This window comes from Shewanella sp. SW1, from assembly GCF_025653545.1.
GTDB classification, from domain to species: Bacteria; Pseudomonadota; Gammaproteobacteria; order Enterobacterales; family Shewanellaceae; genus Shewanella; species Shewanella oncorhynchi.
In genome coordinates this window covers 1-54246 of record NZ_JAKKSG010000028.1, presented here as the reverse complement: position 1 = coordinate 54246, position 54246 = coordinate 1, and the positions used below count along the sequence as shown (strand labels likewise).

Below are 54246 nucleotides of genomic sequence, written 5' to 3'. Positions count from 1 at the left end.
CCACCACCGCCTTCGGCGCGAGTCCATGAATCGGCGGCGAACGTGGCTTGGCCATCCAGCGCCTGTAAACCAGCACAAATTCGGTTTTGTAGATCGATTAAAAACGCTTTTACCACTGCAACATCAGGCACACTCATCTTGTTATCCTTATTATTGGTTTGCTCATTGTCCATTTCGTAAAATCTTACCGCTTCGCGCATCGATAATGGTCGAGGGCTGACGTTGTTCGCCGAGTTCGCCTAATACCAGTGCATCGATTTTACCGGTAAAATCGGCGAGGATTTCAGCGGCAGTTAATGCAGGATCTTCACCTGCAAGGTTAGCGCTGGTCGACACTAAAGGTTTATTAAATGCGCGGCACAGGGCTTGTACTCCAGCATGGGCCGACACTCGCACTGCGATAGAGTCAAATTCGCCACAGAGGTATTTTGAAACATGCGCTTTGATTGGCATGACAAAGGTAAAAGGCCCTGGCCACTTGGAAAATGCAAATTCGAGCTGCTCAGCCGTTAATTGTGATTCATCAACATAGGCTAAAAGCTGCTGAAAATCACTGGCGACTAAGATCAGTCCTTTCTGCCATGGGCGCTGTTTTACAGCCAATAACTTTTGGATAGCAGTGTCATTATCTGGGTCGCAACCTAGGCCATAAACGGCCTCGGTTGGATAAGCGATAACACCACCGTTAAGCACAATATCTTTTATGTCAGATGGGTGCAGCTGCAACATCTTAGGATCACCTTTTGAGTATTGTCGATTTCAACAATCAAATTATTGGATAAATTCGAATACTGACCGCCCCATCAGCGGTCAGCCGAGGATTATACGCAAGCCACTTTCATCGGCCAAATATTAAGATGCAGGTCACACAATAAACTAAAGTGGTCTTTTGTATTTACAGCTTTTTTGCGGGCATTCTAAACGCATCCCAGCCGCACCTTTACGCTCGACTAAGATCCCAAAACCACAACTCGGGCAATCTTCAGCAACCGGAGGATAATTCACAATAAACTTGCACTTAGGGTAAGCACTGCAGGCATAAAAACTCTTTCCGAAGCGACTCGTTCTGTGCTCAAGCTTACCCGCTTTGCATTCAGGGCAAGGAATGTCAGGCTTATCACTCGCTTGATCCTGTTTTTCAATATGCGTGCAGCTAGGATATTGAGTACACCCAATAAAGATCCCAAAGCGCCCAGACTTTACCGCCAGTTCGTGACCGCATTCAGGGCATACAGAACCTTCAATCACTTGAGTTTCAATAGATTCGTGCTGCACTAAGGGTCGAGTGTAATTACAGCTAGGGTAATTATTACAGCCAATAAAACCGCCGTGCTTACTGTGTTTGACCGATAACTCGCTGCCACATTCGGGACAAAGTTCGTATTCTTTTTCCAGTGCGTGTTCGTGGGCACTAAATAATTGTTCATCAATCTTAGACATAATCATTCACCACCTGTCGTAGCGCATTAGGATATCAAGCGCAGTGCCATCAAGGAATTTATGGCATCAAAAAAGGAGGTCTTAGCCTCTTATTAAACCATTTGGAACATAAGTCATAAACACATGATTTTAGTAAATTTATTATTTATAACAGTGAGTTAATTTATTTTTTGCAAGCAACAAAACCAATCTAAATCAAAGTAAATCGAACTAACAAAAACCAATGTGGGCATTTTGTGGATCATGCTAAAGGATTAAAGCGCGTCGCTTCGAATAAATGGTCAGGTGCCAAATGAGCATAGCGCATCGTCATTTGAATCGAACCATGCCCAAGTATTTTTTGTAATGTGAGGATATTGCCACCGTTCATCACAAAGTGCGATGCAAACGTGTGGCGCAATACGTGACTAGCTTGGCTCTTAGGTAGCTCAATACCAGAAGATTTTAACACGGCAAGAAACGGCTTGTAGCAATCAGCAAACAAGCGGCCATTACCTATGGGTAGTTTTGCACGCAGCTCGCGTGTAATTGGAACTGTACGATTCTTGCCATTCTTGGTATCTATAAAATTAATACGGTCTTTTAATATCTGTGAGCTGGTAAGGTTCTGGGCCTCACTCCAACGTGCGCCAGTACTCAAGCAGATTTTTACAATCAGCCGCATATCACCAGAGAGCAAACTGAGCAGATGATCAATTTGCGGCTTAGACAAAAATGCCATGTCTCTCGCTGGGGTTTTGACTAGCGAAACCGATTTGAGAGGATGCTCGCCGGGGAATTCTCCAGCAGCAATAAGTACGCTGTATACCGAGTGCAGGCGCTCAAACTCAAGATTAGCTGTTTTAGGGGTAATCTTATCTAACCGCCGCGCCCGATAGTTTAAATAAAAGCTGGTGTTAACTTGTTGGCTTTGCGGGTTATCCATCAACTTACAAGTGGCAATTAACTTTTTACGGGTGTTTTCACCCTCTTTTAAGTTTTTGCCATGTAAATGAAACCAACGCTCAATTAACTCCAGCAATGGGCGCCTATCAATAGGCGCATCTAGCCATTCTTTATTATGGTGCTGCGACAATATGTATTTTTCATACTTCACAGCTTCGGTTTTGGTCTCAAACGTGCGTCGATAACGCTTACCATTGCGGCCAGAGGGGCGAATATCAATACGGTAGCCACCATCAACTTTAGTAATGCTCATTACAACCCTTAACTTTATGGCTATATGTTAATCACCTTTAAGGCAGGATTCGACCATTTCATAGTCAACTCCCCATTCTTTTTGGCATGAAGCTACAAGCTCAGCAGGGTAATTAGCAGTTCTCTTTTTAGCTCTGCGTTGCTCTTTAATACAGTAAGCCTGCATATCATAATCTTCGGTGTATTCTTCGAGGCAATACTCAGTAATTTCGTCTTTTTGCTCCTGAGTGACTTTCCGCTTGGCTTGGCGCTGTTCCTTAATGCAGTGGGATTGCATGTCATAATCTTCGGCATACTCTTCGAGGCAATACGCTGTCACTTCGTCTTTGGGCTCTTGGTCAACTTTACGCTTAGCTTGGGTTTGTTCTTTTACGCAGTATTCATAGAGTTCGAAGTCGTTACCGTGTTCTTCTTTACAAAAATCTGATATTGAAATAGCTGTGGCTGTTGGTATAAATAAACATAGCGTTAAAAAAACTACTATCCATCTCATCGTATGTTCCTTCATTTTTGATTTTATAAGCAGTTTAAGAGTTAGGTATTTGCTAATATTTTTCGTTTTTCGATAGCGAACTCTTCTTCCGTTATAAAACCTTTATCTTTTAGTTCACCAAGTTTGAGCAGTTTTTCATAAGAATCTTGAGCGGGAGGCTTAGTCGATTGGGCAGTCATTGATGGCACTGGTTGCTGCTTATTAGCGGATATTTGTAATTCAATCAGGTTAGTTAAATTCTTTGCTGCGGCTTTTGGTAGGTTGTCAATTTTATGACTTTTTGAGCCAAGATTAATTTCAATTTTACCAAAAAACATACCGGTGGAATAAGTTACTGATGCTATTTTGTCTAGTGCAATTACCGATTGTTTTAAGCCGTATAACATGCCTTTATCTAAAAATATTAGGCGAGAGTCAGTGAGACAAATTAGCCAGGTATTGTTATCCATAAGTCCAGAAGAAAACCCAATTACCATTTCGCCGTCTTTAAGTACTTCGGGAAGGTGGCGCAACTCTTTCTTGGTGGCAAACATATCATCGCCAACAGATTTGGCTATTTCTTTAGCCATAGATTGGCGTTCTGAATCAGTTGCATTTTTAAAATCAAACATAAAAACTCCCTTTAATTGACTTGATTGCAGTGCCTTATTGTTTTACTGGCTGTTCTTTAGCGCGATAACGCAGCGGATTAATGCGTTGGATACGGCCTAAGGCAAGCATGGCCTCGCCGATAATCTCAACTTGATTTAAGTCTTCACCTTTAATGGTGAAGCTACGGTAAAAATCATTATCACTGTCAACCTGTAGGTAGGCTTCAAACTTGTTGAACTGGATGCGCTTAATAAACAGTTCGCCACCAATGCGCAGCACATAAACCCCCTCAAGTACTAACATCGGCGGTTTGATGCGTTTGACCATAATAATGTCGCCTTCAAATAATGCAGGCTCCATCGAGTCACCTTTAACCGCAATTGCAAATAACTCCGTTGGCGGTACGCCAAAGTTAAGCAAAATTTGCGGGGAGATATTAATCCCGTGGGGTGAATATTCGCCTTCGCTCGGGATCAGCCCTGAGCCTGCCGAGGCATAAATTTCATAATAGGGGATGCTGATGGGTGGTTCTTCTAAGGAAGGCGCATTGGTTGTTTGGCCTTGCTGTAAAAAATTTCTAGTTTTCTCGGGAAGAGACTTAATGCTGTACTCAAATGTTACTCCTTTAACACCATCAACTTGTCTTTTTTCCCAGTTTTCTAAAGATGCTTTTCTACTAACGCTTGAAAGTGACTTTGGCATCCCTTCAATACCAGCCAAGTCTTTTGCTAAAAACCACTCTTTTGATGACATTTAAGTTCCTCTTTTCATGTCAGATTTCATTTTTTACTTATCAACTAGCAGATAAGTCATCTCTCAATACAAAAAAACACAACCCACTAAGTGCCACGTCAACGATAAAAAAATAAAACATTTAAAATCATAAACATAAAAATATGCAAAGAAATATTTGATTTCTTGTGTTGACATCGCATGTGTTCAAAAGCATTATTTATGTCATCAAATGTATTTACAACAAGCCGTTACAACTTAACGTAAAAGGGTACACCAATGAAAACGAAAAAAACAGCAGAAACAGCCGATTGGCATCGCGCTGATATTAAAGCTGAGCTCGAAAAACGCGGCTTAAGCCTAAACCAGTTGGCGGCTGAGGCGCAGTTAAAAGCTGGCACGTTAAACAACGTCTTTCGCGTTAAGTATCCAAAAGCCGAACGAATTGTTGCCGAGGCGATAGGGGTTGCCCCTGAAGTGATTTGGCCTAGCCGTTACCCGCAAGTTAATGCCTAAGGAATGCAGCAATGAACACAACCGCTTTTCATATCCGCACTGCGTTAAGTAACCCTGAATTTTGTGATTACTTTGCCAAGCATGGTGGCGGTTTTCATCCTGTGAATCATCCGCTGAAAAGCATCGATGAGCGCATCCAGTATTTTTGCATGACAGATGAAGCGTTTTTGAGCGCGACACATAGATATTGGCCGGACACTGGTAAAGAGATTGGCGACATCATCCCTGTGCCGCACCTTGTTGACTTGCTCAAGGTTAGAAATGACCAATTAACAAAGCTTTGGCGTTACTGGGTTGCCTTCAACAACCAATTGCCGCCGATGAGTAAACGGGTCGATGACCTCATTACCACTGTGCACCACAACGCATGGCAAGGAATGCAGCAATGACGGCTATCACGATTAGCGCAGACTTTGCGCCGTTTCTCTCTCCAGAGCGTTATGCCGAGCGGATGGGCGTGGATTTATCCACGGTCAAAACCATGATGGATAACGGCCTATTACCTGTGTATCAGCCCGTTGCCCGCGGTAATCGCTATATCAATATGATTGGCGCGATAAAACTGGCCGACGAAGTGTACGAAACCCAAAAGCGCACCGCCCCTTGGGCAACGCTTAACGGGATACGTTGAGCCTATTTGTAAGGAGAAAGGGATGAATTATCGGCAAATAAAAGGCACCACGATTGAAGTACCAGATTGGGTACAAGTACCGGCTTTCGCAGAGTTTAGTGAAGCAAAGTTGGAGAAGAGCCGCCGCTCGATTGCGTATCTACGCAGTAAGTATTTTGGGAATGAAGTTGGTAAACGAAAAACCAGAGTAGCAGAAAAAACAAAGCCACAACTGCGCTAACAGTTATGGCCTATATCACTTAACTCTTTATCACTTAATGGGAACACACCAAATGACACACCAAATGATGAAACAAAGCATAGCAGTAACTTCCCCTTTAATTCAAGCACCCGCCCTAATTTTGTCGGCGCTTACCACAGCGCAGGAGGCTAATGCCTTTATGAACCAATTTAATTTTGACCTTAACAATCATTACCACAGCAGCATGCGCCGGCTAATGGTGGATGTGCATACCCGCCATGGTGATGCGCTCGCGGATGCAAACCCTATCAGTGCTGCACGTTATCGCGGTATGGCCCAAGGGCTTGAGCGCGTTGCGCTATTGGTGCTGGGTGACTCCACCCTTTATCACGCTTGCAGCGAGCTGGGCGATGAGCTTGAGCGGCTACATGAACAAATGATGGCCGAGGCTGAGCACTAGAACAGGGGGATTTATGAAATTAGCCAATGTTGAGTTATCAGAAATCAGAGTTGTTTCGCTTTATGTGATCACCTGTTTCATGTGTGAAAAACAACTCCATCTAGCCGCGAGTGAAATTGATGCCAGCGTTGGTGATGCAGCTGCAATGGCCGCTTCACAGGGCTGGCATAGCTACGAAACCAGCGATGAAAGCTGTTCTGTTGCCTGCCCAAGCTGCATTAAAGAAGCGCAGGAAAACGAAGCGGAGGATTAGACATGTGTACGTTAGCCGCAGCAGAACGAATGTTAGCCACTGGCAAGTTTTACAGCGCTGGCACGTTAGCCGCCGAGTTAGGTATTTCGGCCGCGAGTGCGTCGGGCAAGTTATCGAACATTCGTTCTTCAAAAAAATATCAGTGCGTGGTGACGCCTTTGCCCAATCGCAAGGTCAAGGTTGTTGCCATTAACGGTAAGTCTGTTTCTAAACAATCGTTATGGGATTTAGTGCTGTTCAAGCGGCCATTGCCGCAGGGAGTGCACGCATGAGCCTGCATAGCCAAATCATTGCCGAACTGGGCTACAAGCGCGGCAATCCAAGACGCACCGATGTCGTTAACGGTGTTAGAAGTGACGGTAAGCCATTGGCCGCGCGGGTAAGTATTAGCGATGAAAAACGCCAACAGCGTGAACGCGCTAGACGTATTGAAGATATGGCGTTAGCCAAAGAACTGGGCATTAGCCTAGAAGAATTACAAGAGGGAACGGTATGAGCGACTTTAAATGCATTGGGTTTGTTGGGATTGACTTGGGCAAAGCTGAAGCTGAAAGAACACTTATTATTTCAAAGGGTAAAATAATGAATGACGTTGAACATTTAGAAAACATTAAATCTGCAGGCAATATTTCAGCCAGCGTGCAAGCTTCGAGCTGGTTAGATAATGGCGCTGTGATTTTAGACACCGAAACCACAGGGCTTAAATGGGGCAGTGAAATTGTAGAGATCAGCATTATCGATGCTGTAAGCGGTGAGGTGTTACTCGACACTTTAGTTAAGCCTATTGGTGTTATCCCTGATGAAGTGATTGCTATCCACGGCATTACTAACGAAATGGTGGCCGATGCGCCGTATTTTAATGAGGTGTCGCTGCGCGTGGCGGACATCATTAAAGACCGCCCAGTGGTCGCTTATAACGCCGCATTTGATAGAAATATGCTCGGCTCAGCATTGTCGAATTTTAGTGAAACAGATCCGCTTACCCATCCGCTGTTTAAGACTATGTCTCGTTATCAATTCCACTGCGCCATGTTGGCGTATGCCATGTACAAAGGCGACTGGAATCACGGCCATGGTGATTTTAAGTGGCATTCGTTAGTCAATGCCGCAAAGCAGCAGGGAATTGAGTTAGCAGGAACGGCGCACCGTGCGCTATATGACTGCCAACTTACCCGTGAGCTGATTTTAAAGATGGCGGCTGAGTAATGGCTAAAAAGTCCCATTTGTTTGCACATTTACTCAGGCACTTTCGTTCCCGTCGGGAAGACATGATTACTCGGTTTAGGCAGCATCACGAGGACCCAACCGAGCTGAGTTTAATCAGATTAGCCGAGGTATTTGGCGCGCTTGATTGCCTTTACTGGCAGTCGCTTGGCTGTGGTGAAGTGTTGCTGGCTAAAAAAATCGCTAGAACGATTAAGGAGCCGTTCGAGTGTACTTTAGGTGCGGTTAGTCACGTTTCAACCGTTACTTCACATAGCTACTTCAGTAAGACAACGAGTGAGAGCTGTAACCCTCAATGAGTTTGCGCATTCATTCAAATAAACTTCCTTTCAAACGGCGTTTGCAGCATTTGCCAGCGCCGCTTGCTGATGACGTTCTGGCAGCATTTGCTGTTGCGGCTGAGCGCTTGCCTGCAGCACCGGTGGACTTGTGGCAGGATGAGGTTGTTGCTGGCGTGCGTGAGAAGGTTGATACCACTCGCTTGTATGAGCCTATTTTCGATAAGCCAGCAGAGCGTTTTACCGCGGCAAAAGGGTTTGAGGTTATTGCTCCGCTGTCATTCCATGTGCGCAATAAAGTACAAAATACCTATCAGCAACGTGTAAATACTGGCGGCATTGCTGCTGGCTCGGCGTATTTACGCGAAACCATTAAAAAGTTAACAGTGGTTTGGCATAAATATCCATTTCATAAAATATCGGGCATGAAGTTTGTTAAGCACTCAGCGCAGGAGCTTGATGATAATGAGGATTTGCCCCCTGAAAGCCGCGCATTAGTTGCGGCCTCGCCATTTAGTGCATTTAGATTGTTGCGCCATCGCAAATCCACGGAACTTAAGCAGGTAGCCTCACAAATGGCTGACGCTTGCATGATACTGATTAAAGCGATTGCCGCTGCCGACCACAGTGACATGGCCTATTTTAACGCCTATGACGCTGCCGCCGAACTCTGCAAAACATGGAGCATCGAGCCGCCATACTGGCAAGGGGCACACATTGACCACATTAACGAAGCGGCTGAATGCGCAATATTGCGGATGACCTGCCCAAAATGGTGGGGCAAGAAGCTATTAAAACTGCGCGACCAGTGCTGTGAACACCTGTGCTTAGTGGCTGGCCTTGTTACCAAACAAACCCCCTTTATCAGCGATGAATGCTTTAGTGAGTGGCAGTCACAACAAAGAACTGCAATGCAGTGGCTTGAAAGCACCATGATTGAAAATGATGACGGGGTGATCTTACCGCTGATTGAAGCGGCGATGGCGGGCAACGCCAACCCGACAAACCGTGTCACAGAGCTGATAGTGCGTAACCGCGGCTTAGAAGAAATCGCCGATGCTGCGGGCATGATTGCGCTTGCAGTAACGCTTACTTGCCCGAGTAAATACCATTCCAATTCACATAAGTGGGATCTTGGCAACGCCAAGCGAGCACAGAAATACCTCGTTGATACCTTTGCCAAAATGCGCTCGGCATTGGGTTATCGCAACATTCCGTTTTTAGGGTTTCGAGTCGCTGAGCCGCATAAGGACTCGACGCCACACTGGCATATGGCGTGGGTGATTAAGCCTGAGCATGAAGCTGCAGTGAGAGCAATTATTACCAAGTACGCCTATCAGGTTGATGGCGATGAACCAGGTGCAGCAGAGCACAGGCTAAAGATAGAACCCGTCAGAAAGGATGTGAACGGAAAAAGCGGCCTTGCTGGTTACTTTATCAAGTACTTGCTTAAAGGCATCCCCGGGGATCACATGCATGGCCAGCAAGAGCTTGAACTGGAATCAGGCCAAACCATTGAGACAGCATCCGCCCGCATCGCGGCATGGGCGAGTCGATATGGCATTCGGCAATACCAGTTTTATGGCGCTGAGTCGGTGCAGATATGGCGCGAATTGCGCCGGCTAAAAGTAGGCCCGCAATCGCCTGAGATTGAAGCGGTAAGGGCTGCAGCTTGTAGCTCGGATTGGAAAGGTTATGAAGAAGCGATGAAGCATGCACAGCTGTCACTCAATTATGAACTCACCCCTGAGGGCAACCAATACGGCGAAGTAACAAAGCGCGTTCAGGGCATTAACGGCATCGCTTTTGGTAAAAAGCGCTTAATCATCACCCGTGGCGAGCGCTGGAAATTGCGCAAAGCAACTGACGAAGAGCAAGACGCATACAAAGCACTTAAGCAACGCCGCAAAGATTTATTTACCGTTAATCGAGCCATGAATGCTGAAAGCCGCCTGTCCCGCAAAGAACTCAAAGACGCGATGCCGAAGTGGAGCATGTCGCTGTTGCCTTCGGCTTTTGGCTCTCCTTGGACTTGTAGGAATAACTGTACAGACCCTGTTTTGGAGGAGGTTGATAGCCGAATTATCAGGCACCTTGCGCAGGTGGGGATTACTGATCCCGCCAACATTGAGCGTTTACTGTTCGATGGCTGTAGGGTGATGGATGCCGATGGCGGGGAATGGTGGGTTGATGATGGTCAGTTGCGGAACGAGCCGTATCGATATCACGAAATTAGGGATCTTCCGCTTGATGAACTCGTCTCAGAAATGCAGACGTGGGGAAAAACTACCATAGACAAATATAACTTTGCGGTACCAGCTGTATCGAGTACAGACGCAAATGTCTATGTTGGCCATGGACGGAAATATCTATGACAGATGCTAAGCAAAGCTATTTAGGCGCTAAAAATGGGAGTGGTGTTTTTCAGGCAATTATTAACGTGATGCCACCACATGACACTTATATCGAGGCGTTCCTCGGCACTGGTGCAATCATGCGCCGTAAAGCGCCAGCAAAAAATAGTATTGGCATTGAAATTAACCCTGGTGTCATAGATAAATTTGACCATGCTGCAGAGTCGCTAAATTTATCTATTAATCTCATCAATGCCAACGCCATTACCTACCTAAAAGCGTTTTCACCAAGCGGCAAAACGGTGATTTATCTTGATCCACCCTATGTGCACTCAACCAGAACAAGCAATGCAAGATACAAAAACGAGCTCACTGATGCGGATCATGCGGAGCTGCTTACTGTTGTTAAGCATCTATCCGTACTTAAGGATGTTTTTATCATCATTTCTGGTTACCGAAATCCTTTATATGACACGGAGCTAGCTGATTGGTATAGCAAAGACTTCCAAGCTATGACACGCGGCGGAGTCAGAACGGAAACAGTATGGTGCAGCTTTCATCCTGGCGAACAGCATTACCATACGTTTGCGGGAAAGGATTTTACTGATCGCCAACGAATCAAGCGTAAAGCAGCAAGATGGGCAAAAAACTTCGAGGCCATGCCGGCTGCGGAGCGCCAAGCCGTGATGGCCGCTTTGCTCGCTATAGACAATTAAAACGATGTTTACTCAAGTGTAAAACAAGGAATTAGCCATGAAACTAACGCTTAACAACGACGATCATGAAACCGTATTAGCCTACATCACCGCCAAACATCGTGAAAATGGCTATAAAGGGCAATGCTTTATTTTCCTACCTCGGCTTGCTGAATTGCATTTAAGCAACAGTATTTATACGGCAAATCAATTAATTAAAAAAATGATGGTGAAAGCATGAAAACACTGATTCAAGGCTGTGAAAGCGCAGAACAGTTTGAGGTATTGCTGCAGTTGACGGGCATCAGTAGCGAAGATAAAAAAAATGCGCTGCGCGCTCATTTAGTTGAAGGCCTACCGGCTAAGCGCGCGTATGCCCGCTTTCATGTTACCCAGCAGCATTTTAGCCAGGCATTAATGTTGCTAAACAAAAAAGCAGACTTGGCGATGCAGTATGCGTCGCTACAAAAGAGTAAAGGTGAGCAGAACTTTGACGAGTTAAGACAGCGGATCATTGAAGCAAAACAAGCTGGCGGATATCCGCCGCTATTGACAGACGGCCATAGAAATCCGCCAGGCGATGATTAATAAAAACCACACTAGATAAGTAGTGTAAGCATAGAGATGTATCGTAATGGTCGATTTTTTTAAACCTACAATTGGCGCAACTTGTACTTACAAAGAACTTGGTGGCGTGAAATGGTGTATGTGCAAAATCATTGCTGAATATGATGGTCGCATATGGCTACATAACTTTTACACAGGCAGCATGCCAGTTAAGAGAATAGGCGAAGTAGAATTTAAACCACTACCAACAGATAAAAATGGTGAGTGATGGCAAATATTTTACGCAAAGGATCTAGGGATCGCAGCATGATCGCTTTTGCGTTTTTTTGCGTTTTTTGTAACTAGGTTACATCACTGAAAGCCGCCAGCGCTGGCGCGGTTTTAGGGACTCGCGTTACTGCGTTTTTTTCACCCGATAAAGCGCGCAGGCGTGGCGTGGGTCCGAGGGCGCGCCAGAGGTGCTGGATAGTCTGATACAGGGGGTGCTGGTGATGCCATGCGCAATGTTCATGGTGTAGTTGATGTGTTGGGGTGCGCTGTCATGTTATGGTCTTAAATCGCTTCCTATTGCGCCTAAACGCAGGCAATAAAAAACCGCCCGTAGGCGGTAGGTTTTTAACAGTTTGCTAGTGTAGTTTTAGTTACATTTTTTTGTTATTTAGTTACACATCATCAGCCTAGCAACTAAGGCTGCTTACTGCTTTCAGTTGCTAATTGATACGGCTTAAAGCGAATAACCTCTTCACCTGCCCAGTCGTTGATGGCCAGTAGCGACTGGCGAATACAATCCAATTCGTTAGCATCAAATACCTGTGCCGCCTTGCCGGCATCACCAAAGCCGCCAGTATTGTTGGGCACAATCCCCATGAGTTGAGGCGGTACGCGGTGCGATGCCAGCTGGTCGTCACGGCTGACGTTCTTAATACTCAAAAACTCATCATTCGCTGCAACTTCTGCCACTGGGATTAATTTGATCCCATCCTTATTGCCACCTGGTGCATGCAGAAATAGATTGCGGAAGTTGCCAGGGCCTTTGCTGTTTCTTAGGGATTCACGCAGCTTGTCGACATCTTTCTCGTTCACTGTTGAGTCGGTAAGGTACATGATAAATCCAGCGTGACTGCCGTTCTCGTAGTACCGACGCCTAAACAGGGTCGCACTCTCATTCAGCAATGACGAGTTCATGCTGGCCACATAGTCGGGAATGCCATAAACCTCTTGGTTTAAGTCTGGATCCTTTACGTGAAAAATTGATGATTCAGAAAACTCCATCTCTTCGTGAAAGTTAGGCACCCACCAAAATTGATTAGGTTTAACACCTACCCGCGTGTATTTAGCCGGCGAGGCTTGATACTTCAACGCGCCACCCAAGCGATTCTTAATGACCTGCACATAGGCATTATTAAAAACCAGATAATCGAGAACAATGGCGCTGAACTCATACAGGCTAAGCTTAGGGTGTGGAATAAAACAACTTTTTAGAATATTGCGCTTTACCTGAATCGCGCTGGCATGATGCACAGAAGCACGATAAATGCGGCTAAGGCCAGTCAATGAAAGCGGCGGCTCGTAGTATTTACCGTTAGACATGGCCTCAAGATAGTCGAAGATCTCCCGTTGGCTCAGTACTGGCATGGGGTCGCCAAAGGTAAAGGTCTCAATTCGTTGCTCTTGCGGCCCTTGCTGCTCTTGCGGTTTGGCTGCCATGGTTCGAGCCTTTCTATATTTTGCCATTAGTCGTAAATCTCCAACGTCGATGTACTGGTGCCGCTGGTATCCAGTGGCTCATTGTAAAGCGCATGCATTGCAGCCCACGCGATATCTGCGTGGCTAATTTCTTCGCTGCGAGCGGATTCATAGGTAACTTGTTTGCCGTTGGCTGTCAGGGTTTTGCGAATGCTCATAAATGCCTGGGCTAGGTCGGTCCAGCCTGCGTCATATTCCAAGCGGCCTTTACTGATCACGTCATAAGCCTTGATCACCATCTGACTTTTCAGCACAGGGTTGTAGAGGAATGGCGTGACCTGAGGGAAAAACTTCTTCACCAGTTGATACACTGCCTCACCAAGGCCTGTGGTATCGATACCGATAAAAGTCACATTGTATTTATTGCAGATATCCTGAATTGCTTTGGCCTGTGCCTCAAAGTCCATCCCGTTCCAACGGTGTTTTTCTATCACACGGAACTTACCGCCTGGCACAGCAGGTGGGCAGATCACAATGCAACCGGCACTATCACCTTTGCCGCCTTTGTTTGGGTCGTATCCAATCCACACTTCACGGTGCGCCAGCGGTCTTGGCGCAAAGGGCTTGTAGTCTGTCCACACTTCCCACGAATCGACCATGCAGCGCTGCATCATCACCATAGGGAACACCGACATAGTGTCGTCGATGAACTCGCACATCAGCAGGTTTGAATATTCGTCAGGGCTGTACTCTAAGTGCAGGGTATCGGGGTCGAATAAGTTGCAACCTTTGCGGATAGCATCATCGACCGTGACCACTTGACGCCACTGACCGTCTTCACACTTGCGGCCATTTGCTAGGGCGCGATGGCTAACATCAATCTCAATGCGATCGGCTTTTGGGCGGCCACGGTTAAACAGTGTGCCAGTCCAGAACGGGTAGGCATCGTGAGTAATTGATGACGGAGTAGAAATGTAGGTTTGTCGCCATCTTGCTTGAATCGCCATGCCAGAGGAGACTTTGCGGAACTCTTGGAACTTGTGGATCCAGAAGTACTCATCAAGATATAAATTGCCGTGGTAAGACTGGGCTGTTCTGGCATTGGTGCCTAAAAAATACAGAATAGCGCCATTGTGCAGCATAATCGGGTCGCCCTTGAGTTCAATGCCGGTGACATCCTTCACGAACTGAATGATGTACTGCTTAAAAACATGGGCCTGCGCTTTACTGGCCGACAAAAAGATTTGGTTACGGCCCGTTACTAGCGCATCAATAATGGCTTCATGGGCAAAAAAGTACGTCGCGCCAATTTGTCTCGACTTGAGAATATTGCGTATACGCTGGGTGAGTCCTGCTGTGTACCATTCCTTTTGATAGGCAAACATCGAGCCTTGGAACGCTTCAATCAGCTTTTCCAAATCATCTTCGCTAACATGGTTCTTCACCGGCAGCTTTTTCGGTCCAGCGTTGCGGTTTTGTACGTTCGGATTGAGGTCTGCCTCATTACCGCCATTGTGATAGCGAGTAATACGGGCAATGCGCTCCAGCTGCCGACCGAGTAGGTCTATCTCCTTAAAATCCTTGCCGTCTTTATCCTCTTTGTTGATCAGCTGCAGCATGCGCATTTCAAGCGCAGAGTCCACCCTGTCAATGGGTTTGGCATCTTCCCAGGCATCGCGCTTTTTCCAACTCGACACGGTACTTTCAGGCAGTTGTAAATGCTGGCTAATCTCGCGGACAGCCCAGCCTTGCCAAAAAAGATTTTTGGCATATTGGCGTTGATTCTTATCTATAGAGATTTGGGGATTCAGTTTCATGGCGCCAGTGTAAATAGCCCAATACCGAAAACCCTGCTGTTTAAGCGGTATCGGTTTCCTTATACCGCCCGAAGCCCTTGCCCATCATCGCCTTGCTCTTGACCATACAGGCAGCAGTTAACAGACCTAATTCAACCCCAAAGGGCGACCAAGATGGCTAAGAAATCGAAATTTTTCCGTGTATTTACTGAAGGACATACGACCGACGGCCGAGTCGTTGAGCGTCAGTGGATCTTGGACATTGTAGAAACCTATAACGTAGCAAAGTATGGCGCCCGCATTTGGATGGAGCATATCCGTGGCATGACGGCAGATAGCCCATTTAAAGCCTATGGTGATGTGAGCGCAGTAAAAGCTGAGGAAGTCGATGGCAAATTAACCCTGTTTGCGCAAATTGAGCCGACAGAAGAACTGATCGCCATGAATCAGAAAAAGCAAAAAATCTATACCAGTGTTGAAATCGACCCTGACTTTGCTAAAACCGGTAAATGTTATTTAACCGGCTTGGCAGTAACAGACTCTCCTGCATCCCTTGGTACTGAAATGCTGGCGTTCTCAGCAACCTGCAAAGACAGCCCACTATCTTCACGCAAGCAGCGCCCAGAAAACCTGTTTACCTCTGCAGTGGAAGTGGATTTTGAATTTGAAGAGGTCAGTGACGAGCTAGGACTATTTGCCAAAGTCAAAGCGCTGCTCGGTAAAAATAAGGCAGAAGCCAAAACCGACTTTGCCGACGTGCATCAGGCTGTTGAAGAAATCGCCCAAGCCGTTGCTCATGCTGAAACGCAATTTGGCACCAAAGTCACTAAAGGCATGGAAGATTTGATTAAGTTGCAGACGGATTTTAATGAGCTCAGCACTCAATTCAATGCACTCAAGGCCCAGCTTGAAAAAGAAGAGCCAACAGGCCAACGACGTTCGCCCGCAACCGGTGGCGACAACAACATGAAAACCGATTGCTAAGGAGCAAACATGCGCAATACCACTCGTACACTTTTTAACGGTTACCTAGGCCAAGTTGCCACGCTCAATGGCGTAGAAACAGCAACCGCTAAATTCACCGTTGCGCCAAGCGTTCAGCAAACGTTAGAAACGCGAATGCAAGAAAGCTCGCAGTTCTTGACGATGATTAACGTTGTGCCGGTCACCGAAAAGTCAGGCGAAAAATTAGGCCTTGGCGTTAGCGGTACTATTGCCGGCACGACCGACACCACCAAAAGCGATCGCCAAGCCATTGACCCAACCGATTTAGATGCACTGGGTTATGACTGTACTCAAACCAACTTCGATACGGCGCTTCGTTACGCCAAAATCGATATGTGGGCCAAGTTCCCTGATTTTCAGGCGCGCATCCGTGATGCCATTCTGAAACAGCAGGCGCTCGACCGCATCATGATTGGCTTTAACGGCACTAGCCGCGCGGCTACCTCTAACCGTACCGCCAATCCATTACTGCAAGATGTAAACATCGGCTGGTTGAAAAAAATTCGCCAGCATGCACCACAGCGCAATATGGCAGAAGTGGTTGAAGGTTCAGGTAAAATTGTCATCGGCACCGATTACGCCAACCTCGATGCCTTGGTGTACGACATGGTGAACAACATGATTGACCCATGGCACCAAGACGATACTGAGCTAGTTGTGATTTGTGGCCGTAAGCTATTGGCTGATAAGTACTTCCCGATTATCAATAAAGACAACGCCCCAACCGAAGCTATGGCCGCTGACATGATCATCAGCCAAAAACGCATTGGTGGATTAGGCGCGGTGCGTGTGCCGCATTTCCCCGCTAACGCCTTGCTGGTGACGCGCCTGGATAACTTAAGCCTTTATTGGCAAGAAGGCGCTCGCCGTCGCAGTGTGATTGATAACCCTAAACGCGACCAAATTGAAAACTACGAATCATCAAACGATGCCTATGTCGTTGAAGATTATGGCTGCACTGCGTTTGCCGAAAACATTGAGATGGGAGCATAGCCATGACATCTCCCGCCCATAAACGCTTTCATGGTGTTTTGGCGGCAGCGCGGGGAACGGATTCCCCTTTAAGCGCTCGCTCCGAAAATACCTACGAGCTCATGCTTATGCAGCTTACCGAACATCGCCGCATCTTAAAAACGGTGCAGGCGCTCGCGCGTAAGCTGCAGGCCAAATCACAGTTCTTGCCAGAATATGATGCCTATATCGATGGCACCATTAAGGGTGACAGTGGCGTGCAGGATGAAGTATTCGTGACTGTGCTGCTGTGGCATATCGACGTTGGCAACATCGACCGCGCGATAGAACTGGCCGCATACGCGCTTAAGCATGATTTGGTGATGCCAGACCGTTTTGAGCGCAATCTGGCTTGCACCATTGCCGAAGAAATTGCCGAAACCGCCGCGCGCGTGATTGAAACCGAAACTCCAGTAAAAAGTGAGCAATTAAAGGCTGTGCTTGATCTCACGGCCGAGTGCGACATGTACGACGAAGCGCGCGCTAAGCTGCTGCGTCAAATGGGGCAAGCATTTGAAGCTGAAGGCGAGTTAACCGCTGCGCTCGACGCCTATCAACAAGCATTAGCCCTAAACGATAAAGTGGGTGTGAAGAAGTTTATCGAGAAAGTCACTCGTGATCTTAAGAACGCCGACAAACAAACAACCGAAAGCACTGAGCCCTCAGAAACACAAGGCAGTGCAGGTTAACCGAGCGACCCTCGCAACCCGTGCGGCGCTGGCCAAGTAGCGTTATCCAATTTCACTACTTAAGCCAGCCCACCGCACAACCTAGCCGCAAGCAGGTAAACATGAGTTTTATCGCCCCAGCCACTAGCGCAGCACCAAGCACGATTACCAACAGCCCGTTTTGGCCTGATTTTCAGTTAGCGACATTGCGCGAGGCCATGCGCCTCGATGGCACAGTGACAAACGCCCGACTTGAGCACGCAGTCATCAATGCAGCACTGCAGACAAACAGTGATCTCAAGGATTGGCGCATCGGGCAGCAAATCTTGGGCTTTGACGATTTAGAACAGGTGCCAGCCGAGCAAATCAACGGCCAGAGCATATATTTGCAATTGTATTTACGTGCGGTGTACTGCCTCACCAAAGCCAATCTCATTGAGCGTTATAGCGATTTTGATAGCACGGCCAAGGGGCTAAAGGCGGGTGAAGTGCTTGGTGATAGTGTTGACGATCTTCGCCGTGATGCACGCTTTGCCATTCGCGACATCTTAGGCGAAAGCCATGTCACGGTGGAACTGATTTAATGAGCAGCTTGCAGGCAGTTCGCAGCATAGAGGGCGATACCGTCGATAAGATTTGTTATCGATACCTTGGGGCAACGGGTGAGATTACTGAGCAAGTGCTAGACGCTAACCCGCAGCTTGCCGCCATCGGCCCTATATTGCCAAACGGTACGCTGATACTTCTTCCTGTGCAGGTGGCCGCGCCGACACAGCCAAACTTTATTCAACTATGGGATTAATGATGAGCGAGCCAATTTCAGCGACATCAGCCACATCTGCAGTCGTCACCGCCAGCGTGCTTACATTAGTGCCTGGGGCTGAGCCTGCAGTCATGATCGGCGCGTTTACTGGTGCTGTGTTGTTCATTATTTCGAATGACGCAGCGGGGAATTATCAGCGTATCGGACTGTTTATTGTGTCATTTTTGGGCGGCGTACTGTGCGCCAACTGGGCCGCAAATGCCTTGAGTGCATTACTGCCAGATGCCTTGCAGGTTAATGTGGGTATGGCGGCACTCATTTCATCCGCCTGTGTTGTGCGCATGCTGCAGTATTTTATGAAACTCACCAATAACCCAGAAAGTTGGCTTAATGCCCTGCGTGGGCTTAGGGGGAAATGATGCTGATTATCAATGCCATTATTTGCAGTTTGATTGTGTTGCGCCTGGCTTTGTTTGTACGAACAGGGCGGCATCGAATATTCATCAGTATTTGCGCCTATCTCATCACAGTCGCCGCAGGCATTGAGGTCATTCTCACTGTGTATGGCGTCGCCACAGCGCCAAGTTATGCTGAGATATTTTTAAAAGCCACGCTTTGCATCGCCATTTTCCAAGTGCGGGGTAATGTTGCGCATCTGCTGCAACTCAATACGAATAAAGCCGGCAGCAGGCTAGTGCGCATTCCCCGTGCACAAACATTCAAAACCAAACATAGGTAATCGAGATGACCCTAAAAAAAGGCAGCAATGGCACGGCAGTGCGTGATTTACAACAACGGCTCAATGCCGCTGGCGCGTCATTAACGGTAGATGGTTGGTTTGGTGATGCAACCCAAAAGGCCATCGAGCAATTCCAAGACAAGCAAGACTTACCGCGCACCGGCTACGCAGGGGTAAGAACGCTGGCATTACTCGCCGGCGAAAGCCGCAGCAAGTTTATTCAGCACTCACAATTAGCTGATGCTGCAATGGTGCTAGGCGTCTCGTTTGCCGCCATGGCCAGCGTGGCAGAAGTGGAATCCAACGGCTTTGGCTTTTTCGCCTGTGGTAGGCCCACGATTTTATTTGAGCGGCACGTATTTTATCGCGAGCTATTAGAGCAAGGCGCCGCAGCGGCAGAACTGGCAGAGAAATATCCGAATATTTGCAACCCAGCCCGTGGCGGTTACACCGGCGGCAGTGGTGAGTATCAGCGCTTTGCTATTGCGTACCAGCTTAATCCAGAGGCCGCGATTTGCGCCTGCAGCTGGGGTATGTTTCAGATAATGGGCTTTCATTGGCAAGCCTTGGGATATCCGTCCCAGCAGGCTTTCAAGCAAGCCATGGATATTTCAGAGGGGGAACAGCTCAAGGCCTTAGTTAAATTTATCGAGGCGGATCCTGTGCTGCATAAGGCACTCAAAGCGCGTAAATGGGCAGAATTTGCCAAGCGCTACAACGGTCCTGCTTACAAAGAAAATGACTACGACATTAAATTAGCGCGGGCGTACCAGCAGTTTGCTGCCGCGAGCAAGCCACAGAGTGCCGATAATGTTGTCGCTGCTTAGTCGGTTTATTAAGCCATTTGCAGGTTATTTACTTGTCGCCGCCATCGGGATTGCGCTCACTATAGCGGGCGTTATTTATCAGCAACAAGAGCGACTGAGTAAGTTGCAACAGACGCAAGGTTCAATGCTGCAATCGCTGACACAAACATCACAGTCCTATTTTGACTTAAAGCAGCTATCAGCTGAAAACCAGCAAGCGCAGGCAGAGTTGCGAACGCAGTTAGCCAGTGTAAACAGCACGAGCCAATACCGAAAAAACAAAATCGAGGAGCTAAAAAGTGAACTTAGCGATGTTAAAGCTTGGGCTGATACTTTGTTGCCTGATGCTATTCGCCGGCTGCACCAGCGCCCCGCCATTAGTGGCAGTGCAGAGTACCGTCGTTGGTTGTCCACTCGTGATCCCTTGCCTATTGCCGGCGAGCAACCCCATCAACAACCAAGGGATAAGCAGTGAGCTCGATACCTGCGAAACGGCTTGGCATGACTGTGCCGCGCAAATCGATATGATTATCGAGTGCCAAACTAAACAAGAAGCTAAACAGAAAGCTAAAGACTTAAGTCAGAAAGAAGGGAAACGCCATGAATAAGCCGGCGCAGTTGCGTGAGTTGTTATCTAGCCAGGTTCCCCACTTGCAACAAAACCCTGATTGCCTGCACGTCTTTATCGAGAACGGCAGCATCATCGCCACCGGTGCAGGGCAAAACCTGAGTTTTGAGTATCAATTCAACTGCGTATTAATCGTGACGGACTACGCCGCCCATGCTGATACGCTTATCGTGCCTATTTTAGGTTGGCTTGCATCGCAGCAACCAGAGCTGTTATTGAATCCAGAAAAACGCGAGAGTGGCTTTAAATTCAAAGCGGAAATTATTAATCACTCCACAGCTGATATTGAGATAGTGCTGGCACTGACAGAGCGCGTTAAGGTGGTAACAGGTGAGGGAATGCAGCTTGAGGTGACTCATTTACCTGAACCGGTATTCAATGAGGAAGCAATCGATTGGACCTTATACACCAATGGGATTGAAGTGCCATGGCCACCGACGATTTAAACCGACTGAATGAGTTGTTTGACGGGCTAATACAGCAATTATCCCCTGCAGCGCGCAAGCAACTCAGCCGCGATATTTCAAGACGCTTAAGAGCAAGCCAGGCACAGCGGATTAAACAAAACAAAGCGCCCGATGGCGCAGCGTTTGAGGCTCGAAAGCCTCAGCCAACATGGGCGAAAAGGCTTGGGGCTATCAAAAAGAAATTAATGTTCCAGAAAATCATCAGACAAAAATACTTAAAGGCCGAGTATTCAGCATCAGCAGCCAGTGTTGGGTTTACAGGGTTTATTTCCCGTGTAGCGACCGAACATCAATATGGCTTAAGAGGGCGCATAAACGAGCGGATATCGGCACAATATCCGCAGCGTGAGTTGTTGGGGTTCACGGTTGATGAACAGGAAATGATAGAAGATGCTATCGTTAGGCATTTAGCATTTACAAAGCTTTAAAGGTACTAAAGAGTACATCTATTATAAGTATTTTATTTTAAAGAGTTTGTATGCCATTTTGACTAACAATGCCTAGCTCTGTTTCAATCAGCGCTTTTAGTTTCGGTGCGAGTTTTTTAGGTGGTATTTTACAAAGCTCATTTCTTGTAATTTGAGCATATTGATGAATTGCCCATATAACATAGTGTTTTCTATAACAGCCATGTTTGTTACGGGCATAAGTTGTAGCGACTTCCCAAAGTTCCTCATATGTTAGACCATCTTGACGAGAGTTGGGTTCATGCCAATGATACCTAGCGCGGTAATTATCAAAAAAACTCAGAAACTTGTTTTCCAAGTTGGCATCGTTGTAAGCGAGAAGCAAACTAAACTGGTTCTCTTTGGATCTTGTTAAGTTAGCTGCTTCAATCCTTTTTGCTAATTCTGCGTTTGTTCTACCGATTTTCATATAGCGTTTATCTTTGCTTATGAGAAAGTAAACCCAACCATTACGCGCCCGATAGAAGTCAGCCAAACCATAGATAACTTTTGGTTTCATTGAATCACCATTACCAACTACATTTTTTATCGGAATGAAATTTAATTATTATTTTTATATTGTTAACAATATAGATGAAAAAATCTACATGTCTTAGTTTGCCACAACGTAAACAGTTCTCTTGGTTTTGATGTAACAATGAACCGAGCAAACATTAGTTTTAAAATATCTTATTCTATGCCTCTTGCGCTATAACTTCCCACATACCACCCAAACCGCTAGCGGCTAGCCAAACAACTGGCAACCATAGCCGCATGAACAACGCCGCAGCGATCGCTGAACTCACACGCCGTATCGATAACCTTTTACGCATTGGCACCGTTGCCGAAGTGAAGGGGGATTCGTGCCGCGTTAAAACCGGTGAGTTACTCACTCAGTTCCGGCCCTTTTTTACTCGCCGCGCCGGCACGGCCAAAACTAGCTGGCGGCCAACGGTGGGCGAGCAGGTGATGTTGCTATCGCTCAGCGGCGACCTTACCAACGCTTACATTCTTCCCGCGCTTTATAGCGATGAAAATCCCGAGCCTGACGATAACGCCAACCGCGATCGGACTGTGTACCCAGATGGTGCAGTGATTGAGTACGACCCAGATACCTGCGCGCTCACAGTCAAAGGCATTAAAACCGCCACAGTACAGGCGAGCGAGTTGGTTACCATCGACTGCCCCAATTCGGTCTTTACGGGCAACTTACAGGTTAAGAAAAAGCTCACCGTAGATCAGGGCGCCAAGGTCACTGGCGCGATTGAACACAACGGGAAAATGACGAACTCAGGCGGCGTAAGCATCGATGGCATTAACTTCGGTACCCATAAACATGGTGGTGTCGATACTGGCCCTGGCACATCCGGAGGCCCTCAATGACCTCAAATAAAAACTGGCAAGGCATGAACCGCTTTGATGGTCGCGGTTTAAGCGAGTCGCAGCATATTAGCCAAAGTATCCAGGATATTTTAACCACGCCACTGGGTTCGCGGGTGATGCGCCGTGACTACGGCAGCGCTATTTTTGAACTCATTGACCAGCCCCAAAGTGCAGCGGTAAAGCTGCAGATTATGGCTGCGGCGGTTATCGCGCTAACCCGTTGGGAGCCGCGTATTCGCATCACTGAGATAGAAGTTATTGCCGGCGACCTTAACGGAAAAATGCAATTTAACTTGCTGACAGACCGCATCGATATCCAGCGGCAACAATCGTTTGAGGCGACCTATGGCTGAGCTCATTGACCTTTCTAAAGTCCCCGTTCCTGACATTATCCAACCGTTGAGTTTTGAGCAGCGCTTTGCGGCGCTTAAGCAAATATTGGTCGGCATTGATCAAGGTTATCAAGCTGTGCTGGCACTGGAATCTGACCCTATCACCAAATTACTGCAGGTGTTCGCTTACCGTGAAATGCACTTGGTTGCGCAAATTAATGATGCGACTCGCGGTAATATTTTGGCCTCATCAACGGGTAATAACCTGATTGGATTAGGCTCGCGATATGACCTCGCACCATTAGTGATCCAAGCGGGTGATGCAACTGCAGTGCCGCCAATTCCAGAGATTATTGAGGATGAGCAATCATTTAAGCGCCGCGTGCAAATGGCGTTTGATGGGCTGAACACCGCCGGCAGCATTGATGGCTATGTTTTCTTTGCGTTGGGCGCCGATGGCCGCGTGGCCGATGCTAACGCTGTCAGCCCTGAACCCTGCGACATGGTGGTGACTGTTTTATCTATTGAGGGCGATGGTGTAGCCAGTGCCGATTTACTCACAAAGGTACGCGCTACATTTGGCTTGAGTGCCGATGGGTTATCCCAATCAAATACGCCATCTAAGGTCAGGCCGCAGGGCGACAGAGTCACCATTCAATCCGCTGAGATCATTCGCTATAACGTTGAGGCCCAATTACAAATATTGCCAGGGCCAGATGCGCAGGTTGTGTTAGCCGCTGCGGTTCAGGCATTGGCCATATATCAAAAAGAGCAGCGGCGTTTAGGTGCGGCTCACACTCGTTCGGGCATTTACCGCGCCTTGCATCAGCCTGGTGTGAGTAACGTAAAACTGATTAGCCCATTAGAAGATATTGCTGTACTCGCTCACCAAGCGGCATTTTGCAGCGCTAGCAATGTCACGATTGGGGAGGGCGAATGAGTTCTTCATTGTTACCCCCCAATGCATCCAAGCTTGAGCGTGATATCGAACAAGTGATCGCCAGCTCGCTGGATTTACCCTTGTCGATTGCTGAACTGTGGGACCCGTTTCGTTGTCCGTTGTCATTACTGCCTTGGCTCGCATGGGCCTACTCAGTCGATCAGTGGGAAGACAGTTGGCCCGAAAGCGTGAAGCGCCAAGTCGTTAATGATGCGTTCGACATTCATCGTTATAAAGCCACGCCCTATGCGGTGCACCGGGCACTCAATAGTCTTGGGATTGAAACCAACATCATCGAGTGGTGGGAGCCTAATGGCAGCAACGTGCGCGGCACGATGCAAGTTAACGCATTGGTTAAAGACAAAGGCATTGAGCTCACTGATTTAATTCAAATATCAAAGGCGTTGACGTCCTCGAAGCGTGGAATAATACACGCTGTCATTCGTCCTGTGTTTCAGTCATCAGCAGCGATCACTCATGCGGCAACAACACTCTCGGCACAGATAACCGAAATTGGTTATTACACCTTATCCGAGCTGCATTCAGAGGGTGAGTTTTCGGTTATGGCGGGCAGCTTTTCAGCACTATCAGTCACAGTGGAGGCCATCAGTATATGAGCCAGTTTTTTACAATTTTAACCCGTAGTGGGGCGGCGGCATTAGCCAATGGCATGGCCTTGGGGCAAGCGGTTCATATCACCAGTTTTCAGGTGGGCGATGGCGGTGGCGCAGCTTACGAGCCCACGCTGGAGCAACTAAAAGCCAGTACCGCTCTGGTTAATCCCGTATATACCGGCGCGATTAACGAGCTAAAACAAGACCCAGAAAATCCCGCTCGATATTACATAGAAGGCGTGGTGCCAGTAAATAAAGGCGGTTGGACCGTGCGTGAGGTCGGTTGGTTTTTAGAGAACGGCGAGATGTTTGCCGTGACAAAATTCCCACCGAGTTATAAATCAATCCCCGCCGATGGCGCTGCGACTGAGCTGCCTATCCGAACCTATTTAGCCATCGGTTCTGACGCCAATGTCACCCTTAAAATTGACCCGACAGTGGTGTTGGCCACACGAGAGTTTGTTGAACAAAAGGTGGCTAGATTAGCGACTCGGCTGTCTTTGAATCCCGTCGCTTTGGTTTGCTCCGGTCAGGCTCAGAGAGAAGTCGTTGTGTTTGGCCAAGGCCAATCAGCGACCGTCACACTTGACGCATCTGGGTTAGTCATGGGTGATGTTGTTGAAGTGCGAAAACGCTTGAAGTCAGGGCGAATTGATATCGTTAGTACCGTCAACATTGAGGTACCTAGTGGGATTAGCGAGCAAAATCACTGGCTACCAGATGGTAAGGCGGGGACGCTCATTTTTGAGTGCGTTGGCGTTAATCAGTTGCAATATGTAGGAGGATACTAATGGATTTAAGCACACTAGGGGGCGGCGGTGTTAAGTCAATTCAACGAGGCTTAGTTACTGTAAATAGTACAGTTGATATAACCGTTTCCGCTGTGAATATGAGTAAAAGTACACTAAATTGCATTCACTTTGGTGCTGGTTACAATTCAATAGCGTCTAGACCAGAAGGGTATGCGTACCTATTTAGTGAAAATAAAATTCGATTTAATGGCGGTGGCGGTTTTTATTCTCCAGTTGGATGGGAGTTAATTGAATATGAATAAAAGCATGAAAAACTATGCAGTTTTAAATAGCTTTAATGTGGTCATTGGTGTATCTCAACTATCTAGTGAAGTTGATTCAGAACAACATGTAATTATAGATACATACGATTTAAATTTGATGGGTTCTAAATATAACGCTGACTCAGGTACATTTATTAATTTAGTTACAAATGGACCAGTAGATAGTAATCCTATAAAAATTAAAATCTCATCAGTTTTTGGCGCAGTAATGACAAGCAGTGATTTTACTCATATTACATGCAACGAGCTGACGAACATTACTATAACAGGCACAGTCGCTGTCCCTGACCGAACTTTTTCAATGCCGATTAGGCGTGACGATGGCCGTTTGATCTTGTTCCCTGTGACTGTGGTTAATGGTGCGTTTGAAGCTGTGCTCAATTTCCCCACATCGGGACAGTACAGTTACTCAGATGTTGAGGCCAATATTGATTTACCTGCTAACACGTTCTCAGTCGCGCCGATTAAGCTCGATGTACTAAGGCAGGCAACGTAATTGAGTTATTTAGGACGGCCCTATTACGGAGTAGGGCTTATCTAGCCACTCTTACCACCTAAACCACTAGCACCGCTCCGGTGTGCTCTGCAAGCTTAGCCCTGCTTAGTTTTGCAAAACCCACAGCACCGGAGCACATTATGGATTATCACCACGGGGTCCGCGTCATTGAAGTCAATGATGGCACCCGAACCATTCGCACAGTATCAACCTCAGTCATCGGCATTGTCTGCACCGCCAGCGATGCCGATGCAACGCTATTCCCACTAAACACCCCTGTATTGCTAACCAATGTCATGCAAGCCATTGGTAAAGCGGGCACCTTAGGCACATTAAAGCCCACGCTAGAAGGCATTGCTGATCAAGTCAATACGCTCACTGTCGTGGTGCGTGTTGAGCAGGGCGTGGATGAAACGGCCACAACGGCGAACATTATTGGCACTGTCACGCCACTGGGCCAATACACTGGCCTTAAAGCATTACTGGCGGCCCAGTCTTTATTGGGCGTTAAGCCGCGCATTCTTGGCGTGCCAGGCTTAGACACGTTACCCGTTGCCACAGCGCTTGCAGCAACCGCCAAAAAACTGCGCGCCTTTGCCTACATCAGCGCTTATGGCTGCGCCACCAAAGAAGAAGCCGTGGCTTACCGTGAAAACTTTGGCGACCGTGAAGTGATGATCATTTGGCCTGAGTTTGTTGCCTTTGATACCGTTGCCGCCGCAAGTGTAAACGCGACAGCGACCGCTCGCGCATTAGGTTTACGTGCGCGTATTGATAAAGAAGTCGGTTGGCACAAAACGCTATCGAACGTCACAGTTAGCGGCGTTACCGGTTTAAGTCAGCCGGTGTTCTGGGACTTACAAGATCCGTCTACCGATGCCGGCTACCTAAATAGTAATGAGATCACCACACTGATTAATCAGTCAGGCTTTCGCTTTTGGGGCTCACGCACCTGCTCAGAAGATCCATTATTCCAATTTGAAAACTACACCCGCACCGCGCAAGTGTTGGCTGACACCATTGCCGACGCGCACATGTGGGCCGTTGATAAACCGATAACCCCCACATTGGTTAAAGACATCATTGAAGGCATTAACGCCAAGTTCCGCGAGTTAAAAGGCCTAGGGTATATCGTTGATGGCCAAGCCTGGTACAGCGAAGACGTTAACGACGTCAGTACGATTAAGGCTGGCAAGTTGTATATCGATTACGACTACACCCCAGTGCCACCGCTGGAAGATTTAACCTTCCGTCAAAAAATCACCGACCGCTATTTAGTCGACTTCGCGTCCGCAGTTGCAGCGGCCTAAGGATAACCCATGGCATTACCAAGAAAACTCAAGCAATTAAATTTGTTTGGAGATGGTGGAAATTGGATTGGTTTGGCGGAGGAATTTACCCCTGCCAAACTCACTCGCAAATTTGAGAAATATCGCGGTGGCGGCATGCCAGGAGCCGTAGATATTGATATGGGGTTAGATGATGACGCCTTAGGTGTCGAATTCACCTTAGGCGGTTATGAATCAGAGCTGGTCAAGAAGATGTCAACCAGCAAGGTTGACGGCGTAATGCTGCGCTTTGCGGGTTCCATTCAGCGCGATGATACAGGCGAAATTCAGTCGGTCGAAATCGTTTGCCGTGGTCGTTACAAAGAACTCGACCGTGGCACCTTCAAAATCGGGGATAACACCCAAACCAAAGTCAGCATGACTTGTACCTATTACAAAGAAGTCGCGAACGGTGAAGTGCTGTGTGAAATCGACATCGTCAACATGATTGAAATCGGGGCTGATGGTGTCGACCGTATGGCCGAGCACCGCAAAGCCATTGGTTTATAAAGCGAATCACCAACCTTAGCCCGCATCGGAGAGCCGTATGCGGGCATTTTTTAATTAGGCGGCACCGGGCGTCCTGCCCTCTAGCCGCATACCGGCCATCCTAGCCATAACAGAGGATCTAACAATGTCAGTCACTATTACCCATAAAAAAGTCACACTCGATCAAGCCATCAGCCGCGGCAAAGAGTCCGTTACTGAAGTCACTTTACGTAAACCCAAGGCGGGCGAACTGCGCGGATTATCGCTATCTGATTTACTCAATCTTGATGTTAATGCTATCTCCACTTTGTTGCCTCGTATTAGCACGCCGATGATCACCAAAGATGAAGTACTCACTATGGACCCTGCTGACTTAGTTCAAATCGGCGGGGAAATCAGTAATTTTTTGGTGCCGAAGAAGTTACAGATGGACAGTCAGAGCGAGAGCGACAGTCAAGCCTCCCTGAGTGCATAGATGATCTGATGGCGGATATCGCCATTATCTTCCATTGGCCGCTATCTGAGATGGCGGCAATGGACATCGATGAGCTTCTAGGCTGGCACGATAAAGCGCTGGATAGATGGGAAAGAATTAACAAGGTTTCACATGACTAAAAAATTAGAGATGCGCGTGTTATTGGCGGCAGTGGATAAAATCACGGGGCCATTAAAAAAGATGCGCCAAGCCAGCGGCATAACCGCCACTCAATTAAAAGAGACGCAAGACCGAGTAAAGTCTCTTAATAAGCAGTCCGCTCAAATCGATGGTTATCGCAAGGTGAGCCGCAGCCTAGGTATTACCGCCAATGATTTGGCCAAGGCACAAAAGGAAGTGAAACGCCTAGCGCTTGAGATGCAAAGCAGTCAGGCGCCAACTAAAGCGCTGGTTAAAGAGTACGAGCAAGCTAGGGCGGCAACCGTCAGGCTGAATACTCAGCATAAAAATTTAACCATTAGCCAGCACCGGCAGCGTGAAGCACTCCGCTCTGCGGGGATTGATACTCGTAATCTTTCACAGCATCAACGCACGTTGACTGCAGAACTTTCTCAGGCTAACAAACAACTCGACCAACAAAAGCGCCGCCTACAACAGGTTTCGGAGCAACAGAAAAAGCTATCCGCAGCACAAGCCTCTTATCACAAAACCAAAGCACTGCAGGGCAATATGGCTGGTGCGGGCGCAACAGCTGCAGCATCAGGTGCGGCTGCGCTCTATGCTGGCTCGCAGGTGTTACAACCAGGTCTAGATTTTACCGCCGCACAATCCAAGGTTCAGGCATTAACTCGGCTTGATAAAGACGATCCGCAACTCATCGCGCTGCGAAAACAAGCGCGCGAACTTGGTGCCTCAACCAGCTTTACCGCGAACGATGTATCACAGGGGCAGTCATTCTTAGCTATGGCGGGCTTTGATGCTAAGTCAATTAAACAAGCCATGCCTGGCATGCTCGACTTAGCCAAGGCAAACGATACCGATCTCGCGGTTACGTCCGATATTGCCTCAAACATATTGTCTGGCTTTGGTTTGGCTGCAGATCAAATGAATCGTCTTGGCGATGTGCTCACCGCAACCACAACTCGCGCCAACGTTGACTTAACCATGCTGGGTGAAACGATGAAATACGTTGCACCTGCCGCGCGTGATTTAGGTGTGAGCGTAGAGGAAGCCGCCGCTATGTCGGGATTGCTCGGCAACATTGGTATCCAAGCGAGCCAAGGCGGTACGGTAATGCGCGCCATGCTCAACCGTTTGGCAGGGCAAACAGGGCCTGCTGCCGACGCAATAGAATACTTAGGACTAAAAACCAAAGACAGTGCCGGCAATCTGCGCGCGATCCCCGACATCTTAGCTGATGTGGTCAAGGCCACTAAGACTATGGGTAACGCTGACCGCGCCGCAATACTTAAAACCATCTTTGGTGAAGAAGCGGGCACTGGCGTCAGCGAGCTAATTAAACAACAGGGTGATGGTGCCATTACCTCGTTTACCAATGTGCTGCGTAAATCTGCTGGCGAGAACGCGCGAGTGGCCAAGACCATGGCAGATAATGCCAAGGGTGATATCGATACCCTTAAATCGGCGTGGGAAGATGTCGGCATCGAAATATTCGAAGGTAACAACGGAGGCATTCGCAGTTTTATCCAGCAAATCACTGGCGTCGTCAATAGCATCGGCAATTGGATGAGGGTGAATCCTGAGCTAACCGGCACGCTTTTTAAAGCGGCTGCAGCTATGGCTATTGTCGCTGCCGTCGGCGGTTCGATCACCATCATGCTAGCGGGCATCTTAGGCCCAATGGCCATGCTGAAATACAGCACATCGATACTTGGCATTAAGTCATTGCCGCTGATGGGTAGCGCGCTCACTAAGCTGGGTGGTGCATTTAAGTGGGTGATTGGTGGATTAAGGGCGTTATCTTTAGCGCTGGTATCTACGCCAATTGGTTGGGTGATCTTAGGCATTACTGCGTTAGTTGCTGCAGGCTATTTACTCGTTACTCACTGGGACACGGTTAAGGCGTGGATGGTTGGATTCTGGCAAACCATCACCTCGTTAGTAGATGAGGGAGTAGCAGTAGTCAAAAACTATTTCAACGGCTTACCTGAGCCCATTAAAGCCGTGCTTTCCAGCATTTGGGAAACCATGAAAACGGTTTTCTCATGGTCGCCAATCGGGCTAATAGTGAACAACTTTGACGACATTGTCTCGTACCTCACCGGACTGCCGGCTAAGTTTTCTAGTTTGGGCGAAATGACAATGGACGGTCTAGTTAAAGGGATCACCGGCAAGCTGACCGAAGTAAAAGAAACCATCACCAATGCGGCCAGCAATGCGATTGGCTGGTTTAAAGATGTACTCGGTATTGCGTCACCCAGCAAAGTGTTTGCGGTAATGGGTGACCAAACGATGGACGGCTTGACCGTTGGCTTGAATAGAAACCAGCAAGCGCCACTAAACGAAGTCAGCAAGCTCGGTAAGCAAATGGCAGGCACTGCCTTTGTGCTGGGCATCTCGGCACTTCCTGCCGCCGCCATGCCAAATTTGCAGGCTATCCCAGACCAAACCCGCACCATCAGAGATGAATACCAAGGCGCTGATTATTCGGTACCGGATGCAATCCGTTTGGTAAAAGAGGGCGAGCTACCAGCCAGAAAAACGAAGAGTGACGACTTAACGCATAACGGCAGCGACTTAGCGCATAACAGCAATGGCTTAACGCATAACGCAGCGCCAGATAGATTAAGCGCCGGCAGTGCCTTTGCGCAGCGCCAAGCGCCACAATCTCAAACCGTTCACATCGATGCGGGTATTCATGCGCCCATTACTATCTACGCCACTCCAAATATGGATGCGCAGGATGTCGCGCGGTTAGTCGCCATCGAACTAGAAAAGCGTGACCGCGCTCAGCAAGCGCGCCTTCGCAGCAGCCTTAAGGACCTCAACTAATCATGATGATGACACTCGGTTTTTTTGTATTTAGCCGGCTAACTGTGCCATACCAAACATCGCAGCATGACATGGTATGGCGTCACCCAACCAATAGCCGCGTTGGTGCGCGGCCATCGGCGCAGTTCTTAGGTGTTGGCGATGAAACGTTAACGCTATCTGGTGTGCTAATGCCAGAAATCACCGGCGGAGAACTTAGCCTTGATGCGCTGCGTAAAATGGCCGACACGGGTAAAGCCTATCCACTGATTGAAGGTCGCGGCACTGTGACAGGCTTTTTTGTGATCGAGAAAATTAGCAAAGGCCGCAGCGAGTTTTTTAGTGACGGCGCAGCGAGGAGGATTGAATTTACGATTGAGCTAAAACGGGTGGATGAAAAGAACACTAGCCTCATTGCGAACGAGAACCTAGTCGGCATGGGCATCAGCAAACTGGTGAGGGGGATTTTGTGAACCTACTCGAACAGTTTAACCCGCTGGCATCGAGCGACCAGCCGACGCCAGATTATCAAATATTGGTCAATGGCAAAGACATCAGCCCCAAAGTGAAAGCGCGGCTTATGTCGCTGCGCCTAACGGATAACCGTGGCTTTGAGGCCGACAGCATTGAAGTACAACTCGATGACGCCGACGGTGAACTGGCGATGCCACCCAAGGGGGCAACCATGCAAGTGCGTATTGGCTGGAAGGGTAGCGCGCTGGTTGATAAAGGCACGTACACCATTGACGAACTTGAACACAGCGGACCGCCAGATTACTTAACCATTCGCGGTAAATCCGCCGATATGCGCGGCACCTTGCAGCAAAGCCGTGAGCAAAGTTTTCACCAGCAAAGCGTGAGCAGCATTATCGATGTCATCGCAGCTCGGCATCAGCTCAAGGCTAAAATTAGCGACAATTTGAAAATGGAATTTATCGATCACATAGACCAAGCCAACGAGTCCGATGCCAATTTTCTTAGCCGCCTCGCCGAACAGTTTGATGCCATCGCGACGGTAAAAAACGGCAACCTGTTATTTTTACAAGCGGGTTTAGCCCATAACGCCAGCGGCATCGCGCTCGACCGTGTAGACATTACCCGTCAGTCAGGCGACAGCCATCACTTTGGCGTCGCCGATCGCGATGCTTACTCAGGCGTTGTGGCCTATTGGCAAAACGATAAAGGTGCCAAGCGACAGACAGTTAAAGCCAAAAAGCCTTGGCAAAAAAGTAAACCGAAAGCTGAACCTGAGCAGCCTCTAGACCAAAATGGTGCGCCAATAGCTGTGGGCGAAAAGGAGATCATGGTTGGCAGTAACGACAACGTCAAAACCCTACGGCATACCTATGCCAACAAGCAGAACGCCGAGCGCGCAGCGCGTGCCATGTGGGATAAACTGCAGCGCGGCGTGGCTACCTTTACCATCACCTTAGCCATGGGGCGACCGGAGCTATTCCCTGAGCTGCCGGTTAGCGTCAGTGGCTTTAAGCCGCAAATCGATAACAGTGACTGGCTACTTACCCGTGTTGAGCACAACATCACCGACACGGGTTACACCACAGGGATAGAGCTAGAAGTTAAAAACAGCGAAGTGGCTGAGTTGACCGGTGGCGAAGATGAAACAGGTTAACCGCTAAATACATCGAGCACAGACGCCAATAACTATGTTGGCCACTGCCGAAGGTAAAAATTTTGCAACGACACACAATATGTTGTGTATATAACCCTATGGCCACCCTTTAGAATGGTTGTACGCAGTGACAATAAGGAGTTAACCATGACCTCGCATAAACCATGTAAAACCAACATCCATAAAGAGGCGGTGTAATGGGTTGCGGTGCAGGCATGACCTGCCCACATTGTGACAGCCGCGCACTACAGCGCCGAACTCGCGCTATCACGCCGCTCACTCGTGAGAAAACCTACCGCTGCAATAACGACGAATGTGGTCACATATTCGTTAGTATTGAAGAAATCCAGCGCACCGTAGTACCGCCACGCATTCGCCGCGAAGGGATAAACCTGCAAATGAGCAGAATATCCAAACCACAAGCAGAACCAAGCCGCACAGAAGCTAGCCCAACTCAGCGATAACCAGCAACACCAAAACAAAAAGCCCACATCAAAGTGGGCTTTTTGTTGTCAAATACAATATCGCGGACAATATGTGGCAAAGTTTCTTTAAAAAACCATAAAAAACAAAGCTTTAAAACATCAAAAAAGGAGGTCTTAGCCTCCTTTCTCTCATAATTCATCTTTCACAACAATTAAGAATGCAGTCGGCCTTCGGGCTGTTCGAAGATTAAATCTTCCATTTGCTCATAAGCGGACTCATGGCCAGGAGCATTAAACAGCACCATTAAGATAACCCATTTGAGATCTTCTAAAATCAGGGTTGGTTCATCCAACTCCATAACTCTATCGATCACCATTTCACGGGTTTCGACATTCAGCACTTTAACTTGCTCTAAAAACAACAAGAAACCGCGGGATTCTACATCCAGCTTGTCCATTTCGTCCTTCGTATAGATACGAAACGAATGCTGATCGTGATTACAAAGATAAGGTTTATCCCCTTCTTGTAATTCAGCTAAGCGCTCTAACCAAGTTAACGCTTTTAAAATCTCGGATTGATGAAATCCGGCACGAGTGAGTTCCTTGGTTAACTCGTCTTCATCAACTAGTAGTTCAACTTCACTGTGAACATAGTTTTCAAATAGATACATGAGGATATCAAACATGGCTAGCTCCTCTTTACTCTGACGTAACCACCGGGTACTGCTATTACCCAACCTTGCAACTCAAGTTCAAGCATTTGTTCTAACACCAGATCTATCGTTTTTCCACTATGTTCAACGACTGCATCAATTGATGTAGTTTCATAACCTACACTAGCTAACAGAGACGAAAATGGCAAATTACAAATCTCGCCTTGCTGTATATGGTGGCATAACTTCAATTCTTCAAGGTGGAAAGCGGTTAAACTTGCCAACTCTTCCACTATATCGGCAGCAGTTTCCACAAGCTTTGCTCCATCACGTAATAAATCATGACAGCCTTGATGGTAACCACCTAAGATTGAGCCCGGAACGGCAAACACCTCACGCCCTTGTTCCATCGCCAACCTAGCAGTGATTAAAGAGCCGCTTTTGCGACAGGCTTCAACCACAAGAGTACCTAAAGATAGACCGCTAATAATGCGATTTCGTTTCGGAAAATTACCCGCAAAGGGACCAGTATCAGGCCAAAACTCGCTAAGTATACAGCCTTGCCGCTGAATATCATGATAAAGCTGTCGATGTTTTCGTGGATAAATGATCTCTATGCCCGTACCTAGTACGGCAATAGTGTGCCCTTGATGGTCAACACAGGCTTTATGGGCCGCCCCATCAATCCCCATCGCCATGCCACTACAGATACCAAATCCCATTGAGGACATCTCAGCAGCCAGTTGGTAAGCAACCTGCAATCCGCCAGGAGAAGCATTACGACTGCCAACAATAGCAAGATAAGGAAGGGCTAACACCTCTAAGCAACCTTTAACGAACAGGACGGCGGGCGGATCTGAGAGTTGTTTTAATAATGGGGGATAAAGCGGATCAGAGAAACAAAGCAGATGATGATCGGCGGCTTGCTGTTGCCATTCGAGGGCGACATCCACTTTTTGATAATCAATAACAAGGCTATGGAGCAGATGATCTGATAAAGGTAGCGCTTGTCTCTCATGCTCTAACCTTTGTCTGAGGTCGTCCACTTCCATGTGCGTTAATAATTGTTGGATCCGAGCGGGTCCTAGCCCAGATACAGCACAAACAACTAACCAATCGACCAAATTTTCAGAGATTATAGACCTCTTAAGGCTAAAGATTCTGGGGCGATTAACTTATCGTCGACACGAACAGGCCGCTCGGTGGAGACAATCAAACCTAAGCTCGCCTTATCAAACACTTTAAACACTAACAACTTACCATGATAAACATCCGGCATCTTAACTGCACGATCCGAAGAGACTGACGCCATTAGGTTATCATAGGCAGTACGTTCAATTGCAGGAACTGGCATACCATCATTGTTGATAACAATAACCTCACCATCACGGTAAATAGAAAATACCACCCCAGGCTCGACGCCATCCTGAGTGCCTTTATCTAAGTACACGACATTCAACTTACCCGCTTCACGCAAATTTGATTCTGTTGCTAACACTAAAGCTGGTATCTTTAATTCCGCAGGTTTAGGAGTAAAGTAAGCTGACATCAAGGAATCACTTTCCATCGGCAATACTCTGAAGCCTGCTTTAGTTTCGCGAAAGCTCGTTAGCAACTTAATTTTTGAAACCTTACCAGACTCAATCACTTGCCCAGTAGACGACAAAATGGCTTCTTGTCCTAACGCTTCGCCTGACTCTTTATTGAAAAACTCGCGACCACGTTCGTAAATACCATATTTTTGGTTTATTGGCAGTTCAGCATCAATATAAATCACATCACCCACAATATGGTGACGCGATGGACTTTCACCTGCCAGCACCATAGGTTGCTCAGTAAGCCAGTGAGTCTCGACGACCCGATTCTGCACTAAATATTGTTCAATCAAGGCTAAATCAACGGCTGGAATAGCATTACTCTTAGCAATGACACGTCCCTCTGGACTCTTTTTTACATGGGGTTTAGCACTATCGACAGTAGCACCATTACGCACAAGGCGGGGCTGACCATCAATAAATACCAGAGTGAGTTGATCGCCAGGGTAAATAAGGTGGGGGTTAGCAATCTGTGGGTTTACATCCCAAAGACTCGGCCATTTCCATGGGTCATTCAGAAACGCGGCGGAGATATCCCAAAGAGTATCGCCCTTTTTCACTACATATGACTCAGGATGCCCCGCCTTAAGCGTCAGGGTATCTGCGGCAACAAACGTGCAATTGAATGTCATTAACGCGAGTAAAATTAACCGTTTCATGGGTATTTCCATGTTGTTTAACTCTTAGTTTGAGCTTTTACTGTTATTGGTAGGCACTAAAGATTAAAATTAACTCATTAGCATCAGTCAGTATAACTAACTGGCAGAGATTTGACAGACTTGTTAAGAGTTTATGTATGACACTATTAAAAGTATTACAATTCCCTGACGAAAGATTACGAACACAAGCCACACCCATCAAAGAGTTTAATGCCGAGCTGCAGACTCAAATTGATGATATGTTCGAAACCATGTATCAAGAAAAAGGTATCGGTCTGGCCGCGACCCAAGTTGATTACCATAAACAACTTATTGTCATGGACTTACAAGATGAAGTCGAACGACCCAAAGTGTTTATCAACCCCGAAATTATCGCCAGCAGCGGTGACTTCTGCAATGAAGAAGGTTGCCTGTCGGTTCCGGGGATTTACGCCAAAGTCGATCGCGCCGAATTTGTCACGGTAAAAGCCTTAGACAGACACGGTAACGAATTTATAGTTGAGGCCGATGAGTTATTTGCCATTTGTATTCAACACGAAATGGATCACCTCAAAGGCAAATTGTTTGTCGATTATTTGTCGCCGCTAAAACGTCAGCGGATCAAACAAAAACTTGAAAAAGCGGCCCGATTGGACGCCAAAGAAGCATAGGATCAGATTTGAAACCACTCAACATCATCTTTGCCGGAACACCGGATTTTGCCGCTCGCCACTTACAAGCACTGTTGAACTCACACCACAATGTGATTGGCGTTTACACTCAGCCCGATAGACCCGCTGGCCGCGGCAAGAAACTGACCGCCAGCCCAGTAAAAGAACTCGCTATCGCCAATAGTATTCCAGTGTTTCAACCCGGCTCATTACGTAAAGAACCCGCGCAACAAGAACTTGCCGCACTCAACGCCGATATCATGGTGGTCGTCGCCTACGGCCTGATCTTGCCAAAAGTCGTGTTAGATACACCGCGTTTAGGTTGTATTAACGTTCATGGTTCTATTTTGCCACGCTGGCGTGGTGCCGCACCGATCCAACGCGCACTTTGGGCCGGCGACAAAGAAACTGGCGTAACCGTTATGCAGATGGATGTGGGTTTAGATACTGGTGACATGCTGCTTAAAACCACTCTGCCGATCGAAGATAACGACACGTCAGCCAGCCTTTACGAGAAACTGGCAGAACAAGGTCCCGTTGCCCTATTGCAAGCCCTCGAAGGTTTGGCAAATGGCACCTTAGCCGCTGAAAAACAAGATGAAGCCTTAGCGAACTACGCAGAAAAACTCAGCAAAGAAGAAGCCAGACTCGACTGGAATAAATCCGCTAAACAGTTATGGCAAGAAGTCCGCGCCTTTAATCCTTGGCCTGTGAGTTACTTTGAGCACCAAGGTAACACTATAAAAGTGTGGCAAACTCAAGTCAGCGAAACCACCAGCACAGCCGCTCCAGGTACTATTATCAGCGCCAGCAAAAAAGGCATAGACGTTGCCACCGCTGATGGTGTGTTAACCCTGCTGAGTATGCAGCTTCCGGGGAAAAAGCCACTCAATGTTGCCGATATTCTCAATGCTCGAGGTGAATGGTTTAGCCCGAATACTCGCCTCGCAAACGAGGCACAATAATCATGAACTTGCGCGCGCTAGCTGCGAAAGCCATCTTCGAAGTATTAGAAAAAGGCGTGTCACTGTCAGTGGCATTGCCTGATCAACAAAAACATCTTGCCAGCGGCAAAGATAAAGCCCTACTTGCCGAGATCTGCTATGGCGTGATGCGCACTCTGCCGCAAATAGAAAAACGCATCAGTGAATGCCTAGCGAAACCACTCAAAGGTAAGCAAAGGATTATCCACCAGCTCCTGATCGTAGGTTGCTATCAACTGTACTTCACTCGTATTCCAAGCCACGCCGCAATTTCAGAAACCGCCGAAGCCTGTCGCCAATTAAAATTTGAAGGCATGGTCAAAGTGGTTAATGGTGTACTGCGCAATATTCAGCGCCAGCTATCGCCGCTAAGTACTGGATCAGATACCTTAAGCTATAACACACCCGCTTGGTTAATTAAGCGCTTAAAAGAAGCCTATCCCGAGCAGTGGCAAGACATCATTCAACAAAACCATGAACGCCCGCCCATGTGGCTGCGTAACAATCGCTTATCCCAGAGCCGTGCCGAATACCTTGCTGCCTTAGCCGAACTCGACATTGAAGCGAGCGAAGGCAGCAGTGCCGATGCCATTCTCCTAGCGCATCCAAAGGATGTCGCCACACTGCCACACTTTCATGAAGGTGCAGCATCAGTGCAAGATGGCGCGGCACAATGGGCGGCTACCTTACTAGCCCCGCAAGCGAATGAATTAATACTCGATGCCTGCGCGGCACCCGGTGGCAAAAGTTGTCACTTACTCGAACTTGAGCCGAGTATCAAATTAGTCGCTGTTGATTTTGATGCCAAACGCCTTGAGCGTGTGCAACAGAACCTTGACCGCTTATCATTAAAAGCGGAGCTTATCCATGGTGATGCGGCCAACATAGACTCATGGTGGCAAGGCGGACAATTTGATCGTATCTTACTGGACGCGCCTTGCTCAGCCACAGGAGTGATCCGCCGCCATCCCGATATTAAATGGTTGCGAAAAAACCATGACATCGAAGAGTTGGCTGAACTACAACAGCAAATTCTCGATCATTGCTGGAAGTGGCTAAAACCCGGTGGAACGCTTCTTTATGCCACTTGTTCGATTTTACCGCAGGAAAACCGCGACCAGATCAGTGCGTTTTTAGATAGAACGGTAGATGCTAAGCTAGACACACTTGCCCAGCAAAATTCGCCACAGGATATAGGTTGGCAAATCACGCCAGGACAAGACAATATGGATGGGTTTTATTATGCCCGTTTATTGAAAGCGACTGATTAGGAAGTAAGCAAGGCCATGAAAATTATCATATTAGGTGCGGGTCAAGTTGGGGGAACCTTGGCCGAAAATTTGGTGGGTGAGAACAATGACATCACCATTGTCGATTATGACAAATCCAGATTACGCGCCCTGCAAGATAAATATGACCTTCGCGTCGTAGCGGGCCATGCCGCTCACCCTGATGTGCTCAGAGAAGCGGGCGCAGAAGATGCCGACATGCTTATCGCCGTAACCAATAGTGATGAATGCAATATGGCTGCCTGCCAGATTGCCTATACCCTTTTTGGTACGCCGACTAAAATTGCCCGTATCCGCTCAGAACCGTATTTGGCGATGCGCGATAAACTCTTTATCGACAGTGAAACCAAAAATAGCGATGGTCGTCCCCGTGGCGGCTTCGTGATCGATGAATTAATCGCCCCTGAACAGTTAGTGACCGCTTACATCCAGCGACTCGTAGAATATCCAGGCGCATTGCAAGTGCTTGAATTTGCTGAAGGCCGCTTGAGCCTAGTGGCTGTTCGAGCCTATTACGGCGGCCCACTGGTGGGGAATGCATTAGCGGCACTTCGCGAACACATGCCCAATATTGATACCCGGGTCGCGGCGATTTTCCGCCAAGGCCGCGCTATTATGCCTCGCGGAACGACCATTATCGAAGCCGATGATGAAGTCTTCTTCGTTGCAGACAGTCGCCACATTCGTGCTGTCATGAGCGAAATGCAAAAGCTCGATAACTCCTACCGCAACATTATGATCGCCGGTGGCGGTAACATAGGCCTAGGTTTAGCAAAACGCCTTGAGCGCACCCACTCGGTCAAACTGATTGAGCATAAATTAGAACGTGCAGAAGCCTTATCGGAGCAGCTGGAAAATACCACAGTGTTCTGCGGTGATGCCTCAGATCAAGAATTACTGCTCGAAGAACACATAGACCAAACCGACGTATTTATTGCGGTCACCAATGACGACGAAGCCAATATTATGTCCGCCCTGCTAGCAAAACGTATGGGCGCGAAAAAGGTCATGGTGCTTATTCAACGCGAAGCCTATGTGGATATCGTGCAAGAAGCCAACATCGATATTGCTATCTCACCACAGCAAGCGACGATTTCAGCACTATTAACTCATATTCGTCAGGGTGATATCTGTAACGTTTACTCTCTACGTCGTGGGGCGGCCGAGGCAATTGAAGCCATCGCCCACGGAGATGCCAGCACTTCTAAAGTCGTTGGCAAAGCCATTGGTGATATTAAGTTGCCACCGGGGACAACGATTGGCGCCATTGTCCGCAATGATGAAGTGCTGATGGCCCACGACAAAACCGTGATAGAGCAAGGAGATCACGTGATCTTGTTCTTAGTGAATAAAAAGTTTGTCGGCGAAGTCGAGAAGCTTTTCCAACCAAGTGCTTTCTTCTTCTAAGAACCTTAGTAAGCCAACTTATGCTGAACTTTAGACCGCTATTGTTTATTTTAGGGCTGTTTTTGTCCATGCTGACAGCTTTCATGCTGATCCCACTGCTCCTCGCCGCATACAAAGGAGAGGAAACTGTGGGCTCTTTTATGGTGTCGGCATTAGTCACAGGCATTAGCTCAAGCCTGTGTTTACACAATGGCCAAAGCAAAAGCATTAACCTCAATATCCGCGATATGTTCTTGCTAACCAGCCTAACGTGGTTGATCGTAAGCCTATTCGCGGCCATGCCATTTACCCTTTATCACGGTATTGGTTATACCGACGCCTTCTTTGAAACCATGTCCGGCATCACGACCACAGGTTCTACTGTACTCTCAGGGTTGGATACTATGGATCACAGTATCTTAATCTGGCGCTCTTTATTGCAATGGCTAGGTGGGATTGGTTTTATCGTAATGGCGGTGGCGATTCTACCCTTCTTAAACGTTGGCGGGATGCGGCTATTCCGCACTGAATCATCCGATTGGAGCGATAAAGCAGTGCCTCGCACCCAAAGCATGGCTAAGTATTTATTCTTTATATATATTTTACTAACGAGTTTCTGCTGTGTTGCCTATCATCTGGCGGGAATGACTTGGTTTCAGGCCATCAATCATGCAATGACCACCCTCTCGACTGGTGGCTACTCGACCTCAGATAGCTCAATGGCGGCGTTCTCCAACTCTGCACACTGGGTTGGGATTTTCTTTATGGCAGCAGGTGGCTTGCCACTGCTCATGTTTGTACAAACCATACAGCAAAGGGATCTACGGATTTGGAACGATGCTCAGGTCAAAGGCTTCTTATTTTTCCTCACATTTGTATCTTGTTCTATTGGCTTCTGGCTGTGGCAAACCCGCGACATTGAGCTTCTAGATGCACTGCGTTTATCCAGCTTTAACGTGGTATCGGTAGTCACCACTACAGGTTATGGCTTAACGGACTATGGTGCTTGGGGCGCCTTTGCCAATATCGCCTTCCTGTTTTTAATGTTTGTAGGTAGTTGCTCTGGCTCCACTTCGGGCGGGATTAAGATCTTCCGTTTTCAAATTGCTGGGGCCATTATGCGCGAGCAATTGAAACAGCAATGTCATCCAAACGGTATCTTTAGGGAACGTTACAACAACCGCATCATCAGTGATGATATCGTGCGCTCTCTGATCACTTTCGTACTGCTGTTTGTGATGGTGATTGTAGGCTTGTCAGTGATTTTAGTGCTCACGGGTCTCGATCCTATGACCAGTTTCACGGGCGCGATTACGGCAGTCACTAACGTTGGCCCTGGTTTAGGCCCGATTATTGGCCCTGTAGGTAACTTCTCAACGCTACCCGATGTCGCTAAATGGGCGTTGTCACTCGGCATGCTCCTCGGTCGTTTAGAAATCTTAACCGTGGCGGTGTTGTTCCACCCGAGTTTCTGGAAGTACTAATTCAGTAGAGCTTGAATACTAAAAAGGCGCTTAACTTGTTAAGCGCCTTTTTTATTAAGCTGTTGCAGTAACGTCAGCTAATTCCAACAGATGATCAGCATAAACTTTCACATCTGCCCAGTCGGTATAATCGATAACTGACTTAGGATCAGTTGGCCCCTTAGTCATCTTCATAATCAACTGAATCGCCAATCTGTCATACCAAGGCCATGAAGGATAATCCACTTTGCCCGCAATAATTTTAAGATCAGCAGGCGTCCATGGCGATAACGCAATGAACTTTTGCAGATATTTATTATTTGCAGGGATACGTTTTTCAGGATTTCTCGCCACAACATTGACGCAGAAAAAACTGTTTGGCAATGCGCCCAGAGCCTGAGCATGCTGCTCAATAAATTGAAACACGCTCTTATCATAGGTGCCATAGAGCACGCAGGCACCTAAGGCAACGACATCATAATCAGGCCAATTAATACAAGTCGCAGCAGCACTGTTGATATTGATGAGGTCAACCTTAGCGTCACGAAATCTTAATTGCTCGGCAATTGCACTGGCAATCTTGGCCGTATGGCCACCACGGGTAAAATAAAGTACGAGGACGCGTGTCATAGGCAATTTCCGATCCACTGAGTAATACCACCATTGTGGCAAGGTTACATTAAATAAACCTCTGATAGGATCACAAATCAGTCGTATCTCATATTCTGAGATGCAAAAATTGAGATCTGCATTGCCGAGCAGTATGATTGCGTAAACACATGTGTTCAATTAGAATTATCTAATCAAAAGCGATAAAGTGAGTGACCTTATGCAAAATGATATAGATGTAGATGCAATGGTAACTAATGCGGAAAGTGCGGCTAAATGGCTCAAGGCCATAGCGAACCCTTATCGCCTAATGATTTTATGTCTATTACTAGACAAAGAGTTGAGCGTAACCGAGCTCAACGCCACAGTGCCATTAAGCCAGTCGGCCCTATCCCAGCATTTAGCCGTATTACGCGCAGAAGATCTCGTGGATACCCGTAAGAGCTCGCAGATTGTTTACTATAAACTCAAGAACGAGCAAGTCACCCAAGTGATTTCGATTCTGCATAGCCGCTACTGCGCGGCCTAACACTGCAAAATTAGCCTAAATTTAAGCCCTAACCTCTTGCAAGTGATTAGGGCTTAATGGTTTTTAATGTCGGCTAAAACGGTTACCGAAGGCATCGACTTTTGCCCAATCGGTAAACTCAAAAGTACCTGTAATATCCGTTGGCCCTTTAGTCAACCACATGATAAAACGTATCATGGTCCGGTCGAAGAAACCGTATTTAGGGTAATCAATCTTGCCTGCAAACACTTCTAACAGCTGGGGTTGCCACAGTGAAAGCTTGAGAAACTTTTGCATATAAGGATTGGTTTCAGGCGTATTTTTTAAGGGTTTGCGCGCCACTACGTTAACGGTAAAAAAACCATTAATCTTAGTATCTAGCACTGCATGGTGGCGATTCACATACTGATAAAGCTCTGGTCTATGCTTACCATAACGAATACTGGCACCAATCAGCACTTTATCAAAATCCACTAGGCTCAACGCTTCCGCCTGCTCTAATGTGGCGAGCGAAACCTGCTCTCCCGCCTGTTCAGCAATCGTCTTCATTTTTTGGCAAATTGCCAATGTTTGGCCATCAATCGTCGAATAGATTATTAACGTCTGCATGATTAATTCTTCCAAAAAGTTGGCGTAAACAAAATCAGTAAGGTAAATACTTCGAGGCGACCAAACAGCATAGCCACGACCAATACCCACTTTGCTCCATCACCAATACTGGCATAATTGCTCGCTACCTCACCTAAACCTGGGCCTAAGTTGTTTAAGCATGCCGCCGTGGCACTAAAAGCCGTAATATCATCTAATCCCATCGCCATGAGTGCAAGCATACAAATCACAAACACCAGCGCATAGGCAGAAAAGAATCCCCAAACAGCATCAACCACACGGTCGGGTAAGGCTTTAGAGCCAATCCTAATCGAAAACATTGCCTTAGGGTGAACAAGTCGTTTCAATTCACGTGAACCCTGTAGCAGCAGTAAAATTACTCGAATGACCTTAATCCCACCCGCAGTTGAGCCACCACAACCACCGATAAAACTCGAAAACATTAATAGTATGGGTAAAAATAATGGCCACAGATGGAAGCTATCAGTGCCAAATCCAGCCGTAGTGGCAACTGAGACAGCCTGAAATAAAGCATGATCTAAGGTTTCTTCTGGCGAATCATAAATACCAGAACGATAAAGCGTGAAGAAACAAATCGCGGTGAGAATAAGTTGAATCGCCACCAGCATCTTAAATTCAGCATCTTTAAAATAGACTCTAACGTTAATCCCACGTCGTGAAAATGCCGCAAAATGCACGCTAAAGTTAACCGCAGAAACAATTAAAAAGAACACACAAATAAGATTAATAGTAGGACTATCGAAATAGCCCATACTGGCATCGTGGGTCGAAAAACCTCCGATGGCAATGGTCGAAAATGAATGACAAATGGCGTCAAAAATACTCATGCCCGCCCACCAATAAGCCGTCGCGCAGGAAATCGTTAGCAGTAAATAGATATACCACAGTGCTTTCGCGGTTTCGGCTATCCGCGGGGTCATCTTACTGTCTTTCACTGGCCCCGGAATTTCTGCGCGATAAAGCTGCATTCCTCCCACACCGAGCACAGGTAAAATAGCCACTGCGAGCACAATAATCCCCATGCCGCCAAGCCATTGCAGCATATGGCGGTAAAACAAAATGGCCTTAGGTAGGAAATCGAGCCCGACAATGACAGTGGCTCCGGTGGTGGTTAACGCAGAAAAAGATTCAAAGAAGCTGTCTGTCCAGCTTAAGTCTGGCTGACTCGAAAAGATAAACGGCAAGGCACCAATAGAACCCAGTACAGTCCAGAACAGCACGACAATCAGGAAGCCCTCTCGCGTACGCAATTCCTCTTTGCAGTGGCGGTTCGGATACCAGAGCCAAAAACCAATAAATAGGCTAACAAAAAATGCCTGCATAAACGCCGTGCCGCCGCCATCGTTATACCAAACAGCGATCAGTGCTGGTGGCAGCATAGTGATTGAAAATAAACCAATCAGCAGGCCTATGATTCTAATTATGGTTTTATATTGCATTACGCGAGTTCAATTATTCCATTGGCTGTAAAGGTATTTTCAGCATTTGGGCTATTTTGGCATAATTTACGCAGGCATCACAGCTCAAACTCGGGCCTCAAACTTCCTTGACTCAGTGTCGCCAGCGACTCACAAAGCCATGCCTGTTGCTCTCGCCCTATCTCAAACACAATATCGACCGCTGTGGCAAATTGCTTATCAATGATCACGGCATCCACTTGCTGTAATAGATGCTCGACATCGCGCAGCTGCGCATAATCACAATGCAACTTGGCGGGATACCGTAACTGTTTGAGTTGCGTCGGTAATTGAATCAAGCCTTGCCTTAAGCCCGACGTATAAGCCCGAACGAGTCCACCTACGCCTAGCTTAGTACCGCCATAGTAACGCACGACAACAGCGCCAACTTCGCCAATATGTGCCCCTTGCAACACAGCTAACATAGGGCGGCCTGCACTGCCAGCGGGCTCACCGTCATCACTCGAACCAATCAAGACGCTATCATCCGGTGCGCCAGCAACAAAAGCTGAGCAATAGTGGCTTGCGCCGGGATAGTCACGCTTTATGTCAGTAAGTACTAACTTTAATTTATCGACACTATCGCAATGAAAGAGAAAAGAGATAAAGCGACTATGCTTTATCTCTTCTTCAATGACGATTTCATCACAGGGAACGTTATAACTTTCGAGCACGAATTCGCCCTAATCTATTTTCAAACATCAATCGGCTAAGCCGAGCTCACGGGTCATGTTCTCGTTTCTATCTTGATGCACTATGACGTTATCTTCGATACGAATACCGCCAAAAGGCCTTAACTCATCAACCGTTTGCCAATTGATCTGTTGGCCACGACTATCTTGTTTAAGCTCATTGAGCAAAGTATCTATGATGTATAACCCAGGTTCCATAGTCAGCACTTGGTTTGGCGCTAAAATGCGGGTGCAACGTAGGAATGGATGGGCCTCGGGCGCCGCGATATGGGTACCGCGCTCATCGTGGGAGAAGCCACCCACGTCATGTACTTGTAAACCTAACATATGGCCTAAACCATGGGGGAAGAAAGCACTGGTAATGCCTTGATCAACCAAACCTTGGGCATCCCCCGTGGCTAAATCAAAATCCAATAGCATTTGCGCGACTTTAGCGTGAGTCGCTAAGTGCAAATCAGGATAACGCACGCCGGGGCGCATCATGTCGATAAGCTCCAGCTGCGCCTTATTCATCGCAGCGATCAACTCATCGAAACGATTCTTCTCGAATGCATAGGTTCTAGTGATATCAGACGCATAACCAAAGTAGCTCGCGCCCGCATCGATAAGAAAAGACAAACGTTTCGCAGGGCTTTGATGCTCGAGCGCGGTGTAATGCAAAATCGCCGCATTTTGATTAAGAGCGATAATATTGCCGTAGGGCACTTCATTTTCGCTCTGGCCCACGGCAGATAAATAATGCTGTTGGATCTCGAACTCATTCGCACCGTTATAAAACGCATTTTTAGCCGCCAAATGTCCCTGCACCGCAATTTGGTTGGCGCGGCGCATACATTCCAGCTCATATTCAGTTTTAGTGGTTCTGTGGTAATGCAAATAGCTCATCACAGCATCGGGATTGCGACTGGTAAAACCCAGCACTTCGGCTACATCTAAATGCTCACCCAAATAAGCCCAATTAACTGTGTCTTTAGGTAACAGCTCAGCGACCTTATCGGCCTTAGTTAACAGCTTAATATCAAAATGCTCGGTCCAGAACATATCCGGCACATCGGATACTTTGTGCCAAAAATCCACAGGACGATAAAAAATCAGCTGCGGCTTATCGCGACCATTGACGACTAACCAACAATTCGGATTATCTAACACTGGCAACCATGCCTTGAAGTGCGGGTTTGCTTTAAAGGGATAATTGATATCATCCAAAAACATCCGATGCGGCTGACCCGAATGGATCACTAAACCAGACAAGGCTTCTCGAGACAAAATCTCTGCGACTCGGCGGTTTAACTCGGCAATATGGGCACGATAGTGATGAGCCAACTGATCCATTTGTCATCTCCTGCAATGAATAAAAGTTAATATTATGAGCCAAATTTGCCCACATAATCTTAATCTGATCATGAACAACAGATTCAATCAAAACGTTAAACTGTCACTCAATCTAAAATAAATGGCTGCTGAATAAAGAACATTAAAGCGATAACATCATGATTATTTTTAATAATTCTATTCAACCCTAGCATGGCTACAGCGTTTAAACGTCTAAGGAAAACAGCCGCAAAGACCTATTTATCCGCAAAGTGATTTAACGCACTCTAGGTGTTCTACACTCTGTGCAGTGTATCACAAAGGTGAAAAATCACTCTAGCCGACAAGAAATTAAACAGTCGTTTAAATTGGGTGTTGTAATTTATCGAATTTCGAAGCACACTGGCACACAACTGGTCAAATGATGGCCGAAGCTGCTGTGAGATAGAGAGTCGTACTAGCACCAACACATAATGGTGGGTATCACTTTTAAGCCAAAAGGAAGCAAGCAATGATCTACCAAAGTCCTACAATTCAAGTTGAGTTACTCGAGGATAATATTGCCAAGCTGTGCTTTAACGCACCCGGTTCGGTGAACAAATTCGACAGAGAAACCCTCGCTTCGCTCGATGCCGCATTAGACAGCATCAAGCAAAATTCCAATATCAAAGCGTTAGTGCTGACCTCAAGTAAAGATACCTTTATTGTGGGTGCCGACATTACCGAATTTTTAGGCCTATTCGCACAAGATGACGCCGTACTGCTCTCTTGGGTTGAACAAGCCAACGCTGTCTTCAACAAACTCGAAGACTTACCTTTCCCAACAGCATCTGCAATCAAAGGCTTTGCCTTAGGTGGCGGCTGTGAAACCATTCTGGCAACGGATTTTCGTATCGCAGATACCACAGCCAAAATCGGTTTACCTGAAACTAAACTCGGCATCATCCCAGGCTTTGGCGGCACAGTTCGTCTGCCACGTGTGATTGGTGCAGATAACGCACTTGAATGGATCACCACAGGTAACGACCAACGCGCTGAAGATGCACTGAAAGTCGGTGCTGTGGATGCTGTGGTTGCGCCAGAAGCATTAGAAGCGGCTGCGATTCAAATGCTCAAAGATGCTGTTGCTGAAAAGTTAGATTGGCAAGCGCGTCGTAACCGCAAGCTGTCTGCCCTAACGCTGCCAAAACTCGAAGCTATGATGTCATTCACCACTGCTAAAGGCATGGTGTTTGCTGTTGCGGGTAAACACTACCCAGCACCAATGGCCGCAGTAAGCGTGATTGAGCAAGCATCGACTAAAGGCCGCACCGAAGCACTGCAAATCGAGCATCAAGCCTTTATCAAACTGGCTAAAACTGACGTTGCTAAAGCGCTTATCGGTATCTTCCTTAATGATCAATTCGTTAAAGGCAAAGCGAAAAAAGCGGGTAAATTAGCCAAAGAAGTGAAAAATGCTGCCGTATTAGGTGCTGGCATTATGGGCGGCGGTATCGCCTACCAAAGCGCCAGCAAAGGCACACCGATTGTCATGAAAGACATTGCCCAGCCAGCATTAGATTTAGGCCTCAATGAAGCCGCCAAACTGCTGTCTGCCCAAGTTGCTCGTGGTCGTTCAACGCCAGAAAAAATGGCCAAAGTGCTGAACAACATCACGCCTTCATTAGATTATGCTGCGCTCAAACACAGTGATGTCGTCGTTGAAGCCGTTGTTGAACATCCAAAAATTAAAGCACAGGTTTTAGCCGAAGTTGAAGGCTATGTGAGTGAAGATGCAATTATCGCGTCAAACACCTCAACGATTTCAATCAACTTGCTCGCTAATAGCATGAAGAAACCTGAGCGTTTCTGCGGTATGCATTTCTTCAACCCAGTGCACAAAATGCCGTTGGTCGAAGTTATCCGTGGTGAGCACAGCTCTGAAGAAACCATCGCCTCTGTTGTGGCTTACGCCAGCAAAATGGGCAAAACGCCAATCGTGGTAAACGATTGCCCAGGCTTCTTCGTTAACCGCGTACTCTTCCCTTACTTTGCAGGCTTTAACGGCTTACTTGCCGAAGGTGGCGACTTTGCTGCAATCGATAAAGTGATGGAAAAACAATTCGGCTGGCCAATGGGCCCAGCTTACCTACTCGACGTAGTGGGTTTAGACACAGGTCATCACGCCCAAGCCGTTATGGCTGAAGGTTTCCCTGATCGAATGGGTAAATCAGGCACTGATGCGATTGATGTGATGTTTGAGAACAAACGTCTTGGCCAGAAAAATGGTAAAGGTTTCTATGTCTATTCAGTCGATAGCCGTGGTAAACCGAAGAAAGATGTCGATCCTACGAGCTACGGCCTATTGAAAGCTGCCTTTGGCGAATTAAAAGTCTTTGAAGCCGACGAGATTATCGCTCGCACTATGATCCCTATGATCATCGAAACCGTGCGCTGTTTAGAAGAAGGTATTGTCGCATCGCCCGCCGAAGCAGATATGGGCCTGGTTTATGGCTTAGGTTTCCCACCATTCAGAGGCGGCGTGTTCCGTTACTTGGATACTATGGGCGTCGCAAACTTTGTGGCCTTAGCAGACAAATACGCTCACCTGGGCGGTCTGTATCAAGTGACAGATGCCATGCGTACATTAGCAGCCAACAACGGTAGCTACTACCAAGCCTAATTAGCGGGAAAGGAATTTAATCATGAAACAAGCTGTTATCGTAGACTGTATTCGTACTCCTATGGGCCGCTCTAAGGCTGGCGTATTTCGTAATGTGCGTGCAGAAACTCTGTCTGCCGAATTGATGAAAGGTCTATTACTGCGCAACCCGCAGCTCGACCCAAACACCATTGAAGATGTGATTTGGGGTTGTGTGCAACAAACCCTAGAACAAGGCTTCAATATTGCCCGTAATGCATCGCTATTAGCCGGCATTCCAAAGACCGCTGGCGCTGTGACGGTTAACCGCCTATGTGGTTCATCAATGGATGCTATCCATCAAGCGGCGCGTGCGATTATGACAGGCATGGGCGACACCTTTATTATTGGTGGCGTAGAACACATGGGCCATGTGCCTATGAGCCATGGTGTCGACTTCCACCCAGGTCTTGCTAATAACGTGGCAAAAGCCTCTGGCATGATGGGGTTAACGGCTGAAATGCTGGGTAAACTGCACGGTATTACCCGTGAACAGCAAGATGCTTTTGCAGTACGTTCTCATCAACGTGCTTATGCTGCGACGATTGAAGGCCGTTTTGCCAAGGAAATCTATGGCATTGAAGGTCACGATGCTAACGGTGCCTTAATTAAAGTACTGCAAGACGAAGTGATCCGCCCAGAAACGACTATGGAATCTCTAGCAGCACTGCGTCCGGTATTTGATCCAGTCAACGGTACTGTCACTGCGGGTACTTCTTCTGCACTGTCTGATGGCGCTTCAGCCATGTTAATCATGGAAGAATCTAAAGCGCGCGCACTTGGCTTACCGATTCGTGCACGAATTCGCTCTATGGCGGTTGCAGGTTGTGACGCGGCTATCATGGGTTACGGCCCAGTGCCAGCCACGCAAAAAGCACTGGCTCGTGCCGGTATCACAGTGGCCGATTTAGATGTGATTGAACTTAACGAAGCGTTTGCTGCTCAGTCTTTACCTTGTGTGAAAGATTTAGGCTTAGCAGATGTGGTTGATGACAAAATCAACCTCAACGGCGGCGCAATTGCACTAGGTCACCCACTGGGTTGTTCAGGCGCTCGTATCTCTACGACGCTGATCAACTTAATGGAAGACAAAGACGCGACCTTAGGGTTAGCGACCATGTGTATTGGTTTAGGCCAAGGTATCGCCACTGTATTCGAACGCGTTTAAATCGTTACTCGAATAATTTCAAAGCCGGAACTTGTTCCGGCTTTTTTATGCCAAATTTTCTGCCAGCGTAAATATTAATATTTCTCATTTCTTCTGCTGTTCATTTGAAAATCAGTCCGTTATCAACTTAACTACAAGGGCATCACTGGCTATTGTGGACGACAACAGGCAAGCAATCATCAGCCAAATCTAGGCAGTGTAGTGCAAGGATGCAATTCGTTGTTTTACAAGAGGAATGCCTGATGCTACAAACGGAACAGACCCTTTTCGAACAAATGCGGATCACTGAGCTGGAGATCGAGTCTCGTAAGGCGCTCTTCTCTTTTACTGGGGCGGACGTAAAGGCCCTGCAATCCTTTAAGCCCATCATTGAAGAAAACATAGATAAAATCGTCGATGACTTTTATGGCTTACAAACCAGCGTGTCAGAAATTGCGCTGCTGATCGGAGACTCAGACACCCTTGCCCGCTTACGTACCGCACAGAGAAGATATGTGCTCGATTTATTTAATGGTGTTTATGATCTTGAGTACGTAAACAATCGCCTGCGGATTGGGTTGGTCCATAAACGCATTGGTGTTGAGCCTAAGCTTTACCTGTCTGCGGTACACACACTAAAAGAGCTTATCTACGCCGTGATCAACTGTTCAGTGCAAGATACACATCAAGGCGAATGTATCCGTGTCGCGATTGATAAACTGGTGCTGTTTGATGTCACGTTAGTATTCGATACTTATATTCGCAGCTTAGTATCCGAAATTGAGAACGCTAAGGATAAAGCCGAAAAATATGCCCAAAGCATGGAAAGCAAAGTCAAAGAGCGCACCCAGCAGCTTGAAGAACTGTCGCAAACCGATCCCTTAACAGGCCTGCTCAACGTTAGGCATTTACAAGAAACGGCAACGCGCATACTCAGGGCCGCTCAAAGGCGTGCCGAACCCGTCAGCGTGATCTACTTAGACGTAGATGATTTTAAGTCATTCAACGACACCCAAGGCCATAGATCTGGGGATGAAGTACTGCGCGCTGTAGCAAAAGCGATTAAAGAAATCACTCGGGCCGAGGATCATTGCTTTCGATATGGTGGAGATGAGTTCTGTATCATTATGCCTAACTGCCGTGAAGAACAAGCTCGGGATAATTTCATCACTCGATTCAATCAAAAAATAAAACTCAGTTTAAACAATATTTCCTTAAGCTTTGGCATTATTGATACTGGACCCTATGAGTACGAAGAAGCCAATAGCTTAATTCATAAAGCCGATCAGCGAATGTATAGCTACAAACGTGCATCCAAACAGCAACAACAAACTATGGCGGCAGCAAATGATTTAGCACCTGAGAATAGTACCGCAGATGTCCATTCAATCTCTCAATCTCAAAGCGTTGATAAAGCCGTCGAGTAATTTTTAAACCCATTCGTCATCATGTTCCACGTGGAACATTAAATATCTAACATTCGTATTGATAGAACATATCAATAAAACCAGATCACAAATTGAAACCGCCAACTTGGTTTATCATGGGGGCTGGAGTAACATTAGCTAATTCTGCTTAACCGTTCAGTAGAGGTAATATGAACGACGCTTTCTCAACCGCACAGCATAGACTCGATGCACTTGGTTTACGCTGCCCAGAGCCTGTAATGATGGTGCGTAAAACAGTAAGACAAATGGCTGCCGGCGAGACACTGCTGATCATAGCCGATGACCCTGCGACGACGCGCGATATTCCAAGCTTTTGTGAGTTTATGGATCACACCTTAATTGCCAGTGAAACCACGCAAACGCCATATCAATATTTGATCAAAAAAGGACTTTAAGTCGTATCGTTAACGACTTAATCATAAAACAACGGATGTGAGAAACTATGCCAAAACTGCTGGCGATTGCCTATAAAACTGTAAAACGCGGCCCAATGAATGAAGTTCTCTGTGCCAATGTCACCCAACTCAGTGGCGTAGAGAAAGATGTGTTTGGTCGCCCAGGCAAACGCCAAGTCACTGTGCTTTCCAAACTTCAGTGGCAACAGGCCTGCCATAGTATCGAGGCAGATTTACCTTGGACGACTCGCAGAGCAAATCTGCTCGTTGATGATCTCGTATTTAGCAGTGCCGATGTTGGTAAACATTTACAGATCGGTGAGTTGCGACTTGAAATAACGGGTGAGACCGACCCCTGTAAAAAAATGGAAATAGCACATGCCGGTTTAGAAGCCGCGCTCACGCCAGATTGGCGAGGCGGTGTAACCTGCCGAGTATTGAATGATGCCATGATCCACTTAGGCGATGAGATCACTCTGGTTAATCCAAACTAATTTTATTCCCAGCTACTCGGCTCTCTTAATTAATTCTCCATACTCCTCTGTAAATAGAACCAAGTAACTTGGTTCTATTTCTGCTATGCCAACTCTCTTATCCATATCGCCATGACTTATCCTTCGCTCGGTCATCAATTGAAACAGTATTTACGTTTTCCTTCTTCCCTATTTATGCGATAACTAGGGTCTGTTGATCTTTGCTGTACAAATGTTGTTCAGCAATACATCGGCAGCCACATTAACATAAACGCCAGTGACACCATACTGGCGTAATTTCTTGCTAGCTTGTCATATCTTGTTGATATTGCTCGATAGTGCTTAATTCTTCCAAAAGCATTCTCCACTAAATGTCGATACCGATATAAGCACCAATCGACTCTTTCTTGAGGTGTATTCTTATAGCGGCGCCTTGGAATAACAGATTTCCC

Annotated in this window: 69 protein-coding genes and 1 pseudogene (1 of these 70 only partly in view); 51 read left to right on the top strand and 19 right to left on the bottom strand. The window is 47.2% G+C overall.

All coding sequences use genetic code 11. The annotated features are described in order from the left end of the window. The 7 genes from hemF to L5M71_RS20565 all read right to left on the bottom strand — a co-directional run. Positions 1–137, bottom strand: partial view of an oxygen-dependent coproporphyrinogen oxidase gene (hemF, locus tag L5M71_RS20595; RefSeq protein WP_263209530.1) — the beginning only. The gene continues 772 nt to the left of window position 1, outside the view; the window shows 137 of its 909 coding nt (coding positions 1–137); its start codon is at positions 135–137; its stop codon lies off the left edge, out of view. 25 nt (positions 138–162) lie between these two features. After that, positions 163–729: an L-threonylcarbamoyladenylate synthase gene (locus L5M71_RS20590; protein WP_131524496.1), complete on the bottom strand. Its 567-nt coding sequence runs from the start codon at positions 727–729 to the stop codon at positions 163–165. A 147-nt stretch (positions 730–876) separates the two neighbouring features. Further along, complete coding sequence (locus tag L5M71_RS20585; RefSeq protein WP_131524497.1) at positions 877–1440, bottom strand: type I DNA topoisomerase; 564 nt, start codon at positions 1438–1440, stop codon at positions 877–879. 241 nt (positions 1441–1681) lie between these two features. Continuing rightward, a complete protein-coding gene (locus L5M71_RS20580; protein WP_263209526.1) occupies positions 1682–2638 on the bottom strand; it encodes a tyrosine-type recombinase/integrase in 957 nt (318 codons plus the stop codon). Positions 2639–2665: 27 nt separating this feature from the next. After that, on the bottom strand, positions 2666–3130 hold the full coding sequence (locus L5M71_RS20575) for a hypothetical protein (RefSeq protein ID WP_263209524.1): 465 nt from the start codon (positions 3128–3130) through the stop codon (positions 2666–2668). Positions 3131–3171: 41 nt separating this feature from the next. Beyond that, positions 3172–3741, bottom strand: coding sequence for a PH domain-containing protein (locus L5M71_RS20570; RefSeq protein WP_263209522.1), 570 nt, complete (start codon positions 3739–3741; stop codon positions 3172–3174). Between the two features lie 34 nt (positions 3742–3775). Continuing rightward, positions 3776–4474 carry a helix-turn-helix domain-containing protein gene (locus L5M71_RS20565; protein WP_263209520.1) on the bottom strand — a complete coding sequence of 233 codons (699 nt, stop codon included), beginning with the start codon at positions 4472–4474 and terminating at the stop codon, positions 3776–3778. A 258-nt stretch (positions 4475–4732) separates the two neighbouring features. Between L5M71_RS20565 and L5M71_RS20560 the strand changes: the two genes are divergently transcribed. From L5M71_RS20560 to L5M71_RS20500, 13 genes are all read left to right on the top strand, one after another. After that, on the top strand, positions 4733–4969 hold the full coding sequence (locus L5M71_RS20560; RefSeq protein WP_263209518.1) for a transcriptional regulator: 237 nt from the start codon (positions 4733–4735) through the stop codon (positions 4967–4969). An 11-nt stretch (positions 4970–4980) separates the two neighbouring features. After that, the gene (locus L5M71_RS20555) at positions 4981–5358 is read left to right on the top strand and encodes a hypothetical protein (RefSeq protein WP_263209515.1); all 378 of its coding nucleotides are present in this window, start codon (positions 4981–4983) and stop codon (positions 5356–5358) included. After that, entirely contained in the window at positions 5355–5600 is a 246-nt protein-coding gene (locus tag L5M71_RS20550; protein WP_012197351.1) for a hypothetical protein, read from the top strand. Before L5M71_RS20555 ends, L5M71_RS20550 begins: the two co-directional genes overlap by 4 nt. Before the next feature lie 22 nt (positions 5601–5622). Continuing rightward, complete coding sequence (locus L5M71_RS20545) at positions 5623–5820, top strand: hypothetical protein (RefSeq protein WP_263209513.1); 198 nt, start codon at positions 5623–5625, stop codon at positions 5818–5820. A 52-nt stretch (positions 5821–5872) separates the two neighbouring features. Next, positions 5873–6241, top strand: a complete 369-nt coding sequence (locus L5M71_RS20540) for a hypothetical protein (RefSeq protein WP_263209511.1) — start codon at positions 5873–5875, stop codon at positions 6239–6241. Between the two features lie 13 nt (positions 6242–6254). Next, a complete protein-coding gene (locus tag L5M71_RS20535) occupies positions 6255–6494 on the top strand; it encodes a hypothetical protein (RefSeq protein ID WP_263209509.1) in 240 nt (79 codons plus the stop codon). Between the two features lie 2 nt (positions 6495–6496). Beyond that, positions 6497–6766: a hypothetical protein gene (locus tag L5M71_RS20530; RefSeq protein WP_263209508.1), complete on the top strand. Its 270-nt coding sequence runs from the start codon at positions 6497–6499 to the stop codon at positions 6764–6766. Continuing rightward, on the top strand, positions 6763–6990 hold the full coding sequence (locus tag L5M71_RS20525) for a hypothetical protein (protein ID WP_263209507.1): 228 nt from the start codon (positions 6763–6765) through the stop codon (positions 6988–6990). Before L5M71_RS20530 ends, L5M71_RS20525 begins: the two co-directional genes overlap by 4 nt. Next, positions 6987–7700 (top strand): 3'-5' exonuclease, encoded by a 714-nt coding sequence (locus L5M71_RS20520; protein WP_263209505.1) that lies wholly within the window; start codon positions 6987–6989, stop codon positions 7698–7700. The genes L5M71_RS20525 and L5M71_RS20520 overlap by 4 nt, the downstream gene beginning before the upstream one ends. A 313-nt stretch (positions 7701–8013) precedes the next feature. Then, positions 8014–10371, top strand: coding sequence for a replication endonuclease (locus L5M71_RS20515; protein WP_263209503.1), 2358 nt, complete (start codon positions 8014–8016; stop codon positions 10369–10371). Further along, entirely contained in the window at positions 10368–11066 is a 699-nt protein-coding gene (locus L5M71_RS20510; protein ID WP_263209501.1) for a DNA adenine methylase, read from the top strand. Before L5M71_RS20515 ends, L5M71_RS20510 begins: the two co-directional genes overlap by 4 nt. A 37-nt stretch (positions 11067–11103) precedes the next feature. Then, the gene (locus L5M71_RS20505) at positions 11104–11286 is read left to right on the top strand and encodes a hypothetical protein (protein ID WP_263209499.1); all 183 of its coding nucleotides are present in this window, start codon (positions 11104–11106) and stop codon (positions 11284–11286) included. Continuing rightward, positions 11283–11633: an adhesin biosynthesis transcription regulatory family protein gene (locus L5M71_RS20500; protein WP_263209497.1), complete on the top strand. Its 351-nt coding sequence runs from the start codon at positions 11283–11285 to the stop codon at positions 11631–11633. Before L5M71_RS20505 ends, L5M71_RS20500 begins: the two co-directional genes overlap by 4 nt. A 663-nt stretch (positions 11634–12296) precedes the next feature. On the opposite strand, the gene L5M71_RS20495 is transcribed toward L5M71_RS20500, so the two are convergent. Both L5M71_RS20495 and L5M71_RS20490 read right to left on the bottom strand, forming a co-directional pair. Continuing rightward, complete coding sequence (locus tag L5M71_RS20495) at positions 12297–13346, bottom strand: phage portal protein (RefSeq protein ID WP_263209494.1); 1050 nt, start codon at positions 13344–13346, stop codon at positions 12297–12299. After that, the gene (locus tag L5M71_RS20490; protein ID WP_411569138.1) at positions 13346–15115 is read right to left on the bottom strand and encodes a terminase ATPase subunit family protein; all 1770 of its coding nucleotides are present in this window, start codon (positions 15113–15115) and stop codon (positions 13346–13348) included. The genes L5M71_RS20495 and L5M71_RS20490 overlap by 1 nt, the downstream gene beginning before the upstream one ends. 153 nt (positions 15116–15268) lie before the next feature. On the opposite strand from L5M71_RS20490, the gene L5M71_RS20485 reads away from it, so the two are divergent. From L5M71_RS20485 to L5M71_RS20430, 12 genes and pseudogenes are all read left to right on the top strand, one after another. Then, the gene (locus L5M71_RS20485; RefSeq protein WP_263209492.1) at positions 15269–16078 is read left to right on the top strand and encodes a GPO family capsid scaffolding protein; all 810 of its coding nucleotides are present in this window, start codon (positions 15269–15271) and stop codon (positions 16076–16078) included. 9 nt (positions 16079–16087) lie between these two features. Beyond that, positions 16088–17092 (top strand): phage major capsid protein, P2 family, encoded by a 1005-nt coding sequence (locus tag L5M71_RS20480; RefSeq protein WP_263209490.1) that lies wholly within the window; start codon positions 16088–16090, stop codon positions 17090–17092. A gap of 2 nt (positions 17093–17094) precedes the next feature. Beyond that, on the top strand, positions 17095–17799 hold the full coding sequence (gene gpM, locus L5M71_RS20475) for a phage terminase small subunit (RefSeq protein ID WP_263203885.1): 705 nt from the start codon (positions 17095–17097) through the stop codon (positions 17797–17799). A gap of 101 nt (positions 17800–17900) precedes the next feature. After that, complete coding sequence (locus L5M71_RS20470; RefSeq protein ID WP_263209488.1) at positions 17901–18362, top strand: head completion/stabilization protein; 462 nt, start codon at positions 17901–17903, stop codon at positions 18360–18362. Continuing rightward, entirely contained in the window at positions 18362–18580 is a 219-nt protein-coding gene (locus L5M71_RS20465) for a tail protein X (RefSeq protein WP_259511197.1), read from the top strand. Before L5M71_RS20470 ends, L5M71_RS20465 begins: the two co-directional genes overlap by 1 nt. A 2-nt stretch (positions 18581–18582) precedes the next feature. Continuing rightward, positions 18583–18960: a putative holin gene (locus L5M71_RS20460; protein ID WP_012197334.1), complete on the top strand. Its 378-nt coding sequence runs from the start codon at positions 18583–18585 to the stop codon at positions 18958–18960. Then, complete coding sequence (locus L5M71_RS20455; RefSeq protein WP_263209484.1) at positions 18960–19280, top strand: phage holin family protein; 321 nt, start codon at positions 18960–18962, stop codon at positions 19278–19280. The genes L5M71_RS20460 and L5M71_RS20455 overlap by 1 nt, the downstream gene beginning before the upstream one ends. A 5-nt stretch (positions 19281–19285) precedes the next feature. Continuing rightward, positions 19286–20107, top strand: coding sequence for an N-acetylmuramidase family protein (locus tag L5M71_RS20450; RefSeq protein WP_263209482.1), 822 nt, complete (start codon positions 19286–19288; stop codon positions 20105–20107). After that, on the top strand, positions 20091–20561 hold the full coding sequence (gene lysB, locus L5M71_RS20445; protein ID WP_263209480.1) for an Rz-like lysis system protein LysB: 471 nt from the start codon (positions 20091–20093) through the stop codon (positions 20559–20561). The genes L5M71_RS20450 and lysB overlap by 17 nt, the downstream gene beginning before the upstream one ends. Continuing rightward, positions 20461–20694, top strand: a pseudogene (gene lysC, locus L5M71_RS20440) (Rz1-like lysis system protein LysC); the annotation flags it as partial. The gene lysB and the pseudogene lysC, both read left to right, overlap by 101 nt. Then, complete coding sequence (locus L5M71_RS20435; protein ID WP_263209478.1) at positions 20687–21160, top strand: phage tail protein; 474 nt, start codon at positions 20687–20689, stop codon at positions 21158–21160. The pseudogene lysC and the gene L5M71_RS20435, both read left to right, overlap by 8 nt. Further along, positions 21142–21609, top strand: coding sequence for a phage virion morphogenesis protein (locus L5M71_RS20430; protein ID WP_263209476.1), 468 nt, complete (start codon positions 21142–21144; stop codon positions 21607–21609). Before L5M71_RS20435 ends, L5M71_RS20430 begins: the two co-directional genes overlap by 19 nt. A 37-nt stretch (positions 21610–21646) precedes the next feature. Here the strand turns inward: L5M71_RS20430 and L5M71_RS20425 are convergent, their stop codons facing one another. Then, a complete protein-coding gene (locus L5M71_RS20425) occupies positions 21647–22147 on the bottom strand; it encodes a GIY-YIG nuclease family protein (protein ID WP_263209473.1) in 501 nt (166 codons plus the stop codon). A 254-nt stretch (positions 22148–22401) separates the two neighbouring features. Between L5M71_RS20425 and L5M71_RS20420 the strand changes: the two genes are divergently transcribed. The 15 genes from L5M71_RS20420 to L5M71_RS20350 all read left to right on the top strand — a co-directional run bounded on the left by L5M71_RS20420 (position 22402) and on the right by L5M71_RS20350 (position 33805). Further along, positions 22402–23010: a phage baseplate assembly protein V gene (locus L5M71_RS20420; RefSeq protein WP_263209471.1), complete on the top strand. Its 609-nt coding sequence runs from the start codon at positions 22402–22404 to the stop codon at positions 23008–23010. Next, on the top strand, positions 23007–23363 hold the full coding sequence (locus L5M71_RS20415; protein ID WP_263209469.1) for a GPW/gp25 family protein: 357 nt from the start codon (positions 23007–23009) through the stop codon (positions 23361–23363). Before L5M71_RS20420 ends, L5M71_RS20415 begins: the two co-directional genes overlap by 4 nt. Continuing rightward, a complete protein-coding gene (locus tag L5M71_RS20410; protein ID WP_263209467.1) occupies positions 23356–24282 on the top strand; it encodes a baseplate J/gp47 family protein in 927 nt (308 codons plus the stop codon). The genes L5M71_RS20415 and L5M71_RS20410 overlap by 8 nt, the downstream gene beginning before the upstream one ends. Next, a complete protein-coding gene (locus L5M71_RS20405; RefSeq protein WP_263209465.1) occupies positions 24279–24899 on the top strand; it encodes a phage tail protein I in 621 nt (206 codons plus the stop codon). The genes L5M71_RS20410 and L5M71_RS20405 overlap by 4 nt, the downstream gene beginning before the upstream one ends. Beyond that, positions 24896–25687 carry a phage tail protein gene (locus L5M71_RS20400; protein WP_263209463.1) on the top strand — a complete coding sequence of 264 codons (792 nt, stop codon included), beginning with the start codon at positions 24896–24898 and terminating at the stop codon, positions 25685–25687. Before L5M71_RS20405 ends, L5M71_RS20400 begins: the two co-directional genes overlap by 4 nt. Then, positions 25687–25950, top strand: a complete 264-nt coding sequence (locus L5M71_RS20395; RefSeq protein ID WP_263209462.1) for a hypothetical protein — start codon at positions 25687–25689, stop codon at positions 25948–25950. Before L5M71_RS20400 ends, L5M71_RS20395 begins: the two co-directional genes overlap by 1 nt. Then, positions 25943–26467 carry a hypothetical protein gene (locus L5M71_RS20390; RefSeq protein WP_263209461.1) on the top strand — a complete coding sequence of 175 codons (525 nt, stop codon included), beginning with the start codon at positions 25943–25945 and terminating at the stop codon, positions 26465–26467. The genes L5M71_RS20395 and L5M71_RS20390 overlap by 8 nt, the downstream gene beginning before the upstream one ends. A 137-nt stretch (positions 26468–26604) precedes the next feature. Next, positions 26605–27777: a phage tail sheath protein gene (locus L5M71_RS20385; RefSeq protein ID WP_263209535.1), complete on the top strand. Its 1173-nt coding sequence runs from the start codon at positions 26605–26607 to the stop codon at positions 27775–27777. 9 nt (positions 27778–27786) lie between these two features. Next, on the top strand, positions 27787–28305 hold the full coding sequence (locus tag L5M71_RS20380; protein ID WP_263209460.1) for a phage major tail tube protein: 519 nt from the start codon (positions 27787–27789) through the stop codon (positions 28303–28305). Positions 28306–28429: 124 nt separating this feature from the next. Then, positions 28430–28759, top strand: a complete 330-nt coding sequence (locus tag L5M71_RS20375; protein ID WP_115407029.1) for a phage tail assembly protein — start codon at positions 28430–28432, stop codon at positions 28757–28759. 8 nt (positions 28760–28767) lie between these two features. Then, positions 28768–28899 carry a GpE family phage tail protein gene (locus L5M71_RS20370; protein WP_014358022.1) on the top strand — a complete coding sequence of 44 codons (132 nt, stop codon included), beginning with the start codon at positions 28768–28770 and terminating at the stop codon, positions 28897–28899. After that, complete coding sequence (locus L5M71_RS20365; RefSeq protein WP_263209459.1) at positions 28892–31732, top strand: phage tail tape measure protein; 2841 nt, start codon at positions 28892–28894, stop codon at positions 31730–31732. Before L5M71_RS20370 ends, L5M71_RS20365 begins: the two co-directional genes overlap by 8 nt. A gap of 2 nt (positions 31733–31734) precedes the next feature. Then, positions 31735–32184: a phage tail protein gene (locus L5M71_RS20360; protein ID WP_263209458.1), complete on the top strand. Its 450-nt coding sequence runs from the start codon at positions 31735–31737 to the stop codon at positions 32182–32184. Beyond that, entirely contained in the window at positions 32181–33341 is a 1161-nt protein-coding gene (locus L5M71_RS20355) for a phage late control D family protein (protein WP_263209457.1), read from the top strand. The genes L5M71_RS20360 and L5M71_RS20355 overlap by 4 nt, the downstream gene beginning before the upstream one ends. Positions 33342–33538: 197 nt before the next feature. Further along, positions 33539–33805 carry an ogr/Delta-like zinc finger family protein gene (locus tag L5M71_RS20350; RefSeq protein WP_263209456.1) on the top strand — a complete coding sequence of 89 codons (267 nt, stop codon included), beginning with the start codon at positions 33539–33541 and terminating at the stop codon, positions 33803–33805. A 173-nt stretch (positions 33806–33978) separates the two neighbouring features. Here the strand turns inward: L5M71_RS20350 and L5M71_RS20345 are convergent, their stop codons facing one another. The 3 genes from L5M71_RS20345 to L5M71_RS20335 all read right to left on the bottom strand — a co-directional run bounded on the left by L5M71_RS20345 (position 33979) and on the right by L5M71_RS20335 (position 36685). Beyond that, on the bottom strand, positions 33979–34452 hold the full coding sequence (locus L5M71_RS20345; RefSeq protein WP_006083793.1) for a DUF494 family protein: 474 nt from the start codon (positions 34450–34452) through the stop codon (positions 33979–33981). A gap of 2 nt (positions 34453–34454) precedes the next feature. Then, positions 34455–35471, bottom strand: coding sequence for a DNA-processing protein DprA (dprA, locus tag L5M71_RS20340; protein WP_263209455.1), 1017 nt, complete (start codon positions 35469–35471; stop codon positions 34455–34457). Positions 35472–35554: 83 nt separating this feature from the next. After that, positions 35555–36685: a LysM peptidoglycan-binding domain-containing protein gene (locus L5M71_RS20335; protein WP_105250830.1), complete on the bottom strand. Its 1131-nt coding sequence runs from the start codon at positions 36683–36685 to the stop codon at positions 35555–35557. 125 nt (positions 36686–36810) lie between these two features. Between L5M71_RS20335 and def the strand changes: the two genes are divergently transcribed. The 5 genes from def to L5M71_RS20310 are packed head-to-tail and all read left to right on the top strand — an operon-like array spanning position 36811 to position 42465. Continuing rightward, a complete protein-coding gene (gene def / locus L5M71_RS20330; protein WP_263209454.1) occupies positions 36811–37323 on the top strand; it encodes a peptide deformylase in 513 nt (170 codons plus the stop codon). Positions 37324–37331: 8 nt separating this feature from the next. Further along, positions 37332–38288 carry a methionyl-tRNA formyltransferase gene (fmt, locus tag L5M71_RS20325; RefSeq protein WP_263209453.1) on the top strand — a complete coding sequence of 319 codons (957 nt, stop codon included), beginning with the start codon at positions 37332–37334 and terminating at the stop codon, positions 38286–38288. Between the two features lie 2 nt (positions 38289–38290). Further along, complete coding sequence (rsmB, locus tag L5M71_RS20320; RefSeq protein WP_263209452.1) at positions 38291–39577, top strand: 16S rRNA (cytosine(967)-C(5))-methyltransferase RsmB; 1287 nt, start codon at positions 38291–38293, stop codon at positions 39575–39577. A 15-nt stretch (positions 39578–39592) separates the two neighbouring features. Next, positions 39593–41002: a Trk system potassium transporter TrkA gene (gene trkA / locus L5M71_RS20315; protein WP_105250826.1), complete on the top strand. Its 1410-nt coding sequence runs from the start codon at positions 39593–39595 to the stop codon at positions 41000–41002. Positions 41003–41022: 20 nt separating this feature from the next. Then, positions 41023–42465 (top strand): TrkH family potassium uptake protein, encoded by a 1443-nt coding sequence (locus L5M71_RS20310; protein WP_263209451.1) that lies wholly within the window; start codon positions 41023–41025, stop codon positions 42463–42465. Between the two features lie 54 nt (positions 42466–42519). On the opposite strand, the gene hemG (L5M71_RS20305) is transcribed toward L5M71_RS20310, so the two are convergent. Further along, positions 42520–43074, bottom strand: coding sequence for a menaquinone-dependent protoporphyrinogen IX dehydrogenase (gene hemG / locus L5M71_RS20305; RefSeq protein WP_263201700.1), 555 nt, complete (start codon positions 43072–43074; stop codon positions 42520–42522). A 199-nt stretch (positions 43075–43273) separates the two neighbouring features. On the opposite strand from hemG (L5M71_RS20305), the gene L5M71_RS20300 reads away from it, so the two are divergent. After that, positions 43274–43582 carry an ArsR/SmtB family transcription factor gene (locus L5M71_RS20300; protein WP_105250823.1) on the top strand — a complete coding sequence of 103 codons (309 nt, stop codon included), beginning with the start codon at positions 43274–43276 and terminating at the stop codon, positions 43580–43582. 63 nt (positions 43583–43645) lie between these two features. On the opposite strand, the gene hemG (L5M71_RS20295) is transcribed toward L5M71_RS20300, so the two are convergent. From hemG (L5M71_RS20295) to pepQ, 4 genes are all read right to left on the bottom strand, one after another. Then, positions 43646–44170 (bottom strand): menaquinone-dependent protoporphyrinogen IX dehydrogenase, encoded by a 525-nt coding sequence (gene hemG / locus L5M71_RS20295; protein WP_263183818.1) that lies wholly within the window; start codon positions 44168–44170, stop codon positions 43646–43648. Positions 44171–44172: 2 nt separating this feature from the next. Further along, entirely contained in the window at positions 44173–45630 is a 1458-nt protein-coding gene (locus L5M71_RS20290) for a TrkH family potassium uptake protein (RefSeq protein WP_105250821.1), read from the bottom strand. A gap of 77 nt (positions 45631–45707) precedes the next feature. Next, on the bottom strand, positions 45708–46322 hold the full coding sequence (locus tag L5M71_RS20285) for a YigZ family protein (protein WP_113941398.1): 615 nt from the start codon (positions 46320–46322) through the stop codon (positions 45708–45710). A 27-nt stretch (positions 46323–46349) separates the two neighbouring features. Further along, positions 46350–47672, bottom strand: a complete 1323-nt coding sequence (pepQ, locus tag L5M71_RS20280) for a Xaa-Pro dipeptidase (protein ID WP_263180055.1) — start codon at positions 47670–47672, stop codon at positions 46350–46352. 490 nt (positions 47673–48162) lie between these two features. Between pepQ and fadB the strand changes: the two genes are divergently transcribed. From fadB to L5M71_RS20255, 5 genes are all read left to right on the top strand, one after another. Continuing rightward, positions 48163–50313, top strand: a complete 2151-nt coding sequence (gene fadB / locus L5M71_RS20275; RefSeq protein WP_263209450.1) for a fatty acid oxidation complex subunit alpha FadB — start codon at positions 48163–48165, stop codon at positions 50311–50313. Positions 50314–50335: 22 nt separating this feature from the next. Beyond that, complete coding sequence (gene fadA, locus L5M71_RS20270; protein WP_113941401.1) at positions 50336–51499, top strand: acetyl-CoA C-acyltransferase FadA; 1164 nt, start codon at positions 50336–50338, stop codon at positions 51497–51499. Positions 51500–51741: 242 nt separating this feature from the next. Then, a complete protein-coding gene (locus L5M71_RS20265) occupies positions 51742–52905 on the top strand; it encodes a diguanylate cyclase domain-containing protein (RefSeq protein WP_006083809.1) in 1164 nt (387 codons plus the stop codon). A 170-nt stretch (positions 52906–53075) separates the two neighbouring features. After that, positions 53076–53321 (top strand): sulfurtransferase TusA, encoded by a 246-nt coding sequence (tusA, locus tag L5M71_RS20260; RefSeq protein WP_006083810.1) that lies wholly within the window; start codon positions 53076–53078, stop codon positions 53319–53321. A 47-nt stretch (positions 53322–53368) separates the two neighbouring features. Further along, positions 53369–53815, top strand: a complete 447-nt coding sequence (locus L5M71_RS20255) for an MOSC domain-containing protein (RefSeq protein WP_259561419.1) — start codon at positions 53369–53371, stop codon at positions 53813–53815. Between the two features lie 218 nt (positions 53816–54033). On the opposite strand, the gene L5M71_RS20250 is transcribed toward L5M71_RS20255, so the two are convergent. Beyond that, a partial coding sequence (locus L5M71_RS20250) for a transposase (protein WP_248943622.1) occupies positions 54034–54246 on the bottom strand: 213 nt, incomplete at its 5' end.

Excerpts from the sequence above, each read along its gene's own strand:
- L5M71_RS20590 (WP_131524496.1), bottom strand. The coding sequence starts at position 729 with ATGTTGCAGCTGCACCCATCTGACATAAAAGATATTGTGCTTAACGGT.
- L5M71_RS20585 (WP_131524497.1), bottom strand. The coding sequence starts at position 1,440 with ATGTCTAAGATTGATGAACAATTATTTAGTGCCCACGAACACGCACTG.
- L5M71_RS20580 (WP_263209526.1), bottom strand. The coding sequence starts at position 2,638 with ATGAGCATTACTAAAGTTGATGGTGGCTACCGTATTGATATTCGCCCC.
- L5M71_RS20575 (WP_263209524.1), bottom strand. The coding sequence starts at position 3,130 with ATGAGATGGATAGTAGTTTTTTTAACGCTATGTTTATTTATACCAACA.
- L5M71_RS20570 (WP_263209522.1), bottom strand. The coding sequence starts at position 3,741 with ATGTTTGATTTTAAAAATGCAACTGATTCAGAACGCCAATCTATGGCT.
- L5M71_RS20565 (WP_263209520.1), bottom strand. The coding sequence starts at position 4,474 with ATGTCATCAAAAGAGTGGTTTTTAGCAAAAGACTTGGCTGGTATTGAA.
- L5M71_RS20560 (WP_263209518.1), top strand. The coding sequence starts at position 4,733 with ATGAAAACGAAAAAAACAGCAGAAACAGCCGATTGGCATCGCGCTGAT.
- L5M71_RS20555 (WP_263209515.1), top strand. The coding sequence starts at position 4,981 with ATGAACACAACCGCTTTTCATATCCGCACTGCGTTAAGTAACCCTGAA.
- L5M71_RS20550 (WP_012197351.1), top strand. The coding sequence starts at position 5,355 with ATGACGGCTATCACGATTAGCGCAGACTTTGCGCCGTTTCTCTCTCCA.
- L5M71_RS20545 (WP_263209513.1), top strand. The coding sequence starts at position 5,623 with ATGAATTATCGGCAAATAAAAGGCACCACGATTGAAGTACCAGATTGG.
- L5M71_RS20540 (WP_263209511.1), top strand. The coding sequence starts at position 5,873 with ATGACACACCAAATGATGAAACAAAGCATAGCAGTAACTTCCCCTTTA.
- L5M71_RS20535 (WP_263209509.1), top strand. The coding sequence starts at position 6,255 with ATGAAATTAGCCAATGTTGAGTTATCAGAAATCAGAGTTGTTTCGCTT.
- L5M71_RS20530 (WP_263209508.1), top strand. The coding sequence starts at position 6,497 with ATGTGTACGTTAGCCGCAGCAGAACGAATGTTAGCCACTGGCAAGTTT.
- L5M71_RS20525 (WP_263209507.1), top strand. The coding sequence starts at position 6,763 with ATGAGCCTGCATAGCCAAATCATTGCCGAACTGGGCTACAAGCGCGGC.
- L5M71_RS20520 (WP_263209505.1), top strand. The coding sequence starts at position 6,987 with ATGAGCGACTTTAAATGCATTGGGTTTGTTGGGATTGACTTGGGCAAA.
- L5M71_RS20515 (WP_263209503.1), top strand. The coding sequence starts at position 8,014 with ATGAGTTTGCGCATTCATTCAAATAAACTTCCTTTCAAACGGCGTTTG.
- L5M71_RS20510 (WP_263209501.1), top strand. The coding sequence starts at position 10,368 with ATGACAGATGCTAAGCAAAGCTATTTAGGCGCTAAAAATGGGAGTGGT.
- L5M71_RS20505 (WP_263209499.1), top strand. The coding sequence starts at position 11,104 with ATGAAACTAACGCTTAACAACGACGATCATGAAACCGTATTAGCCTAC.
- L5M71_RS20500 (WP_263209497.1), top strand. The coding sequence starts at position 11,283 with ATGAAAACACTGATTCAAGGCTGTGAAAGCGCAGAACAGTTTGAGGTA.
- L5M71_RS20495 (WP_263209494.1), bottom strand. The coding sequence starts at position 13,346 with ATGGCAAAATATAGAAAGGCTCGAACCATGGCAGCCAAACCGCAAGAG.
- L5M71_RS20490 (WP_411569138.1), bottom strand. The coding sequence starts at position 15,115 with ATGAAACTGAATCCCCAAATCTCTATAGATAAGAATCAACGCCAATAT.
- L5M71_RS20485 (WP_263209492.1), top strand. The coding sequence starts at position 15,269 with ATGGCTAAGAAATCGAAATTTTTCCGTGTATTTACTGAAGGACATACG.
- L5M71_RS20480 (WP_263209490.1), top strand. The coding sequence starts at position 16,088 with ATGCGCAATACCACTCGTACACTTTTTAACGGTTACCTAGGCCAAGTT.
- gpM (WP_263203885.1), top strand. The coding sequence starts at position 17,095 with ATGACATCTCCCGCCCATAAACGCTTTCATGGTGTTTTGGCGGCAGCG.
- L5M71_RS20470 (WP_263209488.1), top strand. The coding sequence starts at position 17,901 with ATGAGTTTTATCGCCCCAGCCACTAGCGCAGCACCAAGCACGATTACC.
- L5M71_RS20465 (WP_259511197.1), top strand. The coding sequence starts at position 18,362 with ATGAGCAGCTTGCAGGCAGTTCGCAGCATAGAGGGCGATACCGTCGAT.
- L5M71_RS20460 (WP_012197334.1), top strand. The coding sequence starts at position 18,583 with ATGAGCGAGCCAATTTCAGCGACATCAGCCACATCTGCAGTCGTCACC.
- L5M71_RS20455 (WP_263209484.1), top strand. The coding sequence starts at position 18,960 with ATGCTGATTATCAATGCCATTATTTGCAGTTTGATTGTGTTGCGCCTG.
- L5M71_RS20450 (WP_263209482.1), top strand. The coding sequence starts at position 19,286 with ATGACCCTAAAAAAAGGCAGCAATGGCACGGCAGTGCGTGATTTACAA.
- lysB (WP_263209480.1), top strand. The coding sequence starts at position 20,091 with ATGTTGTCGCTGCTTAGTCGGTTTATTAAGCCATTTGCAGGTTATTTA.
- L5M71_RS20435 (WP_263209478.1), top strand. The coding sequence starts at position 20,687 with ATGAATAAGCCGGCGCAGTTGCGTGAGTTGTTATCTAGCCAGGTTCCC.
- L5M71_RS20430 (WP_263209476.1), top strand. The coding sequence starts at position 21,142 with ATGGCCACCGACGATTTAAACCGACTGAATGAGTTGTTTGACGGGCTA.
- L5M71_RS20425 (WP_263209473.1), bottom strand. The coding sequence starts at position 22,147 with ATGAAACCAAAAGTTATCTATGGTTTGGCTGACTTCTATCGGGCGCGT.
- L5M71_RS20420 (WP_263209471.1), top strand. The coding sequence starts at position 22,402 with ATGAACAACGCCGCAGCGATCGCTGAACTCACACGCCGTATCGATAAC.
- L5M71_RS20415 (WP_263209469.1), top strand. The coding sequence starts at position 23,007 with ATGACCTCAAATAAAAACTGGCAAGGCATGAACCGCTTTGATGGTCGC.
- L5M71_RS20410 (WP_263209467.1), top strand. The coding sequence starts at position 23,356 with ATGGCTGAGCTCATTGACCTTTCTAAAGTCCCCGTTCCTGACATTATC.
- L5M71_RS20405 (WP_263209465.1), top strand. The coding sequence starts at position 24,279 with ATGAGTTCTTCATTGTTACCCCCCAATGCATCCAAGCTTGAGCGTGAT.
- L5M71_RS20400 (WP_263209463.1), top strand. The coding sequence starts at position 24,896 with ATGAGCCAGTTTTTTACAATTTTAACCCGTAGTGGGGCGGCGGCATTA.
- L5M71_RS20395 (WP_263209462.1), top strand. The coding sequence starts at position 25,687 with ATGGATTTAAGCACACTAGGGGGCGGCGGTGTTAAGTCAATTCAACGA.
- L5M71_RS20390 (WP_263209461.1), top strand. The coding sequence starts at position 25,943 with ATGAATAAAAGCATGAAAAACTATGCAGTTTTAAATAGCTTTAATGTG.
- L5M71_RS20380 (WP_263209460.1), top strand. The coding sequence starts at position 27,787 with ATGGCATTACCAAGAAAACTCAAGCAATTAAATTTGTTTGGAGATGGT.
- L5M71_RS20375 (WP_115407029.1), top strand. The coding sequence starts at position 28,430 with ATGTCAGTCACTATTACCCATAAAAAAGTCACACTCGATCAAGCCATC.
- L5M71_RS20370 (WP_014358022.1), top strand. The coding sequence starts at position 28,768 with ATGGCGGATATCGCCATTATCTTCCATTGGCCGCTATCTGAGATGGCG.
- L5M71_RS20365 (WP_263209459.1), top strand. The coding sequence starts at position 28,892 with ATGACTAAAAAATTAGAGATGCGCGTGTTATTGGCGGCAGTGGATAAA.
- L5M71_RS20360 (WP_263209458.1), top strand. The coding sequence starts at position 31,735 with ATGATGATGACACTCGGTTTTTTTGTATTTAGCCGGCTAACTGTGCCA.
- L5M71_RS20350 (WP_263209456.1), top strand. The coding sequence starts at position 33,539 with ATGGGTTGCGGTGCAGGCATGACCTGCCCACATTGTGACAGCCGCGCA.
- L5M71_RS20345 (WP_006083793.1), bottom strand. The coding sequence starts at position 34,452 with ATGTTTGATATCCTCATGTATCTATTTGAAAACTATGTTCACAGTGAA.
- dprA (WP_263209455.1), bottom strand. The coding sequence starts at position 35,471 with ATGGAAGTGGACGACCTCAGACAAAGGTTAGAGCATGAGAGACAAGCG.
- L5M71_RS20335 (WP_105250830.1), bottom strand. The coding sequence starts at position 36,685 with ATGGAAATACCCATGAAACGGTTAATTTTACTCGCGTTAATGACATTC.
- def (WP_263209454.1), top strand. The coding sequence starts at position 36,811 with ATGACACTATTAAAAGTATTACAATTCCCTGACGAAAGATTACGAACA.
- rsmB (WP_263209452.1), top strand. The coding sequence starts at position 38,291 with ATGAACTTGCGCGCGCTAGCTGCGAAAGCCATCTTCGAAGTATTAGAA.
- trkA (WP_105250826.1), top strand. The coding sequence starts at position 39,593 with ATGAAAATTATCATATTAGGTGCGGGTCAAGTTGGGGGAACCTTGGCC.
- L5M71_RS20310 (WP_263209451.1), top strand. The coding sequence starts at position 41,023 with ATGCTGAACTTTAGACCGCTATTGTTTATTTTAGGGCTGTTTTTGTCC.
- hemG (WP_263201700.1), bottom strand. The coding sequence starts at position 43,074 with ATGACACGCGTCCTCGTACTTTATTTTACCCGTGGTGGCCATACGGCC.
- L5M71_RS20300 (WP_105250823.1), top strand. The coding sequence starts at position 43,274 with ATGCAAAATGATATAGATGTAGATGCAATGGTAACTAATGCGGAAAGT.
- hemG (WP_263183818.1), bottom strand. The coding sequence starts at position 44,170 with ATGCAGACGTTAATAATCTATTCGACGATTGATGGCCAAACATTGGCA.
- L5M71_RS20290 (WP_105250821.1), bottom strand. The coding sequence starts at position 45,630 with ATGCAATATAAAACCATAATTAGAATCATAGGCCTGCTGATTGGTTTA.
- pepQ (WP_263180055.1), bottom strand. The coding sequence starts at position 47,672 with ATGGATCAGTTGGCTCATCACTATCGTGCCCATATTGCCGAGTTAAAC.
- fadB (WP_263209450.1), top strand. The coding sequence starts at position 48,163 with ATGATCTACCAAAGTCCTACAATTCAAGTTGAGTTACTCGAGGATAAT.
- fadA (WP_113941401.1), top strand. The coding sequence starts at position 50,336 with ATGAAACAAGCTGTTATCGTAGACTGTATTCGTACTCCTATGGGCCGC.
- L5M71_RS20265 (WP_006083809.1), top strand. The coding sequence starts at position 51,742 with ATGCTACAAACGGAACAGACCCTTTTCGAACAAATGCGGATCACTGAG.
- tusA (WP_006083810.1), top strand. The coding sequence starts at position 53,076 with ATGAACGACGCTTTCTCAACCGCACAGCATAGACTCGATGCACTTGGT.
- L5M71_RS20255 (WP_259561419.1), top strand. The coding sequence starts at position 53,369 with ATGCCAAAACTGCTGGCGATTGCCTATAAAACTGTAAAACGCGGCCCA.